General features: G+C 36.1%; 64 protein-coding genes. 15 read left to right on the top strand and 49 right to left on the bottom strand.

Features of this window, described 5'->3' with window-relative positions; genetic code table 11:
* Positions 1 to 34 precede the first annotated feature (34 nt).
* The 7 genes from mraY to AC07XN_RS02685 all read right to left on the bottom strand — a co-directional run bounded on the left by mraY (position 35) and on the right by AC07XN_RS02685 (position 8414).
* Positions 35 to 1249: a phospho-N-acetylmuramoyl-pentapeptide-transferase gene (mraY, locus tag AC07XN_RS02655; RefSeq protein ID WP_309913389.1), complete on the bottom strand. Its 1215-nt coding sequence runs from the start codon at positions 1247 to 1249 to the stop codon at positions 35 to 37.
* A gap of 149 nt (positions 1250 to 1398) precedes the next feature.
* A complete protein-coding gene (locus AC07XN_RS02660) occupies positions 1399 to 2859 on the bottom strand; it encodes a UDP-N-acetylmuramoyl-L-alanyl-D-glutamate--2,6-diaminopimelate ligase (RefSeq protein WP_494741959.1) in 1461 nt (486 codons plus the stop codon).
* Positions 2860 to 2903: 44 nt separating this feature from the next.
* Positions 2904 to 5009, bottom strand: coding sequence for a penicillin-binding protein (locus AC07XN_RS02665; protein WP_323246267.1), 2106 nt, complete (start codon positions 5007 to 5009; stop codon positions 2904 to 2906).
* A 432-nt stretch (positions 5010 to 5441) separates the two neighbouring features.
* Positions 5442 to 6548 carry a sensor histidine kinase gene (locus AC07XN_RS02670; RefSeq protein WP_494741960.1) on the bottom strand — a complete coding sequence of 369 codons (1107 nt, stop codon included), beginning with the start codon at positions 6546 to 6548 and terminating at the stop codon, positions 5442 to 5444.
* Between the two features lie 109 nt (positions 6549 to 6657).
* Positions 6658 to 7638: a Kelch repeat-containing protein gene (locus tag AC07XN_RS02675; RefSeq protein WP_494741961.1), complete on the bottom strand. Its 981-nt coding sequence runs from the start codon at positions 7636 to 7638 to the stop codon at positions 6658 to 6660.
* Positions 7639 to 7736: 98 nt separating this feature from the next.
* The gene (locus AC07XN_RS02680) at positions 7737 to 7937 is read right to left on the bottom strand and encodes a helix-turn-helix transcriptional regulator (RefSeq protein ID WP_309913374.1); all 201 of its coding nucleotides are present in this window, start codon (positions 7935 to 7937) and stop codon (positions 7737 to 7739) included.
* A 12-nt stretch (positions 7938 to 7949) separates the two neighbouring features.
* On the bottom strand, positions 7950 to 8414 hold the full coding sequence (locus AC07XN_RS02685) for a hypothetical protein (protein ID WP_494741962.1): 465 nt from the start codon (positions 8412 to 8414) through the stop codon (positions 7950 to 7952).
* Between the two features lie 285 nt (positions 8415 to 8699).
* Here AC07XN_RS02685 and AC07XN_RS02690 point away from each other — a divergent pair, with 285 nt between their 5' ends.
* Positions 8700 to 9284: a Crp/Fnr family transcriptional regulator gene (locus tag AC07XN_RS02690; RefSeq protein ID WP_494741963.1), complete on the top strand. Its 585-nt coding sequence runs from the start codon at positions 8700 to 8702 to the stop codon at positions 9282 to 9284.
* Between the two features lie 15 nt (positions 9285 to 9299).
* Here AC07XN_RS02690 and AC07XN_RS02695 read toward each other — a convergent pair whose 3' ends face one another.
* The 33 genes from AC07XN_RS02695 to rplC form a co-directional block, all read right to left on the bottom strand.
* Positions 9300 to 9677, bottom strand: coding sequence for an FtsL-like putative cell division protein (locus tag AC07XN_RS02695; RefSeq protein ID WP_309913366.1), 378 nt, complete (start codon positions 9675 to 9677; stop codon positions 9300 to 9302).
* A gap of 11 nt (positions 9678 to 9688) precedes the next feature.
* Positions 9689 to 10618 carry a 16S rRNA (cytosine(1402)-N(4))-methyltransferase RsmH gene (rsmH, locus tag AC07XN_RS02700; protein ID WP_494587936.1) on the bottom strand — a complete coding sequence of 310 codons (930 nt, stop codon included), beginning with the start codon at positions 10616 to 10618 and terminating at the stop codon, positions 9689 to 9691.
* Between the two features lie 63 nt (positions 10619 to 10681).
* Complete coding sequence (locus AC07XN_RS02705) at positions 10682 to 11641, bottom strand: hypothetical protein (RefSeq protein ID WP_494741964.1); 960 nt, start codon at positions 11639 to 11641, stop codon at positions 10682 to 10684.
* Positions 11638 to 12177, bottom strand: coding sequence for a hypothetical protein (locus tag AC07XN_RS02710; RefSeq protein WP_494741965.1), 540 nt, complete (start codon positions 12175 to 12177; stop codon positions 11638 to 11640). Before AC07XN_RS02710 ends, AC07XN_RS02705 begins: the two co-directional genes overlap by 4 nt.
* Before the next feature lie 119 nt (positions 12178 to 12296).
* Positions 12297 to 12833 (bottom strand): 50S ribosomal protein L17, encoded by a 537-nt coding sequence (gene rplQ / locus AC07XN_RS02715; RefSeq protein WP_309913356.1) that lies wholly within the window; start codon positions 12831 to 12833, stop codon positions 12297 to 12299.
* 180 nt (positions 12834 to 13013) lie between these two features.
* Positions 13014 to 14003: a DNA-directed RNA polymerase subunit alpha gene (locus tag AC07XN_RS02720; protein ID WP_309913354.1), complete on the bottom strand. Its 990-nt coding sequence runs from the start codon at positions 14001 to 14003 to the stop codon at positions 13014 to 13016.
* Between the two features lie 322 nt (positions 14004 to 14325).
* On the bottom strand, positions 14326 to 14931 hold the full coding sequence (gene rpsD / locus AC07XN_RS02725) for a 30S ribosomal protein S4 (RefSeq protein ID WP_309914672.1): 606 nt from the start codon (positions 14929 to 14931) through the stop codon (positions 14326 to 14328).
* A gap of 113 nt (positions 14932 to 15044) precedes the next feature.
* Entirely contained in the window at positions 15045 to 15440 is a 396-nt protein-coding gene (rpsK, locus tag AC07XN_RS02730; protein WP_184128614.1) for a 30S ribosomal protein S11, read from the bottom strand.
* Positions 15441 to 15555: 115 nt separating this feature from the next.
* The gene (rpsM, locus tag AC07XN_RS02735) at positions 15556 to 15933 is read right to left on the bottom strand and encodes a 30S ribosomal protein S13 (protein WP_109741970.1); all 378 of its coding nucleotides are present in this window, start codon (positions 15931 to 15933) and stop codon (positions 15556 to 15558) included.
* Positions 15934 to 15993: 60 nt separating this feature from the next.
* Complete coding sequence (gene rpmJ / locus AC07XN_RS02740; protein ID WP_109324399.1) at positions 15994 to 16110, bottom strand: 50S ribosomal protein L36; 117 nt, start codon at positions 16108 to 16110, stop codon at positions 15994 to 15996.
* An 88-nt stretch (positions 16111 to 16198) separates the two neighbouring features.
* Positions 16199 to 16417, bottom strand: coding sequence for a translation initiation factor IF-1 (gene infA / locus AC07XN_RS02745; RefSeq protein ID WP_095160735.1), 219 nt, complete (start codon positions 16415 to 16417; stop codon positions 16199 to 16201).
* Positions 16418 to 16435: 18 nt separating this feature from the next.
* Positions 16436 to 17230 (bottom strand): type I methionyl aminopeptidase, encoded by a 795-nt coding sequence (map, locus tag AC07XN_RS02750; RefSeq protein WP_309913350.1) that lies wholly within the window; start codon positions 17228 to 17230, stop codon positions 16436 to 16438.
* Positions 17231 to 17266: 36 nt separating this feature from the next.
* Positions 17267 to 18589: a preprotein translocase subunit SecY gene (secY, locus tag AC07XN_RS02755; RefSeq protein WP_309913348.1), complete on the bottom strand. Its 1323-nt coding sequence runs from the start codon at positions 18587 to 18589 to the stop codon at positions 17267 to 17269.
* 209 nt (positions 18590 to 18798) lie between these two features.
* Complete coding sequence (gene rplO, locus AC07XN_RS02760; RefSeq protein WP_309913345.1) at positions 18799 to 19245, bottom strand: 50S ribosomal protein L15; 447 nt, start codon at positions 19243 to 19245, stop codon at positions 18799 to 18801.
* 80 nt (positions 19246 to 19325) lie between these two features.
* Entirely contained in the window at positions 19326 to 19505 is a 180-nt protein-coding gene (gene rpmD, locus AC07XN_RS02765) for a 50S ribosomal protein L30 (RefSeq protein ID WP_309913340.1), read from the bottom strand.
* Between the two features lie 77 nt (positions 19506 to 19582).
* Entirely contained in the window at positions 19583 to 20101 is a 519-nt protein-coding gene (gene rpsE / locus AC07XN_RS02770; protein WP_309913337.1) for a 30S ribosomal protein S5, read from the bottom strand.
* A 55-nt stretch (positions 20102 to 20156) separates the two neighbouring features.
* Entirely contained in the window at positions 20157 to 20504 is a 348-nt protein-coding gene (gene rplR / locus AC07XN_RS02775; protein ID WP_309913335.1) for a 50S ribosomal protein L18, read from the bottom strand.
* A gap of 132 nt (positions 20505 to 20636) precedes the next feature.
* Positions 20637 to 21191 (bottom strand): 50S ribosomal protein L6, encoded by a 555-nt coding sequence (rplF, locus tag AC07XN_RS02780; protein WP_309913333.1) that lies wholly within the window; start codon positions 21189 to 21191, stop codon positions 20637 to 20639.
* Between the two features lie 89 nt (positions 21192 to 21280).
* A complete protein-coding gene (gene rpsH, locus AC07XN_RS02785) occupies positions 21281 to 21676 on the bottom strand; it encodes a 30S ribosomal protein S8 (protein WP_184128579.1) in 396 nt (131 codons plus the stop codon).
* A 133-nt stretch (positions 21677 to 21809) separates the two neighbouring features.
* Positions 21810 to 22079, bottom strand: coding sequence for a 30S ribosomal protein S14 (gene rpsN, locus AC07XN_RS02790; protein ID WP_109741979.1), 270 nt, complete (start codon positions 22077 to 22079; stop codon positions 21810 to 21812).
* A gap of 105 nt (positions 22080 to 22184) precedes the next feature.
* Positions 22185 to 22739: a 50S ribosomal protein L5 gene (gene rplE / locus AC07XN_RS02795; RefSeq protein ID WP_309913330.1), complete on the bottom strand. Its 555-nt coding sequence runs from the start codon at positions 22737 to 22739 to the stop codon at positions 22185 to 22187.
* 85 nt (positions 22740 to 22824) lie between these two features.
* The gene (gene rplX / locus AC07XN_RS02800; RefSeq protein WP_309913327.1) at positions 22825 to 23157 is read right to left on the bottom strand and encodes a 50S ribosomal protein L24; all 333 of its coding nucleotides are present in this window, start codon (positions 23155 to 23157) and stop codon (positions 22825 to 22827) included.
* A 14-nt stretch (positions 23158 to 23171) separates the two neighbouring features.
* Complete coding sequence (gene rplN / locus AC07XN_RS02805) at positions 23172 to 23540, bottom strand: 50S ribosomal protein L14 (protein WP_309913324.1); 369 nt, start codon at positions 23538 to 23540, stop codon at positions 23172 to 23174.
* Positions 23541 to 23610: 70 nt separating this feature from the next.
* Positions 23611 to 23874 carry a 30S ribosomal protein S17 gene (gene rpsQ, locus AC07XN_RS02810; protein ID WP_184128565.1) on the bottom strand — a complete coding sequence of 88 codons (264 nt, stop codon included), beginning with the start codon at positions 23872 to 23874 and terminating at the stop codon, positions 23611 to 23613.
* An 86-nt stretch (positions 23875 to 23960) separates the two neighbouring features.
* Entirely contained in the window at positions 23961 to 24146 is a 186-nt protein-coding gene (gene rpmC, locus AC07XN_RS02815) for a 50S ribosomal protein L29 (protein ID WP_309913321.1), read from the bottom strand.
* A 93-nt stretch (positions 24147 to 24239) separates the two neighbouring features.
* Entirely contained in the window at positions 24240 to 24665 is a 426-nt protein-coding gene (gene rplP, locus AC07XN_RS02820) for a 50S ribosomal protein L16 (RefSeq protein WP_184128559.1), read from the bottom strand.
* A 106-nt stretch (positions 24666 to 24771) separates the two neighbouring features.
* The gene (gene rpsC / locus AC07XN_RS02825; RefSeq protein ID WP_309913318.1) at positions 24772 to 25659 is read right to left on the bottom strand and encodes a 30S ribosomal protein S3; all 888 of its coding nucleotides are present in this window, start codon (positions 25657 to 25659) and stop codon (positions 24772 to 24774) included.
* Between the two features lie 27 nt (positions 25660 to 25686).
* Positions 25687 to 26052, bottom strand: a complete 366-nt coding sequence (rplV, locus tag AC07XN_RS02830; RefSeq protein WP_184128552.1) for a 50S ribosomal protein L22 — start codon at positions 26050 to 26052, stop codon at positions 25687 to 25689.
* 96 nt (positions 26053 to 26148) lie between these two features.
* Complete coding sequence (rpsS, locus tag AC07XN_RS02835) at positions 26149 to 26427, bottom strand: 30S ribosomal protein S19 (RefSeq protein ID WP_184128536.1); 279 nt, start codon at positions 26425 to 26427, stop codon at positions 26149 to 26151.
* A 4-nt stretch (positions 26428 to 26431) separates the two neighbouring features.
* On the bottom strand, positions 26432 to 27259 hold the full coding sequence (gene rplB, locus AC07XN_RS02840; protein ID WP_309913315.1) for a 50S ribosomal protein L2: 828 nt from the start codon (positions 27257 to 27259) through the stop codon (positions 26432 to 26434).
* A 120-nt stretch (positions 27260 to 27379) separates the two neighbouring features.
* Entirely contained in the window at positions 27380 to 27667 is a 288-nt protein-coding gene (gene rplW / locus AC07XN_RS02845) for a 50S ribosomal protein L23 (RefSeq protein WP_309913312.1), read from the bottom strand.
* An 85-nt stretch (positions 27668 to 27752) separates the two neighbouring features.
* Complete coding sequence (rplD, locus tag AC07XN_RS02850) at positions 27753 to 28382, bottom strand: 50S ribosomal protein L4 (protein ID WP_309913309.1); 630 nt, start codon at positions 28380 to 28382, stop codon at positions 27753 to 27755.
* A gap of 127 nt (positions 28383 to 28509) precedes the next feature.
* On the bottom strand, positions 28510 to 29127 hold the full coding sequence (rplC, locus tag AC07XN_RS02855; RefSeq protein ID WP_309913306.1) for a 50S ribosomal protein L3: 618 nt from the start codon (positions 29125 to 29127) through the stop codon (positions 28510 to 28512).
* A gap of 666 nt (positions 29128 to 29793) precedes the next feature.
* Here rplC and AC07XN_RS02860 point away from each other — a divergent pair.
* On the top strand, positions 29794 to 30546 hold the full coding sequence (locus tag AC07XN_RS02860; RefSeq protein ID WP_494741966.1) for a glycosyltransferase family 2 protein: 753 nt from the start codon (positions 29794 to 29796) through the stop codon (positions 30544 to 30546).
* Positions 30547 to 30555: 9 nt separating this feature from the next.
* On the opposite strand, the gene AC07XN_RS02865 is transcribed toward AC07XN_RS02860, so the two are convergent.
* Entirely contained in the window at positions 30556 to 30846 is a 291-nt protein-coding gene (locus AC07XN_RS02865; RefSeq protein ID WP_309913301.1) for a YciI family protein, read from the bottom strand.
* Between the two features lie 207 nt (positions 30847 to 31053).
* On the opposite strand from AC07XN_RS02865, the gene AC07XN_RS02870 reads away from it, so the two are divergent.
* Positions 31054 to 31626 carry a Crp/Fnr family transcriptional regulator gene (locus AC07XN_RS02870; RefSeq protein WP_309913298.1) on the top strand — a complete coding sequence of 191 codons (573 nt, stop codon included), beginning with the start codon at positions 31054 to 31056 and terminating at the stop codon, positions 31624 to 31626.
* Positions 31627 to 31667: 41 nt separating this feature from the next.
* Here AC07XN_RS02870 and rocD read toward each other — a convergent pair whose 3' ends face one another.
* Entirely contained in the window at positions 31668 to 32918 is a 1251-nt protein-coding gene (rocD, locus tag AC07XN_RS02875; protein WP_494741967.1) for an ornithine--oxo-acid transaminase, read from the bottom strand.
* 96 nt (positions 32919 to 33014) lie between these two features.
* The gene (locus tag AC07XN_RS02880) at positions 33015 to 33191 is read right to left on the bottom strand and encodes a hypothetical protein (RefSeq protein ID WP_309913292.1); all 177 of its coding nucleotides are present in this window, start codon (positions 33189 to 33191) and stop codon (positions 33015 to 33017) included.
* A gap of 91 nt (positions 33192 to 33282) precedes the next feature.
* Here AC07XN_RS02880 and AC07XN_RS02885 point away from each other — a divergent pair, with 91 nt between their 5' ends.
* Both AC07XN_RS02885 and AC07XN_RS02890 read left to right on the top strand, forming a co-directional pair.
* Positions 33283 to 33453 (top strand): C1orf53 family protein, encoded by a 171-nt coding sequence (locus AC07XN_RS02885; protein WP_494741968.1) that lies wholly within the window; start codon positions 33283 to 33285, stop codon positions 33451 to 33453.
* Positions 33454 to 33622: 169 nt separating this feature from the next.
* A complete protein-coding gene (locus AC07XN_RS02890; RefSeq protein WP_309913285.1) occupies positions 33623 to 34012 on the top strand; it encodes a hypothetical protein in 390 nt (129 codons plus the stop codon).
* 78 nt (positions 34013 to 34090) lie between these two features.
* Here the strand turns inward: AC07XN_RS02890 and AC07XN_RS02895 are convergent, their stop codons facing one another.
* Positions 34091 to 35158 carry a hypothetical protein gene (locus AC07XN_RS02895; protein ID WP_494741969.1) on the bottom strand — a complete coding sequence of 356 codons (1068 nt, stop codon included), beginning with the start codon at positions 35156 to 35158 and terminating at the stop codon, positions 34091 to 34093.
* An 84-nt stretch (positions 35159 to 35242) separates the two neighbouring features.
* Positions 35243 to 36382: a helix-turn-helix domain-containing protein gene (locus AC07XN_RS02900; RefSeq protein ID WP_494741970.1), complete on the bottom strand. Its 1140-nt coding sequence runs from the start codon at positions 36380 to 36382 to the stop codon at positions 35243 to 35245.
* A 121-nt stretch (positions 36383 to 36503) separates the two neighbouring features.
* On the opposite strand from AC07XN_RS02900, the gene AC07XN_RS02905 reads away from it, so the two are divergent.
* Positions 36504 to 37022 (top strand): GNAT family N-acetyltransferase, encoded by a 519-nt coding sequence (locus AC07XN_RS02905; RefSeq protein ID WP_494741971.1) that lies wholly within the window; start codon positions 36504 to 36506, stop codon positions 37020 to 37022.
* Positions 37023 to 37034: 12 nt separating this feature from the next.
* On the top strand, positions 37035 to 37574 hold the full coding sequence (locus AC07XN_RS02910; RefSeq protein ID WP_494741972.1) for a P-loop NTPase family protein: 540 nt from the start codon (positions 37035 to 37037) through the stop codon (positions 37572 to 37574).
* 40 nt (positions 37575 to 37614) lie between these two features.
* On the opposite strand, the gene AC07XN_RS02915 is transcribed toward AC07XN_RS02910, so the two are convergent.
* Positions 37615 to 39144: a DUF7133 domain-containing protein gene (locus AC07XN_RS02915; RefSeq protein ID WP_494741973.1), complete on the bottom strand. Its 1530-nt coding sequence runs from the start codon at positions 39142 to 39144 to the stop codon at positions 37615 to 37617.
* The gene (locus AC07XN_RS02920) at positions 39141 to 40235 is read right to left on the bottom strand and encodes a plastocyanin/azurin family copper-binding protein (RefSeq protein ID WP_494741974.1); all 1095 of its coding nucleotides are present in this window, start codon (positions 40233 to 40235) and stop codon (positions 39141 to 39143) included. Before AC07XN_RS02920 ends, AC07XN_RS02915 begins: the two co-directional genes overlap by 4 nt.
* Positions 40236 to 40492: 257 nt before the next feature.
* On the opposite strand from AC07XN_RS02920, the gene AC07XN_RS02925 reads away from it, so the two are divergent.
* The 4 genes from AC07XN_RS02925 to AC07XN_RS02940 all read left to right on the top strand — a co-directional run bounded on the left by AC07XN_RS02925 (position 40493) and on the right by AC07XN_RS02940 (position 43851).
* Positions 40493 to 41263 (top strand): helix-turn-helix domain-containing protein, encoded by a 771-nt coding sequence (locus AC07XN_RS02925; protein ID WP_494741975.1) that lies wholly within the window; start codon positions 40493 to 40495, stop codon positions 41261 to 41263.
* A gap of 68 nt (positions 41264 to 41331) precedes the next feature.
* Entirely contained in the window at positions 41332 to 41724 is a 393-nt protein-coding gene (locus AC07XN_RS02930) for a DUF1398 domain-containing protein (protein ID WP_494741976.1), read from the top strand.
* Between the two features lie 145 nt (positions 41725 to 41869).
* Positions 41870 to 43240, top strand: a complete 1371-nt coding sequence (locus AC07XN_RS02935) for a chloride channel protein (RefSeq protein ID WP_494741977.1) — start codon at positions 41870 to 41872, stop codon at positions 43238 to 43240.
* A 158-nt stretch (positions 43241 to 43398) separates the two neighbouring features.
* A complete protein-coding gene (locus tag AC07XN_RS02940; protein ID WP_309913258.1) occupies positions 43399 to 43851 on the top strand; it encodes a DUF1569 domain-containing protein in 453 nt (150 codons plus the stop codon).
* A 201-nt stretch (positions 43852 to 44052) separates the two neighbouring features.
* On the opposite strand, the gene AC07XN_RS02945 is transcribed toward AC07XN_RS02940, so the two are convergent.
* Both AC07XN_RS02945 and AC07XN_RS02950 read right to left on the bottom strand, forming a co-directional pair.
* On the bottom strand, positions 44053 to 45987 hold the full coding sequence (locus AC07XN_RS02945) for a DsbA family protein (RefSeq protein ID WP_494741978.1): 1935 nt from the start codon (positions 45985 to 45987) through the stop codon (positions 44053 to 44055).
* The gene (locus AC07XN_RS02950; protein ID WP_494741979.1) at positions 45984 to 47153 is read right to left on the bottom strand and encodes a pyridoxal phosphate-dependent aminotransferase; all 1170 of its coding nucleotides are present in this window, start codon (positions 47151 to 47153) and stop codon (positions 45984 to 45986) included. Before AC07XN_RS02950 ends, AC07XN_RS02945 begins: the two co-directional genes overlap by 4 nt.
* A gap of 448 nt (positions 47154 to 47601) precedes the next feature.
* Between AC07XN_RS02950 and AC07XN_RS02955 the strand changes: the two genes are divergently transcribed.
* The 4 genes from AC07XN_RS02955 to AC07XN_RS02970 all read left to right on the top strand — a co-directional run bounded on the left by AC07XN_RS02955 (position 47602) and on the right by AC07XN_RS02970 (position 55025).
* Positions 47602 to 48189 (top strand): RNA polymerase sigma-70 factor, encoded by a 588-nt coding sequence (locus AC07XN_RS02955; protein ID WP_494741980.1) that lies wholly within the window; start codon positions 47602 to 47604, stop codon positions 48187 to 48189.
* Positions 48190 to 48295: 106 nt separating this feature from the next.
* Positions 48296 to 49333: a FecR family protein gene (locus AC07XN_RS02960; protein ID WP_494741981.1), complete on the top strand. Its 1038-nt coding sequence runs from the start codon at positions 48296 to 48298 to the stop codon at positions 49331 to 49333.
* Positions 49334 to 49513: 180 nt separating this feature from the next.
* On the top strand, positions 49514 to 53131 hold the full coding sequence (locus tag AC07XN_RS02965) for a SusC/RagA family TonB-linked outer membrane protein (RefSeq protein ID WP_494741982.1): 3618 nt from the start codon (positions 49514 to 49516) through the stop codon (positions 53129 to 53131).
* Between the two features lie 79 nt (positions 53132 to 53210).
* The gene (locus AC07XN_RS02970; RefSeq protein ID WP_494741983.1) at positions 53211 to 55025 is read left to right on the top strand and encodes a RagB/SusD family nutrient uptake outer membrane protein; all 1815 of its coding nucleotides are present in this window, start codon (positions 53211 to 53213) and stop codon (positions 55023 to 55025) included.
* The last annotated feature ends 174 nt before the right edge of the window (positions 55026 to 55199 follow it).

The following is a 55199-nucleotide window of genomic DNA, read 5'->3' on the forward strand; positions in this document are numbered from 1 at the left end:
CTTTTGTCTTAGAATATAGTTTTATTCCGAAAATCTATCTCAATTTTAACGTAACGACCGAAACAACTACTAAAAGAATACAGATAATCCAAAAGCGTGTTACAATTTTAGCTTCATGATAGCCTTTTTTCTGAAAGTGATGGTGTAGAGGCGACATTAAGAAAATACGACGCCCTTCGCCAAATTTATTTTTGGTATATTTAAAATAACTTACTTGCATAATGACAGAGAGTAGTTCTATCAAGAATATGCCACATAATACAGGTATCAACAATTCTTTTCTGATTACGATGGCAAGTGTTGCGATAATTCCACCTAACATCAAGCTACCAGTATCTCCCATAAACACTTGTGCAGGGAAAGAATTGTACCATAAAAAACCAACGCATGCTCCTACAAAAGCCGCACAAAAAACGGCTAGTTCCCCAGAATTGGGAATAAACATTACGTTCAAATATTGAGAGAACACTTTATTACCTGATACATACGCTAATACTGCTAAACCAATACCAATAATTACAGACGTTCCAGCCGCCAAACCATCAATTCCATCAGTAATGTTTGCTCCGTTAGAAACCGCCGTAATAATGAAAATAACAGCAATTACATATATTACCCACGTATATTGGTCAAGCCCCAAGAAATCAGGGATTAAATAGCTATAATCAAACTGGTTGTTTTTTAGGAAAGGTACTGTTGAAATCAACGCTTTTGAATCCGTAAATTTTTGTACCTGACCTATGTTAGTAGCAATCTTTGCTTTCTCGTAAAACCTTACTTTAATGTCATCATTAAACCACATTGTAAGACCCACGATTAATCCTAAGCCAATCTGACCAACGATTTTGAATCTACCAGAAAGACCTTCTTTATTCTTTTTGAATACTTTGATATAATCATCAATAAAGCCAACGCCACCCAACCAAACGGCAGTTACCAATAACAAAATGATGTAAATATTATTAAGCTTCGCAAACAACAAAGTGGGCACTAGTAAAGACAATAGAATAATAAAGCCACCCATCGTAGGTGTACCTTTCTTTTGCATTTGTCCTTCTAATCCTAAATCTCTGATGGCTTCGCCAATTTGTAATTTACTCAATAGATTAATCACGGCTTTTCCCCAAATGGCTGCAATTCCTAAAGAAGTAACTACTGCCGCAAAAGCACGGAAGGTAATGTATTGAAACAAACCTGCTCCCGGAAAGTTGAAGTGTTTATCTAAATAATCAAATAGATAATAAAGCATAATAATTTGGTTAGTATGATGGCAAAATTATGAAGACAGATTTAAATAGCTTTTGTTTGTATAAACAGAAGTGCAAATTTAGTAATGTTATTTAGTTTTAAAGCAATATTCTATTCCTAATACTGCATCTCTTTTGTTGATAAGTTCTGTTAATTTCCAAAAGCTTCTTTCAAAATCAATCTATCATCAAAATCATATTTTACTCCTTGAATATCCTGATAGGTTTCGTGCCCTTTGCCTGCTACTAATATAATATCCCCTGCCTCGGCCAAGGTATTTACAGCATAATCAATGGCTTCTTTTCTGTCTACAATAGTTTTCGTTTTTTTGAAGTCTAGCGGAGGAACGCCTTTTTGCATCTGAGCCAAAATTTCTAATGGGTCTTCTTTGCGTGGATTATCAGACGTCAATATTACCTTATTCGATAAGCTACAAGCTATTTTTGCCATAATCGGGCGTTTGGTCGCATCTCTGTTTCCGCCACAACCCACTACCGTGATTACCTGTTGATCATCTCCTTTTATCTGCTTAATGGTTTTCAATACATTCTCTAAAGCATCTGGCGTATGGGCATAATCTACAATACCTACTTTTTTGTCTTTGATTGAAACAATCTGTTCAAATCGTCCTGGAGCAGTTTTTAATCCTGACATCTGTACGAGTACTTCGTCAGGGTCTTCGCCCAACAAGGTAGCGGCGCCATAAATAGCCATCAAATTATACGCATTGAAAGTACCTATTAGCTGAAAATGTATCTCTCGTCCATCTATTTCCATTTGCAAACCATAGATACTATCCGAAACAATCCTGCCTTTTACTGTAGCAAGGGTTTCTAGGGAGTAGGTTTTTATACTGGCCTTGGTGTTTTGAACCATCACTGCACCGCGACGGTCATCAATATTTACTAAAGCAAAAGCCGTTTTAGGTAAAGCATCAAAAAAACCTTTTTTAGCTTTGATATAGTTATCAAACGTTCCGTGAAAATCCAGGTGGTCATGGGTGATATTTGAGAAAATAGCCCCTGCAAAAGTTACTCCTGTAATACGATGTTGTACAACCGAATGTGAACTTACTTCCATAAAGGCATTCGTACAGCCAGCTTCAACCATTTCTGCCAATATCTTATTCAAACTTACTGCATCTGGAGTAGTATGGGTAGAAGGTATTATTTCTTCGTCAATCTGATTTTGAACGGTAGAAATCAATCCACAACGATAACCTAGTTGACGAAACAAACGAAATAACAACATTACAGTCGTTGTCTTTCCATTAGTGCCTGTAATACCTACTAGTTTTAATTTTTGAGATGGATTACCAGAAAAAGCCGAGGCGATATATCCTAAGGCTTCAGAAGTATCTTTTACTTGAATATAAGTAACTGATGGCAATGGATTCTCTGGTAAATCTTCGCAAAGAATGGCAGTTGCGCCCAATTCTATGGCTTTATCAATAAATGTATGACCATCCACTTGTGTGCCTTTTAAAGCCACAAACATCGAGCCCTCTGTAACAGCACGAGAGTCGATGATGATAGATGAAACTGCTATTTCGGTATTACCTAGTATAGTAATTGTTTTAATATTTTTAAGAAGACCAGTCAGGATTTGCATAATGATAATTGAAAAATTCAAATTAAAAAACCACTAATTCGCCATTAGTTTAGTACTAACCCAATTGTTCTATTTTTAGTAGCGAAAGAACCGGGTGGAATCGATTGGCTACTTACGCGACCAATACCTTTATAACTTACTTTATAACCTTTGTTTTCTAATACATAAATAGCATCCCTCAACGACATTCCTCTCATATCTGGTACTTTATTTTTAGGATTTCGGTGTTCTTCAAAATGCATCTTGCCATTTTCAGCTTGCATCGTTGCCCATCCCTCATTAGTAGGCATTTTTTCGATACCAAACTCTTCGTTGATAGCCTTGATGTCTGAAGTATGAGCAATTTGTTTTTGACTTGTAAGCTTGGTACCGCCTTTTGCCAATAATTTGTGCATCTGAATATCGCACGCATAAATTTTATCTGCAATTTCTTTAAAAACGGGTGCTGAGGCATCACTAGCAAAAAGGGCTTCTTTCTTTACGCCCCTCGGATTATCAATGGCCACTACACAGCTATATTTAGGAGCATCCGCAGGGAAATAGCCAATAAAAGAGGTATAATACATTCCTTTTCTGTATTTACCATTAATTAGTTTCTGCGAAGTTCCCGTTTTGCCTGCTATTTTATATAAATCATTTTTGATATTAGATGCTGTTCCTCTTTCCACAACCCCTTCTAACATTTTCCTTACTTTCGCTAAAGTTTCTTCAGAACAAATAGGATTTTCGTCTACTTCTTGTTTGATTTTAAAATCATCCTCCACTTTATCTGCCACTCTGGTTTCTTTTACGATAATGGGCTGAATCCATTTCCCATTGTTGGCAATGGCATTATAGAAGGTTAGCATTTGAAGGGGTGTCAAAGCCATTCCATAACCGATAGAGTTCCACGGTAAACCTGTGATATCTCCCTTTTTAGGGGGACTGATTTTAGGAATAGCATCTGGGCGTAATTGAAAATTCAAGCGTTGGTCTAAATGAAAATCATGTAGTTTTTGATAATACTTCATTTCATTTCCTTTGCCAAAATACTTTAACATTAACTTGGCAGTACCAACGTTTGACGAATGTTCAAAAACAGATTGGGCTGTTATTGTTCCATAGCCCGTAGTTTTAGAATCTTCTAAGATTTTATCTCCGATTTTCATTTTACCATCGCCTGTCTCTACCAGCTCATTATTCGATAAATTCCATTCTTCCATCAATGCCACCATAGATGCTAATTTGAATACAGAACCTGGGTCTGTTAAACCCAACACAGCATGATTATAAGTTTCGGCATAATTAGACGTATCCCGCATTCTGGTAAGGTTGGTCATCGCTTTGATTTCACCCGTAGCTACTTCCATTACTACCACACAGCCTTTATCCGCACCTGATCTTTTCAAGGCTCTCAGTAAAGAGCTTTCGGCAACGTCTTGTATATTTACATTAATGGTCGTGTGAATATCCAAACCCGGAATTGGGATAGATTCCTCTCCTCCATCTATTGGACGAAAACTTCCTTGACCTATTTTCTCAAAAATACCTTTTCCCGGTACTCCTGCTAATTGGCTATCGAAACTGTTTTCAATCCCTACTTTTTCTTTATCTTTTTTGTATCCTATTGTACGAAAACCCATTTTACCAAAGGGATTATAACGCACATTTACTTTTTCAAAAACTACTCCGCCCTTATATTTTCCTTCTTTGAAAATGGGCCAAGTCTTCATCATTTTTACATCTTGAAAATCTATCAAAGAATTATTCAGAAGAATATAGCGGTCTTTTTCATGACGGGCTAAATTAATCATCGAGAAATAATCCTTCCAGTCTTTATCCCCGTAAAAGTTTGATAGCTTTTTACATAAATCCTCAATTCCCTCCTCAAAAATCTTTTTATTTTTATCAGACAAAGAAACCAGTGGGTCAAAGCCTAAACGATATTTAGGCAAAGAGGTCGCTAGCAAACTACCGTCGTCTGCATAAATATTCCCTCGAACAGCTTCTATTGTTCTTTCGCTAACATACCTACGGCTCGACTCTTTACGCCATTTTTCACCTTCAATATTCTGTAATTGAACAATTCGCCATACTATTCCTATGGCAAAAAATAGGATTAGTAAAAACACAAAGCGTAACCTTAAAACAATGTCTTTTTTGATGTTCATTGATATATAAATCTGACAGAAAAATGCTTATAAATGCTTTTCCAAGCTACAATATCCACAAATATACTAAAAATCGGAAATGCGAATTGAAGAAAGCATCAAGATGATAAAGAAAGGGGAAATAAACACAAGACGAAGTCCTAATAAACTGAGCCTTCTATTTACATCTCTTTAAACAAACTTCACGATAGGCTAATATTTTTTTGGGAAGGGTAAATTTTGAAGCTGTTTAAACTTTCTCTTTCGGGTTAAACTAAGTCTTTTAGAATACTTTCACCTCAGAAACGGAAAGTTTAAAAAGCTTCTATAATAAACAAGCCCTAGAAGTTTCTAAATCGACACTTTTAGGGCTTATTTATCATAAAATCTATAAGTCTCTTTAAATTATATTGTTCTTATGTTCTTCAACGAAATGTAAAAAACCCATTTGAATCACGATAATACAATTTTCAAGTTGATTGAATAAGTATCTTTTTCATCCTTAATTTCAAGCGAGTGAGCATTAGGATAAAGCGTTATTAAACGTTTTTTTGTATTACTTAAACCAATCCCACCAAAAGTCGTTTTTCGATTAATAGATACAATATTAGACTTACTATTTACCACCTCAAATGATAAACTATCTTCAACAACTTTTAAATGAATTTTGATAAAACATCTTGATTTTAAATCGACTATACTATGCTTGAAGGCATTTTCAACAAAAGTAACGAGTATCATTGGAGGAATATTTCCATGTATTTCACCTTCTACTACAAAGTCTACTTTTAATCTTTTAGTATTCCTAATTTTCTCTAATTCTATGAAATTTGTCAGGAAACTTATTTCTCTTTCAAGGCTTATAGTTTGTTCATTAGATTCATAAAGTACATAATCTAATAAACTTGATAAAGACAAAATGGCATCACCATTACGCTTATCATCTGTTATCGTAAGACTATAAATATTATTAAGTGTATTCGTTAAGAAATGAGGATTGATTTGTGCTCTTAAATAATCAATTTCAATTTGCTTCTTTTCAGAAACACTCTTACCTAATGAACGAGTTAGTTTAATAAAAAAGGCAGGTAGCGCGGTAAGAAAAATTTCAAGGGTACTACCAATCACTTCACCTGTATTAAAATACGACCAATAACCTTTTTTGTAAAAAGCAAGCAATCCGCTATCAAGTCCATTAATATTTTTTGTATTAAACCATTTATTGTCAAATATTAAATGTACTCTGAAATAGAAAAGAATGCTCAAAATAAAAATCAAAAAGATGATTCCAAAAATTGTGACAAAGTATTTTTTGTAATTATCATTTGACCAAGTTTGCAGTATTACATAAGTTATAAAATAGAAATATATAAAATCTGATATAACAATATACAGTATAGTCGTTAGTTGATAATAAATATTAACAGTTGGCCCGAGAATTATTCCCCATAATCCAATAAAAAAAACAATCCAAAAAACAACATGCAACAACACCCTTTTTTGGTTAGATACCCCTTCTATAGGATATACTTTTAGAAACAAATCGGTAATCTTTTCCATTCAAAAACAGGTTTACTCTTTAATTGTCTTTATTTGTTTGTACTTTCATTTTCTGTAGAACTATATAAACATTATAAGAATACTTTCAAAAATAACTTTATTATCAATATTACTTCAATACTTCTATTACATCTAAATCTGGACCACCGCCACGGTTTCCTGAGCCAGCTATAGTATACACTTTCCCTTTTACCACTACTGCTCCCGTACCATGACGCCCTTGATTAAGACTTGGGAATTTTACCCATGTTTGTTTATCCACATCAAATGCTTCAACATCACTATGTGCTGGCACTTGTGCTGGGCTTTCTCCCCCAATAATCAACAGTTTATTGCCCAATGCTACAGCAGAATTTCCCGCTCTTTGTGTTGGCAGGTTTAAGTTTTCTGGCAATGTTTTCCAACTGTTCTGTTTAAAATCATACACATCTACCGCAGGTTCTGTCAGTTCCAATACTTTGTTGATTTTAGCGGTTGACCGTCTCCCTCCTGCTAAATACAATTTATCTTTTATCACCGCCACACTTACGTGGTCGCGAACATGGGGAGCATCAGCCAATTTACGCCAAGTATTATTTTGTGGATTATATTCATCCAACCATGCTACGTGGCCATCCCAATGTCCATCTTGAATCCCACAAACCAAATAAATTTTGTTCTTGTAAACTACACAGCCCGCTGAACCTCTTAATCTATCTGTAGGAATTTCTGGGCCTTTGCGCCATTCTCCTTTTTCAATGTTAAAAATATAAATATTAGGAATGGGCGTTTCATGTGGGTATTGACCCGTCAAAGCACCCATTACATATACTTCATTATGATAAGTAACTGCTTGTAAATGATGAATCTCTAAAGGCGCATCCGCCACTTTCGTCCATGTCTTAGTATTGATGTCATATACTTCGGTAGCTTTTACATTTCTTCCACCAAACAATACTAATTTATCGCCAACTGCTGCTAGCGTGTTTTCTGACCGCTTGGTACAAGTATTTACAGGCTGTATAATCTCCCAAGTTTGTGAATATATATTTACATTGGCAAAGCAGATTAATGCACAAAAGATTGACAAAAAATGAAGTTTAATTTTCATAGTATTTAAATTATTTTTAAGTTTTGATGCTTCAATTTAGTTACTAAATCTTAAAAATCAAGCCTTAGCTATGGCTATCGTACTCTATAAATTCATCACTAATCATTGTCTTCTAATTCAAAAATTTCTTCAACTTTTTTTGTAAACTCACGGGCAATTTTCAAGGCTAATACTGTTGAGGGAACATATTTGTTACTTTCTATGGCATTGATTGTTTGCCGAGAAACTTTAACTCTTTCTGCTAGTTCTCCTTGGGTAATGTTTAGTATCGCCCTTTCTATTCTGATTGTATTTTTCATAAAGCAGTACGTTTAACTTTCATTTTTTGATTTCAGGTATAAAACATAATAAAACCTGCCAATGAAAAACAGCAAAGGTGTAAACATATTATATATCATTACATTAAAATAATAAGTGCCATATACAAATATTGTGGCTACTATTAAAAGTCCAAAATTAATATAAATAGCCCACTGTAGGGTTTCTAGCCTTACTTGTGATACATATTCATCTTCTACTTTTTCTTTTGAGAAAGCAATCAGAATCATCCCAACGATGAGTCCTATTACAATAAATTCGTCGCCCAAATTAAGTGTTGTTTCATTGCTGGATGCGCCGAAACTATCTTGTAATGCATATTTAAAGGGTAAAGTAATGGTAAAAAAATCAAGCCCTGTTTTTGTAATGGCTCCAACAATCCAAATTAATAAGAAAAGGATTGTTAATGTCCAACCAACAAATTTGTACTGATACGGAAATAAATATTTTGCTTTCATCGGAATATATGTTAAGAGTTTTAGACAAGTTTAACGAACTAAAAGTAAAGTTTATTTTACAATATGACAAATATTTTATACATTTTTTTTAGTTGTGAGTCTTGAGTTTTGAATTGTAAGTGATGAGTTGTGAGTTGTTAAAAGATTGTTACCATTAAATGACAACCTATTTTAGGCAAGGATAAAGCACAACTTACAATTCATAACTCATCACTGAGAAGAAATATAGCAATACACCTTATCAATTTTTTGCTCTTGATTGTATCTTTGAAAAAACTTTCCTGAATGACTTCCCCAAAGCTTTTACTTCAACAAACCGTCAATCATATTCATCCTTTATCAGAGGAAGACTTTGAGGCTTTTTATGCGTTGTTTAAGCCTTTTTCTGCCAAAAGAAAAGAGATGCTTACTGAGGCTGGCTGTGTTGAAAAGTATTTATATTTTGTAGTAGATGGATTGCAAAGACTGTATTATCTGGACGAACAAAACCGTGAAGCGACTTTGGTTTTTTCTTATCAATCAAATTTTGGCGGTATCCTCGATTCGATGATGAATCAATCCCCGTCTAAATATTATTATGAGACCTTAAGCCCTTCTGTTTTTTTGAGGGCTTCGTATACTCAGATAGATGACCTTTTAGCTACTCACCCTGCTATTGAAGTATTATTGAGGAAAGGATTAACAGGGGCGTTTTCGGGAATATTAGAGAGGCTAGTAGAACTACAATGTTTTTCTTCGGAAGAAAAATTTCAACAATTATTACGGAGAAGTCCGCATATTTTACAAATTGTACCGCATAAATATTTGGCCAATTATATCGGTATCGACCCTAGCAATTTTAGTAAGCTAATCAATAGCATCAAGATTTAGCTTTTTTATACCCGCCTAATCTTCAACCACAATTTTGGTTGGAGGAACTTTGTTTTCTTCTAGCCCCATTGGTGCTACTTTCTTGATAATTTCAGATTGTTTGCCTGCTTTCATAAAATCAGCCTTTTGTGTTGTATAGTCAGCCCTTTTTTCTTCCAACACAAACTTTGCTTTATCTATTTTATGAATCAGACTTTCGGCATTTAACGACGAAACGATATAGATAACAATCAGTCCAGATACCCACAATACATAACGAAGTTGGCTGGCTGGAAACTCGCCACCCAACAGTCTATCCATATTGAATATCTTATCAAAAAAAGCAAAGATGCCCTTATTTGGTCTATTACTCGATTGACTAACCTTTGGGGCACGGGATACATTTTTTGCCATAATGCTTATTTTTACTTTTCAGACAATGCTGCAATTCTTAGTTTAGCACTTCTACTTCTACCATTGATTGATAATTCCTCTGGCGATGCCTCAATAGGTTTTTTATTGATAGCCATCAAAGGTTTGGTTACAGTACCGTAAATAATGTCTTTATCAGGCTCTCCTTTGAAGTTTCCTGCCTTTATGTAGTTCTTAACGAGTCTATCTTCCAAAGAATGGAAAGTCATGATACACAGCCTGCTTTCTTCGTCTTTCAACAAATCAGGCACTTGCTCTAAAAATTCTTCTATTACTTCCAATTCTTGATTAACTTCAATCCTGATGGCTTGAAATACCTGTGCAAAATACTTGAACTCTTTGAATTTAGGAGCATATTTTTCTAAAATAGCTTTCAATTCGCCTGTAGTTTTGATAGGTGTATTCAGCCTTGCACTATGAATAGCATTGGCTAAGGTACGAGCGTTTTTGATTTCGCCATACATTCCCAAAATTTTATGCAATTGTGCTTCAGAATATTCATTGACAATCGTATAAGCTGACACCTCTGCCTTTTGATTCATCCTCATATCTAAATCACCTTCAAAGCGTGTCGAAAATCCACGTGTTGGTTCATCTATCTGATGTGATGAAATACCAAAATCGGCTAAAATACCATCTACTTTTTTGACTCCATATAATCTTAGGTATTTTTTAATGTTCCTAAAATTGGTTTCGATGAATGTAAAGCGAGGGTCTTGAAAAGCCTGAGCATTTACTTTAGCATCTGGGTCTTGGTCAAAAGCATATAGTTTTCCCTTTTCGCCTAACTGTGCTAATATAGCTCTTGAATGACCACCGCCTCCAAAAGTTACATCAACATAAACGCCATCAGGACGTATATTTAGTCCGTCAAGGCATTCTTGAAGCATTATTGGGCGATGGTACTCAGTATTGATTGTCATTATTTTTAATCTTTAAATACAAATTTATGGATAATCTTGCTAGAATTTAGCGAAGCATTTCAATTAAATATGAAGCAATTTCTTTACGTCCAACGCTAATTTTTGAGAAAAAATCTCAGCTCCATATTTATTCAAATGTTGAGAATTATAAAAATACTTTCGTTGATAACACAGCGAATCTTTTGAATAATCTAAAAAATAGCAATGATAGCGTTCAGATGCTTCTTTACACATATTCATCATTATATGCTTATTTTTATACAAAGGCTGTACTTCATAATACTCAGGGGCATACAATAACACCACTTTGATGTGTTGCTTTTCGCAAAAAGCTAAATATTCTTCAAACTGCTTTCTGATAGCCTTATCAAACGTATACCTTACCCCTTTTGGGTACCGCTTCTTAAACCTTTCAAAATCACGGTTCCATTCATAAGTATTGCCTCTGTAACCCTTATATTTAGTAGTAGTATCGTATAGTGAAGTAAAATTCACAAAATTACAAATGCCTTCCCAAGCCAAAGCTTGCTGATTTTTATACTTTAACAAGGGTATATTTTGTTGATACTCATCAAACTCTCCTTTATGTCCACGTGTAGTTTCAGTTATGACTGGCTCGTTAATAAAAGGTAGAAACTGTTCAGGATTTACTACATCAGCTCGTTTAGCAAAACCATATACATCTACGTTATGAATAATATATTTAGGCTTTTTATTATGGGCCAAATACAATTTAAATCGGGCAAATTGCATATCGAAATGCCAAGCCGACATACCTAAGTTATAAGAATTAAGTCGTAAAGAACTGTCAATAATTTTAGGAGAAATATGAAACTCTGCCCTTGATGACCCTAAAATCAATAAATCTGCATTGATTTTTCCATCAAACAAATCATTCCAGCTTGCATAATATGCATTTCTAGATTTTCTCAGACCGCTATCTACAACAAATGCCAAGGCATATAAACTAATGATAATTAGAAAGGACAATAAAGCTATTTTCTTTAAAAACCTTTGTATCATTTTTGTGCTTTTGCTTCTATCTTAAATGCCTTTTTATCGCCAAACACTAGCTTCTGCGTACCTTCTATTAAATAATAGTCTACAACGCCATTCGCCAAAGTCATTTTAATATGCTTATCGGTTTCATAAAGGTAGTTTTCATTAGTAATAGTGGCTTCTAGTGCAGTAAATGCTCCCTTTTGAAGATAGATTTTTACAGATTTTACTGGAAGATTTTCCTTTGCTTTTAGGGTGTAAACAATGGTAGAATCAGACTGAGTGATGTCATAACTATTCAAATAAGCAGGTTTATTCAAATCAGTTTGCAGGAATAGCTCTAATTCTTTTGACCAGTCTTCTATCTTGATAAGCTTGGTTTCTGGTATATTATTACTCCAAACAGTTTTATTAAAAGATGGTTTCTTTGTATTCAGAATATTGATTTGATTGCTTATCGTAGTTTTTAAATCAAAGTATTTATTGATAGAAGAAGTCTTTTCTTCCTTACAAGCAATAAGCAAAGTAAGCGCTACAAGTATTATGATGGATGATTTCATATTACAAAATTACGGATGTATATTGATATTAATAACGTAAAAGTTATAATCGACCAAAATAACAAAAGGACTTCGACCAAAGTCAAAGTCCTTTTTGAAATAGAAAAATCTACTTTAGATTATTCTTCAGTTTTTTCTTCCGAAGTTTCAGCAGCAGGAGTTTCATCTTCTACTACTTCAGCCGAAGGAACCTCAGCTACTGGTGCAGCTTCGATAGTATCTTCAGTTTTCTTAGCTCCAGAACGACGACCACGACGAGTTTTCACTGCTTTCTCAGCTGTAGCTGCTAATAAAGTTTCGTTGAAGTCAACTAATTCCATTAAGCACATTTCAGCATTATCACCAAGACGATTAGCCAATTTGATAATTCTAGTGTAACCACCTGGACGGCTAGCAACTTTCTCAGAAACAATACCAAAAAGTTCTTTAACAGACTCTTTGTTTTGTAAGTAAGAGAATACAATACGACGATTGTGAGTATTGTCGTCTTTTGATTTTGTAATCAAAGGCTCAACATACTTTCTTAATTCTTTAGCTTTAGCAGCCGTAGTTTCGATTCTTTTGTGAAGAATCAAAGAAGATGCCATGTTTGATAACATAGCGGCTCTGTGAGGAGCAGTTCTACCTAAATGGTTGAATTTTTTACCGTGTCTCATTATATTGTTTCGTAAGTTTGAAATGACCCACTTAGTTCCCAGCGGAAATAAGCCATCATTGCGGTTAAGTTAATTCGCATCAACTCACCTATTACTACTATTAAAAATTAAAAAAATTAGTGCTTACTACAGTTAGCAAACACTAATTTTTCCTTGATTGCTAAACAAGCTGAATGGCTCTTAGTCTTCGTCTAAACGATAACGAGCAACATCCATACCGAAGTGAAGTCCTTTTTCTTCGATTAGTTGTTCTAATTCAGTCAATGATTTCTTACCGAAATTACGGAATTTCATCATGTCAGAAATTTCTAATCTAGCCAAGTCTCCTAAAGTTCTAACATCTGCTGATTTAAGACAGTTGTAAGCACGAACTGACAAGTCTAAATCTGCAAGAGCAGTCTTCAATAATTTTCTCATGTGTAGCATTTCTTCATCTACCACGTTGTCTTCTTCTGCCTTCATAGACTCGAAAGTCATTGTTTGGTCAGAGAACAACATAAAGTGTTGAATCAAGATATATGCTGCACCTTTTAATGCGTCTTCAGGGTGAATTGATCCGTCTGTTTCAATATCCAAAACCAATTTCTCATAATCTGTTTTTTGTTCAACACGAGTATTTTCGATGCTGAATTTCACATTTTTGATTGGTGTAAAGATTGCATCAATCGGAATGTGACCAAAAGGAGGTTCTGAGTTTCTAGTTTCGTCTGAAGGAACATATCCACGACCTTTTTCAACGATAATCTCCATCTCAAATTCTTTTGATTCATCTAAATTACAGATAACTAAATCTGGATTTAAGATGTCAAAATAATTTGTAAATTTAGCAATATCGCCTGCTTTAAGAGTGCTTTGACCTTTCACTCTTACATTGATTTTATTCTCAAGGATTTCCTGACTTTTTTTGAATCGAACTTTCTTCAAATTCAAAATAATTTCAGTCATATCCTCAATTACTCCTTCAATGGCTGAAAATTCGTGCAAAACTCCGCCAACCTTAACGCTTGTAATAGCGTAGCCTTCTAATGAAGACAGCAAGATTCTACGAAGTGCATTACCGATTGTAACGCCATAGCCTTTTTCGAGTGGCTTAAACTCAAATAACCCGTGAAAGTCGTCAGCTTTTTCCATGACAACTTTATCGGGCATTTGGAATGCTAATATTGACATATTTCGTAGCGTAATTTACCTTGGAATGTGTAAGAATAGAGTAATCAATTCGCAATTTACGAATTAACTCTGTAATTTTAGCATTTAGGGTTACTATTTTTTCGATAAAATCTTGACATTTCAGAAGAAATCATCTATATTACAAGTTTACGGAAAATTAAGTCCCTTAGAATAAACAATATTAATTATTGTACATCTAATATTGAATAAACACAAAATCAAACAAACTTAGATTTTACACATTAATGTAAAATCTAAGTCACAAAGTTTTCAATTAAATTGTCAGAATATTTTTGACCATTTACTCTGTCAAAATATATGATTACTTAGAATAAAGTTCAACGATTGCTTGCTCATTGAAGTTCTCTGGAATGTCAGAACGTTCTGGATAAGAAACGAATTTACCAGTCATTGTAGGAGTATCCCATTCTAACCAGTTGAAACGTTTTCCAGCTTTTCCAGCAAGTGAGTTAGAAACTACCTCTAAAGATTTAGATTTCTCACGTACACTTACTAATTGTCCTGGCTTAAGAGAATACGATGGAATGTTTACAATTTCACCGTCAATAAGAATGTGCTTATGAATAACCAACTGACGAGCTGCACGACGAGTAGGAGCAATTCCTAAACGATATACAGTGTTATCAAGACGAGCTTCACAAAGTTTCAAAAGGTTTTCACCTTTGATACCTTCTCTTACAGCCGCTTTGTGGTATAAGTTTTCAAATTGCTTTTCAAGGATACCGTAAGTATATTTCACTTTTTGCTTTTCTTTTAATTGCAAAGCATATTCTGAAACTTTACCACGTTTACCTTTACCGTGCTGACCTGGACCATAGTTTTTGCGTGCTAACGCTTTACTTGGACCTAAGATTGGCTCACCAAAACGACGAGCAATTTTTGATTTTGGACCTGTATATCTTGCCATTTCTAAAATTAATAAAGTCATCAAACCTCTTTTGTTCGATGAAGTAATTAAGATAAATAAAAGAAAACGTTAATAATTACTAATTAACGTTTCCAGTAAATTTTTAATGAAGATTAAACTCTACGACGTTTTGGAGGACGACATCCGTTGTGAGGAAGTGGAGTAATATCTTTGATAGAGATTACTTCGATACCAGCATTAGAAATAGTTCTAATAGCTGATTCACGACCTGAACCTGGTCCTTTTACAAAAACATCAGCTTTTTTCATCCCAGCTTCTACAGCTACGGCAGCGCAGTTTGTTGCGGCTGTTTGTGCAGCATAAGGAGTGTTTTTCTTAGAACCTTTGAAGCCCATTTTACCAGCAGAAGCCCAAGAGATTACTTGTCCTTGACTGTTAGTAATAGAAATAATGATGTTATTAAAAGAAGCTTTGATGTGTACTTGACCATGCTGTTCAACTACAACAACTCTCTTCTTTGCTTTGTCTTTTCTTTTAGCCTGTGCCATTGTTAGATTTGTTTTTCAATTCCAGTTTTGAGTACGTACATTCTCCAAAGAGCAACCTTCTCATCTTAGAACTCGACGAATTAAGAATATTATATCCTTAAACTCAGTCTAATTTTTACTTAGTAGCTTTTTTCTTGTTCGCAATAGTCTTACGCTTACCTTTACGAGTACGAGAGTTGTTCTTAGTTCTCTGACCACGTAATGGAAGACCTTTACGGTGACGAAGACCACGGTAACAACCGATGTCCATCAAACGCTTGATGTTCAACTGGATTTCTGAACGAAGTTGACCTTCTGTCTTGAATTCTCCAGCGATAATCGCACGAATTGCACTTGCCTCTTCATCGTTCCATTCGCCAGCTTTTTTGTCGAAAGAAATATTAGCTTGTGTTAAAATTTTCTGAGCAGTGCTACGACCTATTCCGAAGATGTAAGTCAGAGCAATTTCGCCTCTTTTTTTGTCGGGAATATCAACCCCTGCAATACGAGCCATACTTTTTTAGCTTTTTAGATTTTAAATGAAGGAAGTTTCTCAACTACCCCATGTTAATAATCATCCTTGTCTTTGTTTGAACTTTGGATTTTTTTTGTTAATAACATAAAGTTTTCCGTGACGACGGATTACTTTACATTCAGCACTACGCTTCTTGATAGACGCTTTAACTTTCATTGTAGTATTTATTAATGTTTCTATTAATTACAGTTTTGCAAAAGCATCCGTAAAGTTTACTAAAACTATCAATTGCCAACTGCCTATTTTACTTGTAACGATACACAATTCTTGCTTTACTTAAGTCATAAGGAGACATTTCTAACTTCACCTTATCACCAGGTAAGATTTTAATGTAATTCATTCGCATCTTACCAGAAATATGGGCAATCACTTGATGGGTATTTTCTAACTCTACTCTAAACATAGCATTTGAAAGAGCCTCAATGATAATTCCATCTACTTCTATTGATGATTGTTTTGCCATAAATTCAATTTGAAAATTTCAAATATTAACGATGTACTCTGATTTAGCAATAACTTCCTCAATAAATTTAAAGGTAGTTAGTATATCTGCTTTATCTTTTTTAATTGCTATTGTGTGTTCAAAATGGGCAGATGGCTTTCTATCTTGGGTTCTGATAGTCCAACCATCATTTTCCTGATGAATGGCTTTCTTTCCTTGATTTACCATCGGTTCTATGGCAATTACCATATTCTCCTTTAGCTTTGCTCCATCGCCTCTTCTACCATAATTGGCTACTTCTGGTTTTTCATGAAGAGATTTCCCTACTCCATGCCCTACTAGCTCTCTAACAATTGTAAAACCTAATTTCTCACTGAAAGTTTGGATAGCAAAGCCAATATCACCAATTCTTTTACCTACTACTGCTTGTTCAATTCCTTGGTAAAGTGATTCTTTGGTGGTTCTCAGTAAAAGAAGAGTCTCTTCGTTTACATTACCGATTGCATAAGTATATGCACTGTCGGCATGAAAACCATTTTTAAATACACCCCCATCAATTGTTACAATATCTCCGTCTCTTAATTGATAATTGTTTGGTATTCCATGAACCACTACATCATTTACCGAAATGCATAAAGATGCTGGGAACTTGTTGTAATTAAGAAACGAAGGGGTACTATTATTATCTTTAATAAACTCGTAAGCTACTTTATCTAACTCCTTAGTCGTTACGCCTGGCTTTATCATTTTGGCTACCTCTGCATGAGCTTGACCAAGTATAATACCATTTGCTCTGATGATTTCTAAATCGCTATTTGTTTTTAAATAAATCATTCTTATTGGTGCTTAGGAAATAACATCCTAAAATTGTTATTGAGCAACCGCCTCTGTTCTACCTTTGATTCTACCTGATTGCATCAATCCTTCATACTTACGCATCAATAAATAACTTTCTATTTGCTGTAGGGTATCTAATACAACACCTACTAAAATTAGCAATGAAGTTCCTCCGAAGAAAGATGCAAAACCACGAGTGATTCCGAATAAACTTGCTAAAGCAGGAAGGATAGCAATAATGGCTAACATAAATGCTCCTGGCAAAGTAATTCTATCTAAAATATCAGCGATAAAAGTTGAAGTAGCTTCACCTGGCTTAACACCTGGTACAAAACCACCACCTCTTTTCATATCATCAGAAATTTGTGTTGGGTTAATTGAAATAGCCGTATAAAAGAATGTAAATACGATAATCAAGAACGCAAATAACAAATTGTATTCTAATGAAGTGAAATCACTGAATTTCTGAGCTACCGACTGTGCGAATTCACTTTTCTCAGCTAAAGAACCTGCTACCAATCCTGGAACAAACATTAAAGCTTGTGCAAAAATGATAGGCATTACACCTGCTGAGTTAAGCTTCAACGGAATATACTGGCGTTCGCCACCTACTGATGAAGTTCTGTTACCTACTACTTGTTTAGCATATTGTACTGGGATTCTTCTAACTGCTTGCGTAACCATTACGGCACCCATTACTACGAAGAAAAGCGCTACAATTTCAATTACAAATAATAAAGCTCCTGACATTCCACGAGATTGAGCTTCACCAATGATTGATCCCGGGAAACGAGATACAATACCAATCATAATTAGCATTGAAATACCATTACCAACTCCTTTATCAGTAATTTTTTCTCCTAACCACATACAAAACATTGTACCAGCAATCAAGATAATTACAGCAAACAAGCGGAACGACCATGCACTAACGATGATTGCTTCTGCAGGAATAGTTGTTTGTAGGTATGCTGTTGCTTGAGCGGCAGTAACAAAGATTGTTAAAACTCTTGTAATTTGGTTTAATTTCTTTCTTCCTGACTCTCCATCCTTTTGCATCTTCTGAAAATATGGCAATGCAATTGTTAACAATTGAATAGCAATAGAGGCAGAGATGTAAGGCATAATACCTAAAGCAAATATAGAAGCATTATTGAATGCTCCACCCGAAAACATATTCAACAAACCTAATAAACCGCCTTCTCCTTTTTGTTCTAATTTTGCAGCATCAATACCTGGTAAAACGATATAAGAACCTAAGCGAAAAAAGGTGATAAACAACAGAGTGTTAAGGATTCTACCTCTTAGTTCCTCTATTGAGAAAATGTTTTTGATAGTGTTAATAAACTTGTTCATGCTATCTGTTTAAATAATCGTCAAATAATGAATGAAAACTGAAATTGTTCAACTTTTTCTTTAATCACAAATCTGTTGCCAGTTTTTACACGATTACTCAAATATTTCTGTTGTCTATCTAATTAATTTGAAAATCGGGATTTTGAAAATTTGAAAACTAACAAATCTATTAAACAAAACTTGAAGCTCCAAATTTTCATAATTTCAAACTACCCCACAATTGCTTTTCCACCTGCTGCTTCGATAGCAGTTTTGGCAGATTCAGAAAAACCTTTAACTGTTACTTCTAATGCTGATGTTACCGCACCACGTGACAAGATTTTCACTAAATCATTTTTAGAAACTAATCCATTGTTATAAAGTACATCATGATTGATTACTGTTGCACCAATTGAATCAGCTAAAGCTTGTAGCGTATCAAGGTTAATTGCCTTGTATTCTACACGATTAATATTTTTAAATCCGAACTTAGGAACTCTACGCTGTAAAGGCATTTGACCACCTTCAAAACCAGCTTTACGAGAATAACCTGAACGAGACTTTGCACCTTTGTGACCACGAGCAGAAGTACCACCTAAACCAGAACCAGCACCACGACCAACTCTTTTTCTAACTTTTGTTGAGCCTTGAGCAGGCTTTAATGAAGAAAGATTCATTGTATTATTTTTTTAATGTTTGCTAAACGCTACTCCCCTGTGGAGTAACTCGCTATACTAATGAGGAAGCCTCAATAATATTAGATATTCTCAACTACAATCATGTGTTGAACCGCACGAATCATCCCTTCAATAGCAGGATTCAACTCTTTTTCAACGCTTTTATTAATTTTGCCTAAGCCTAAAGCTTGCATAGTACGTTTTTGAACGTCTGGGCGTTTGATTGTACTTTTTACTTGTGTAATTTTTACCTTTGACATGGTCTTATAGTTACGAGTTTGGGTTAAAAGTTATTACAATGTAGTACACCTTAATAACTCATAACCTTAAACTGCTCTTATCCGTTGAAAACTTTTGCTAAAGAAACGCTTCTTTGGAAAGCAACTGTATGTGGATTTCTCATTTTCACAAGAGCATCAACTGTTGCTTTAACCACGTTGTGTGGGTTTGAAGAACCTTTAGATTTTGCTAATACGTCATGTACACCAGCAGATTCTAATACAGCACGCATCGCACCACCCGCAATTACTCCAGTACCCGGAGCAGCAGGCTTCAACAATACGAAACCACCTGAGAATTTACCAATTTGTTCGTGCGGAACAGAGTTTTTCAATAAAGCTACTTGGAATACATTTTTCTTTGCATCCTCAATACCTTTAGCGATAGCATCCGTTACTTCGTTAGCTTTTCCTAAACCGAAACCTACGATACCTTTTCCGTCACCAACTACAACGATTGCAGAGAAGCTGAAACGACGTCCACCTTTTACTACTTTCGCTACACGATTGATAGCAACAACTTTTTCTTTTAATTCGCCTTCGTTAACCTTTATTGGCTTTGATATTAATTGCGACATTTTTTCTGAATTTGAAAATTTGTGAATTTGACTAATAAATAATCAAATTAACTAATTAGAATTTAAGACCACCTTCTCTTGCACCATCGGCAATTGCTTTTACACGACCATGATACAAGTATCCGTTACGATCGAAAACAACCGCTAATATACCAGCCGCTAATGCCTTCTCTGCGATTTTTACTCCTACTTGCTTAGCATTCTCTACATTGCCATTAGCCAAGCCAAGTTCTTTTGTAGAAACTGCTGCTAATGTATGTCCTTGAACATCATCAATAATTTGAGCATACACACCAGTGTTCGAACGAAACACTGATAATCTTGGTTTGCTAGCTGTACCAGAAACCTTTGCTCTTATTGATCGTTTTATGCGTAATCTTCTTGAATCTTTTTGCGTAGCCATTGTAATATTTATATGTTTTGTGGATTGCCGACCCACGATTGGAATTTGAATTTCGTTAATTTGAAAATTTAAAATACTTTGTATAAATACAGATATTTCAAATTTTCAAATCATATCAATTACAAATTACGATTATTTTTTACCACCAGTTTTACCAGCTTTTCTACGAATTTGCTCACCCACAAAACGAATACCTTTACCTTTGTAAGGTTCGATTTTACGTAATGAACGAATTTTCGCTGAAACTTGACCTACTAATTCTTTATCAATTCCTTCTAAAGTCACTTTAGGGTTTTGACCTTTCTCCATTGCAGTAGTCACTTTCAATTCACTTGGAATCTGAACAAATACAGCGTGAGAATATCCTAAACTTAACTCAAGAATATTTCCTTGATTTGATGCTTTATAACCAACCCCAACAATTTCCATCTGAGATTTGTATCCTTCGCTTACACCAATAACCATGTTATTGATTAAAGAACGATATAAACCATGAAGGGCTTTGTGACGTTTCTGTTCAGTAGGACGTTTTACTGCTAATTCTGCACCTTCAATCTCAACAGTGATGTCTGGATCGATAGTACGTTCTAAAGCACCTTTAGGTCCTTTTACTGATACATGATTTTTATCAACCGTTACTGTTACACCAGCAGGTAACGTGATAATCTTATTGCCAATTCTTGACATGATTGTAATTTGTTTTGCTTAGATGGAAGTCAAAAAATCATAACCCATGGTTATCAATTAATGGAAACTTCTTTCAGCGTTAAGAAATATTAATAAACGTGGCAAAGTACTTCACCACCTACGTTTAACACACGAGCTTCTTTGTCGGTGATAACCCCTTTTGATGTCGAAAGAATTGCAATACCTAAACCATTCAATACACGTGGCAACTCAGTTGCACCTTTGTATTTACGTAAACCTGGCTTAGAAATTCTTTCTAATTTAACGATTGCCGACTGCTTAGTAACTGGGTTATACTTCAAAGCAACTTTGATGGTACCCTGAACAGTTGTATCGTCAAATTTATAGTTTTGAATATATCCTTTATCAAAAAGCACCTTAGTGATTTCCTTTTTGATGTTAGAAGCAGGGATTTCAACGATTCTATGGCGTGCCTTGATGGCATTTCTCAATCGTGTTAAGTAATCTGCTATTGGATCTGTCATTGTTTTCGATATTTGAAACGAAACCTTTTCTGAAAAGGCTCGCAAAATTACGGAATTAAAATTAAGAAGACAAGTAATTGATAATTAAAATAATTCTAATTACTTAATTATCAATTATCTGAAGTGGTAATGATTACCAGCTTGATTTAGTTACCCCTGGAATTAATCCATCAGAAGCCATTTGGCGGAAAGTAACACGGTTGATACCGAACTTACGCATATAACCTCTTGGGCGTCCTGTAAGCTTACAACGGTTATGTAAACGAACTGGTGAAGCATTTTTAGGTAACTTATCAAGTCCTAAATAATCTCCAGCTGCTTTCAAGGCTGCACGTTTTGCGGCATACTTAGCAACTGTTGCTTCTTTCTTTCTTTCTCTTGCTTTTACTGATTCTTTTGCCATTGTGTTGAGAATCTTTATTTGTTATCGGTTATCTGTATCCGTTATCGGTAAATGTTATTTAGAAAATAATATCAATAATAACAGTTCACAGATAACTTAAATCAATTACTTCTTCTGATTTGAGAAAGGCATTCCCATTGCTGTTAACAATGCATTAGCCTCTTCGTCAGTTTTTGCGGTAGTTACAAAAGTGATATCCATACCAGAAATTTTATTTACTTTATCAATAGAAATTTCAGGGAAGATAATTTGTTCTTTAACACCTAATGTATAATTACCACGACCATCGAAACCTTTGTCTGATACACCTTTGAAGTCACGTACACGAGGTAACGAAACTGTCATTAAGCGATCAAGGAATTCGTACATTTTATTTCCTCTCAACGTTACTTTAACACCAATTGGCATATTTTCACGTAATTTGAAGTTTGAGATAGCTTTCTTAGAAATTGTTGCAACAGCTTTCTGTCCAGCGATAAGAGTAATTTCTTCAACACCCGTATCAATCAATTTCTTGTCAGCCACAGCAGCACCAATACCTTTGTTGATTACAACTTTAGTAACTTTTGGAACTTGCATTACTGATTTGTATTGAAATTTTTCCTTTAAAGCAGGAACGATTTCATTTACATATTTATCTTTCAGTCTTGTAGTTGTCATTGTATGAAAATTTATGTGGATTTCCGACCCACTTTTTCAATTGATAGTTTTGATTATGCATCAAAACTATTTACTTGAGATTTAATTAAATGAATTTTCCTGTTGCTTTCGAGAATCTTTGCAACTTTCCTTCTTCGTTCAATTTACGACCTGTACGTACTGGCTTGCCGTTTTCAGCAACTGCCAAGTTTGAGATGTGAATAGAACCTTCACGTTTCTCAATACCACCTTGCGGAGTATTTGCATTAGGCTTAACGTGTTTAGTTTGAAGATTAACACCTTCAACGATAGCACGTTGCTTATCAACCAATACTTTTTTGATTACGCCTGTCTTACCTTTTGAGTTTCCAGCGATAACGATAACTGTATCACCAGATTTGATGTGCAGTTTTGGCTGCTTATTAAACTTTCTTTCCATGATACGAATTATGATTAAAGCACCTCTGGGGCTAATGAAACGATTTTCATGAAACCTGCATCACGCAATTCACGTGCAACTGGCCCGAAAATACGAGTACCACGTGGCTCGTCGTTGGCATTCAACAATACGGCTGCGTTATCCTCGAAACGAATATATGAACCGTCTTTACGACGAATCTCTTTTTTAGTTCTTACTACTACGGCTTTAGAAACCGTACCTTTCTTCATATTTGATGATGAAAGTGCTGATTTAACAGTCACTACAATTTTATCACCAATTGAAGCGTATCTTTTTCCTGTACCGCCCAACACACGGATAACTAGAACTTCTTTAGCTCCTGAGTTATCTGCTACGCCGAGTCTTGATTCTTGCTGTACCATTTTATGATTGGAATACTGATTTTAACGAAAAATTTAACTTCTTAATAATATTAGATTGTTGGGAAGGAAATTATTTCGCTTTCTCGATAACTTCAACTAATCTCCAACGTTTATTTTTTGAAAGTGGACGAGTTTCCATTACTTTCACTGTATCACCAATACCACATTCATTGTTCTCATCGTGAGCCATCAACTTTGAAGTTTTTTTCATAAACTTACCATAAAGTGGATGCTTTACTTTTCTTTCTACGGCTACAGTGATTGATTTGTCCATCTTGTCGCTCACTACGCGCCCTACTCTGATTTTTCTCAGATTTCTTTTTAATTCTTCCATCGTTGGATTCTATTAATTGTTGTTACAAGATTGACCTCAAGCGTTATATTGATGAGGTCTGTTATAATTACTTCTCAGTAATTGATTTATTTCGCTGCCGAGATAGCAGTTTCCAATCGAGCAATAACTTTACGAGCCTCACGGATACGTAATGGATTTTCAATTGGAGAAATAGCGTGAGCAAACTTTAGGCGAGCTAAAGCCTCTTTTTCAGAGGCTAAAGTACTTACTAGTTGTTCCGCACTTAATTTTTTAATTTCTGCGTTTTTCATGACTTTGATTATGAATATTATAATCTGAATATGTATTAATAGATTCGATAAACTTTGGAAAGCCATCAAATCATAACTAACCAAATTTTCAAATTATTGTGCTTCTTGATAATCTCTACGCACTACGAATGAAGTACGAAGTGGCAATTTTTGAGCTGCTAAACGAAGCGCCTCTTGTGCCAATTCTAAAGGTACACCAGCCGATTCAAACAAGATAGTTCCTGGCTTGATACGTGCTACCCAGTATTCTGGAGCACCCTTACCTTTACCCATACGTACCTCTGCTGGTTTCTTCGTAATAGGTTTGTCAGGGAATACACGAATCCAAACTTGACCTTCACGTTTCATGGCACGAGTTACTGAAATACGAGCCGCTTCAATCTGACGAGCAGTGATGCGTCCTGGTTCCAAAGCTTTGATAGCGAACGTACCGAAATCAAGTTCATGACCACGAGTAGCGTTTCCTTTAATCCTACCTTTCTGTTGCTTACGGAACTTGGTTCTTTTTGGTTGTAACATTGTCTTATTAAGTCTATGGGTCGGTGGCTTCAAGAATTAAGAAATGAGTTATTAAAAACACTCTTATCTTACATTTCACTACTGACCACTGACAAGAATTTACGAATTATCTCTTTCCACCCGCTGGTTTGTTGCCACCGCCAGGACGATTTCCGCCAGGTTTGTTAGCTCCGCCACCACGGTTGTTATTGTTGTTATTACGACGTTGTGCATCGTCACGACCACCAGCACCGCCACGGTTGTCACGACCACCACGACCTTTACGATCGCCTTCTTCGCCACGTCCACCACGGTTGTTACCTCCACGAGCATCAGCTCCACTAGCAGCTTGTTGTGCAGCCATACCAGCATTTGGAGAAAGATCACGCTTACCATAAACTTCACCACGGAAAATCCATACTTTAATACCGATTTTTCCGTAAACAGTTAATGCTTCAGAAATTGCATAATCGATATCAGCACGAAGTGTGTGCAAAGGAATACGACCTTCTTTGTATCCTTCAGAACGTGCCATTTCAGCACCTCCTAAACGACCTGAAAGTTTCAATTTGATACCTTGAGCACCTACACGCATTGCTGACGCGATAGCTTGCTTCATAGCACGACGGAATGAAATACGAGCTTCTAATTGTTGTGCGATAGCCTCACCAATTAATTTAGCATCAATCTCAGGACGTTTGATTTCAAAAATATTAATTTGAACATCTTTGCCTGTGATTTTCTTTAATTCTTCCTTGATTTTATCAACTTCTTGACCACCTTTACCAATTACAACGCCTGGGCGTGCAGTATTGATAGTCAAAGTTATCCGCTTTAAAGTACGCTCAATGATTACCTTAGAGATAGCACCCTTTGGAATACGTGCGGCAACATATTTACGAATTTTATCGTCTTCAACTAATTTATCGGCAAAACTCTTACCACCATACCAGTTAGAATCCCAACCTCTGACGATACCAAGTCTAAAACCAACGGGGTTTATTTTCTGTCCCATTTTTTGATATTTAGATTATTTCTCTAATTATTCTGTGATTATTGTTGGTGCGGTTGCTGAAGCAACTACAAGGGTAATGTGGTTAGAACGTTTTAAGATTCTGTGACCACGTCCTTGTGGAGCTGGACGCAAACGCTTTAATGAGCTACCGCCATCTACTGTAACGGTTTTAACATATAAGTCAGCATCTTCTAACTTTACATCCTCATTTTTATTTTGCCAGTTAGCAATGGCTGAGAGTAACAATTTCTCAACGTGTCTTGCACCAACCTTAGGCTCGTATTTTAAAATACCGAGAGCCTTATTTACTTTCTGACCTCTAATCATGTCTACCACGATTCTCATTTTCTGAGGTGAAGTCGGAACATTATTTAACTTAGCTACTGCTTCCATTTTATGATTTCGGATTTCGGAGTTGGACATTGGGAATTTCAATTATGATGATAATAATATCTTAATAATTCAAACCCCATTTTCCAGCATTCCAAATTATCTTTTGCCTTTATCTTTTTTTGCCGTGTGACCTCGGAAGTTGCGTGTTGGAGCAAATTCACCCAATTTATGACCTACCATGTTCTCTGTCACAAATACTGGAATAAATTTATTACCATTGTGCACTGCGAAGGTGTGTCCAACGAAATCAGGTGAAATCATCGAACGACGTGACCAAGTCTTAATAACTGACTTTTTTCCTGATTCGGTCATGACTTGCACCTTGTTGTCAAGGCGGTAGTCAATATAAGGTCCTTTTTTTAATGAACGTGCCATCTACCTATTTTTTCTTTCTACTGATGATTAGACGATTTGATTGTTTCTTCGGCGTACGAGTTTTCTTACCTTTCGCTAATAAACCTTTACGTGAACGAGGGTGACCTCCTGATGAGCGACCCTCACCACCACCCATTGGGTGATCGACTGGGTTCATCACTACACCACGAACTCTTGGACGGCGACCTAACCAACGATGACGACCTGCTTTACCCATTACGGTATTCATGTGGTCACTGTTAGATACCGAACCTACTGTTGCTAAACATCTTGACAATACCATACGCATTTCGCCTGAAGGCAATTTTAACGTAGCATATTTGCTATCACGAGCTAACAATTGTGCATAAGTACCAGCAGAACGAGCCATTTCTGCACCACCACCAGGACGAAGTTCAATTGCGTGAATAATTGTACCTGTTGGAATGTTTGATAATGGAATAGTGTTACCTACTTCTGGTGCTGCTGTAGCACTTGAGATTACTTTTTGTCCAACAACAATTCCTGCTGGAGCAATGATGTATGCTTTTTCGCCATCTGTATATTCAATAAGAGCGATACGAGCTGTACGGTTTGGATCGTATTCAACTGTTAAAACTGTTGCTTCAACATCGAATTTATTACGGAAGAAATCAACTAAACGATAACGACGTTTGTGACCTCCACCGATATAACGCATGGCACGGTGACCATCTGCATTACGTCCACCTGTTCTTTTTACTGGGGCTAACAAAGGCTTGTAGGGCTTTGAGGCTGTTATTTCCTCGAAAGTCGCAGCAATCCTGTGGCGTGAACCCGGGCTTGTTGGTTTTAATTTTCTAGTAGCTGCCATTTCTGTGCTTTGTTCAATTTATCGGGATGAACTCCCATAGTTAAGTAATTTGAAGATTTGATAACTTGAAGATGAAATCGAATTCCAAATTTTCAAATTAGCTTAATTTCAAATTATAATTTAAATTCCATCATAGAAATCGATAACTTCACCTTTAGCGATAGTTACGATTGCCTTTTTGAATGTTGAAGTAACACCAGAAGTAACTTTAGTTCTAGTACTTCTTGATTTCTTCTTACCAAATTGGCGAAGTGTGTTTACAGCCGTAACTTCAACACCATACATTTTCTTAATTTCTTTTGCAATCTCGATTTTGTTTGTCTTGCTTGCTACTTCGAAAACGTATTGACCGCCTTTCTGTAAGTCCTGAGATTTCTCAGTAAGAATTGGTCTTTTGATAATGCTCATTTTCTTATTTTCGTTATTTATTATCCGCTATTGCTATCTGTTAAACGCTTATTCATACGGATAACGAATAACAATTAACCAATAACTAATTACTAAAAGATGATTCGATTTTTGAAATTGCTCCTTCTACGATAAGCAATTTTGTTGCGTTAACTAAATCATAAGTGTTAACTTGTCCTGTTGAAGCAATTTTCGTTTTTGGAAGATTACGACCTGACAAATACACATTTTGATTTTCTTCTGGCAAGATTAACAATGTCTTTGTATCATTTAAAGACAATGCGCTTAATAATGCGATGTAAGATTTAGTTTTTGGAGCATCAAAAGAAAAGCTTTCTAATACTGTTACTGAACCTGACTGCACTTTAGCAGCATAAGCTGATTGGCGAGCCAATGATTTCACTTTCTTGTTTACCTTGAAAGAGTAATCTCTTGGAACTGGACCAAAAATACGTCCACCACCTTTCATCAATGGAGATTTTGCTGAACCAGCACGAGCACCACCTGTACCTTTTTGTTTTTTAATCTTGCGAGTTGAGCGAGAAACTTCTGCTCTTGGTTTCGCTCTGTGAGTTCCTTGACGTTGGTTTGCCAAGAACTGCTTCACGTCTAACCAAACTACGTGTTCGTTTGGCTCGATGCCAAAGATTTCGTCAGAAAGGGTTACCTTTTTGCCTGTTTCTTTGCCTTGTATGTTTAAAACTGATAATTCCATTTGTCTAATTTGAAAATTTTAATCGGGCGACGAACCGCCGGGCGGCGAACCGCTTGAAAACCTGAAAATTTAATAATGTAATGTCAACGCTACAAAGAGCCAATTGATACCCTTCAAATTTTCAAATCTATTTTTCAAGAATAACGTAAGAGTTTTTCGCTCCTGGGATTGAACCCGATACCACGATTAGGTTTTTCTCTGAATAAACTTTCAATACTTGTAAGTTTTGAACTTTTACACGATTACCACCTGTACGACCTGCCATGCGAATACCTTTGAATACACGAGATGGGAATGAACAAGCACCGATTGAACCTGGGTGACGACCTCTGTTGTGCTGACCGTGAGTTTGACCTCCAACCCCTGCAAAACCGTGGCGTTTAACAACACCTTGGAAACCTTTACCTTTTGATGTTCCGATAGCATCTACGAAATCGCCTTCTACGAACAACTCTGCGGTAATAACTTCTCCAAGTGAAAGTTCATTTTCGAATGATTTAAACTCTACGAGTTTTTTCTTTGGAGTAGTTCCTGCTTTTTTGAAGTGACCTAAAAGAGGTTGCGTTGTGTGCTTCTCTTTTTTCTCGCCATAACCCAACTGAATGGCGCTATAACCTTCTTTTTCTACTGTTTTTACTTGTGTTACTACACAAGGACCGGCTTCGATCAGCGTACAAGCGACAGCAGTACCGTCAGCGTTGTAGAGGCTGGTCATACCGACTTTCTTTCCGATAATTCCAGACATTTTATTAGAATAAAACGTTAATAATTGATTGTGAATGAACGAGTTACGACAAAATCCCAACTGGGAGCGTAAAACGGACTGCAAAGGTCGGAATTTAATTTGGCATAAACAAAATCTATACTAAATTAATTCACTAATAAATTGCGACAGAAATGAGTAAAGCTACAAGATGTGCACGTATGCAGACGAAGAGACGGAAAAACCGTATTGCGTTAGAAAAACGAAACGTTTCTTGTGTAGCTTAATATTAACATTACAGACTGGGCATTCAGTGTTATAATATAATATCAGTTCTGACACGCTTGCAGGCAAGCCTGCGGTAATTTCAAATTAGAAGATTTACGTTTTGCCTATTTCCGTATTTTTTATCGAGTTCTGCCAACCCATATAAAAACAAAGAAAACGTTCTCTCTTAATTGGACTGCAAAATTAGAGGATTCTTTTTGAAATACAATGAGTTAAGTAAAAAAATATTTTAATTATTTTACTTTTTTTTAACAATCAATCTGATACCTTATTTTATTGCGAAATACTCACTGATAAAAAAATATTGATGGCATGACTTGAAGTCGTGCCATCAGTAATAACCGATGTCTGATAGCTGAAGTGCTATCCCTCTTTACAAGAAATATTACTATCTTTGTACTCTTAGCAAAATAGCTCTTTATGAAAATTTCTATCATTACTGTTTCCTTTAATAGTGTAACTACGATTCGTCAAACCATTGAAAGTGTTTTAGCGCAGGATTATCCCGAATTAGAATATATCGTTGTAGATGGCGCTTCTAAAGATGGAACAGTGGAAATTTTGAAGGAATTTGCCGATAGAATAAAATTTATCTCTGAACCCGACAAAGGTATTTATGATGCCATGAACAAGGGTTTGAAAATGGCCACTGGTGATGCTATTGGTACAATTGGTGGGGATGACTTCTACCCAAACAATCAAGTAATTAGTCAAGTAGCTAAAGCTTTTGTTCAATACCAAACCGATGCGGTATATGGAGATATACAATTTATCAATCCAGACGACATTCATACGATTGTGCGCTATTGGAAAGCTGGTGAGTATTCACGTAAAAATTGGTTGCAGGGATGGATGCCTCCGCATCTTTCGTTCTACCTGAAAAAAGCGGCTTTTGAAAAGTATGGTGAATACCTAACAGATTTTACTTGCTCTGGCGACTATGAGTTAATGCTAAGAATGCTTTATAAAAATCACCTTTCTGCACACTATCTACCGCTAACGCTTACTACAATGCGTAATGGTGGCACAAGTACTGCCTCGCTTAAGCACCGTTATAGAGCTAACATGGAAGATAGAAGAGCATGGAAAATAAATAACCTAAAGCCTCATTGGTATACTTTGTGGATGAAACCGCTATCAAAAATTACTCAGTTATTTAAAAAGGGAGAATAACGTCTATTGTTACACATTGGCTACTCTGAAAGGATGTATTGCTGTTTTGTGCCACACTCCCATCGTATTATAAGGATCATTATTAAACCAATCTTGAAAAGCTGTTTCAGTTTCGAACTGGACAATCATTGTTGAGCCAATCATTTGTTGTGACTCATCCAACATTGCACCTCCCATCAAGAAATTTCCGTTTTCTTTTAGTTTTTTTACACACTCTAAATGATAAGGACGAGCCACTAGTCTACGATTAAGTGCCTCACTGTCTGTTCCATCAAAAGCATAAATTACATACTGTAACATTTTATTTATCATTTATAATGTGACTTTTTTAAAATATTGATGTCCAAAGTAAATATTAAATGTAACTCCTATTCCATAGTTATTGCTATAGATAACCTAGTATTGCTCTAAAAGTTAGTAGTGATGCTCTAAAAAATTACTTGAACATTCAATTTATTACGAAGTTGCATCATTTAACGCAAACCATCAACCTTATAAGCCCATCACATGAGAGATAATTTAATAGCATTTGTGCGCAAGTACGTTAATTTTTCTGATGAAGATATTGAATTTGCTCAACCTTATTTTACTGATGTTATTTTAAAAAAAGGTGGTTTTTGGGTAAAAAAAGGAGAATACAATGCCGACGTCGCCTTTATTAATAAAGGCATGTTACGTTCTTATTTCATTAAAGATAATGTAGATATCACTTACGATTTAAGTTTTGAAGATCAAATAATAACAAGTACGTCATCCTATTCCCAAGGCTTGCCTAGCATAGATTATATCCAAGCCATAGAAGACTGTGATTTATGTGCGATAACAAAAATCAATCTTGACTTTTTGTATTCACATTCGCCCAAATGGGAGCGTCTGGGAAGGGTTTTATATGAGAACTATACTGTTCAGCAAGAAATAAGGCTACGTTCTTTTATTTCAGAAACTGCCCGAGAACGCTATGAGGCTTTATCTAAACATAAACCAGAGCTATTAAGGCGAACACCTCAGATATACTTGGCTAATTATTTAGGCATTACGCCACAGTCGCTTAGCAGATTGAGAAGAGAAATTACGAAATAATCATAGAGGCTCATTGCATCAAAGAATGAGCCTCTATGATGTTATTCCCAATTCAATATTACTTTTTCTATAATATCACAGGCTTCGTTCATTTGCCCTTCTGTAATGACTAAAGGTGGTGCAAATCGAATTTTATTTCCGTGAGTTGGTTTGGCAAGTAAGCCATTATTTTTAAAAGCTACACATAGTTCCCAAGCAGTTTCGCTTTCTTCATCAGTGTTGATTTCAATGGCATTTAATAAGCCTTTCCCTCTGACTAATCTCACTAAGTCAGGACGCTGAGCAATTAGCTTTGACATTCTTTCTCTGAAGATGGCTCCCATTTTCAGCGCATTGTCGGCTAAATTTTCCTCTTTAACTACGGTCAAAGCCGCAATCGCCACCGCACAAGCTAAGGGGTTTCCTCCGTAAGTAGAACCATGTTCACCCGGTTTGATTGTCAACATGATTTCATCTCTGCAAAAAACAGCCGATACTGGATAAGTACCACCAGAAAGGGCTTTACCCAAAATTAGGATATCGGGCTGAAAATCTTCGTAGTCACAAGCCAAACGTTTTCCTGTACGAGCAATACCCGTCTGTACTTCATCAGCAATGAATAATACATTTTTTTCACGACACATTTCATAGGCTTTTTTCAAATAGCCTTCGTCTGGTACTACAACCCCAGCTTCGCCTTGAATGGGTTCAACCATAAACCCTGCAACATTAGGGTCTTTCAAAATCTCTGCCAATGCCTCTAAGTCGTTATAAGGGATGATTTCGTACCCTGGTAACAGTGGCCCATAATCAGCGTAACTAGAAGGGTCGGTTGATGATGAGATAGCCGCAAGCGTACGTCCCCAAAAATTACCTGCCGCATATACGGTCTTAGCTTGATTCTGCGGAATACCTTTTACCTTATAAGCCCATTTACGAGTAAGTTTCAAGGCTGTCTCCCCTCCTTCTGCTCCAGAGTTCATCATCAATACCTTATCATAGCCGAAATATTCACAAAGAAATTTTTCGCAAACCCCTAATTGATCACTATAAAAAGCACGAGAAGTAAGCGTCAATTTTTGCGCTTGTTCAATCAAGGCTTGAACAATTTTAGGGTGACAATGCCCTTGGTTCACGGCACTATAAGCAGAAAGGAAATCGAAATATCGTTTATTATCTACATCCCATACAAATACTCCTTCTCCTCTTTGAAGGACAACAGGCATTGGATGATAATTGTGTGCGCCGAAACGGTCTTCTAACTGCATTGCTTTCTCTGAAGCGGATGCAGTACTTAGTGATTGTACTGTCATTGTGATAAATTGGTGATTGAGTGAATGGTGAATGAGTGATTTTAATAAATCTATCATTCACCATAATTGAAAATAAATACTAAAGACGATGAGTAATTAGCAATCATTCAATCCAGACAAGCCAATGATGTACAAGATAAGTACGAATACAGAAAGGATACGGTGAATTTTACAGAAGTGACCATACAATGAGCTTGTCGTAAACACACGATTAGTGATACGTTTATTGGAACGCATCACTAAATGTTGGTATTTAGGATAAAAATCACTCATGATTGTAAGATTCTCTATTTATTTTAAACGAGAATACCTCAAATCTACAAAATATTGAACATTTTACAAAATTAGCTGTTGATTAAATACCATGAAGAAAACCAACCCACAAAACGATAATAATCCATCCAAATTAACAACTGACGACTTTTATATTAATGAAAATGGCTACATGGTTTTTACCGAGGCTTATCATTTAAAAAGGGGTTATTGTTGTAAAAATGGTTGCAAGCATTGCCCTTATGGATTTAAAAAAGAATAGGACTTGTGAAATGGTTATTCAAAGAAAAAAATAACAAAAGCGCTATTTGCAACTACTAGGTTATTCAATAAAGAATTAATATTTTTATGTAAGTTTTAAACCTGACACTTGAGTTTTTGATAAAATTTTGACAGCTTTTGAAATATCGATAAACCAAATAAAATATCCTATGAAAACGAAATCTACTTTATTATTAGCGACAAGCTTATTATTCTCTGTATTATTATCCTGCAAAAAAGACGCAAATACTCCGCTTGACAATGACCCCAACGCAATGATAGTTTGTGGTACAAAAGACCCTGTAAATGATTTGAAGTGGTTATCTGATAAAATGAAAGTTTTAGAGGGAGGCCCTAACTTAAATGGAATTGTGCTTTTTGAATATAAGAGCAACAAAGTAATTGAGATTCAATGTTCAGTGTGTTCGTCTACAAATATTCATCAGTATTATTGCGATGGGACGAAGTTAGATTTTACGAATTCTGATAATTTTAACGATTATTTGAAAAATAGGACGAAAATCAAAATTCTATATGGAACTGAAATGTGGAAAATGTAACATATATTAATTGAGCCAGTCCATTTTCAACTTTAATACTCTCTAAAAGGGTTAAAGTTGAAAATGGACTGTATGCCATTAGTTTATTCTCTGCATTATTACTCGAATGGAGTCTTTTCCCATTTTACTTGACATCAACATTTGTTTAGTCCCTTTTAATTGACTTAGTGCCGCAATAAGTATTGCTACATTTTCGGGGCTTTGTTCAAATACGACGTTGATTTTCTTTTGTGTGCTATCAAAATCATAACGCCCAATTTTACGATGATTGGTACTATTAAACTCAAAAACGCATAAATCGTTAATATCAAAATATATTTTGGTAAGCCTAGTATCTTTCTGAGATGAATCTGACGGGAAAAATGTACTATTACCTTTTGAGGATTCCACTTCATAAGTACCTCTTATTACTTCATTTTGAGTAGACTCGTTTTCAAGACGATATACAAATAAAAAAGCCAAAACTATCGCTGAAAATCTGATTAGTATTTTGGTAAGTTCAGTTTTTTGTTCTTTCTTCTCCTGAAAAAAAAACAGGATTAATTTATCAATATCCAATAGCAAGCAGTACGATAAAGCAATCATTATTATCACAGACTGCATCAAAGCACCTGCATTCATTCCATAAAATAGATTAATCAATAAAATATTGAGCATCACTGGAAACAAAATAAACATCCCAAGCAGCTGAGTTTTACGAAATAGTAGTAAAAGAGACCCTCCAATCTGCATCAGGGCTACGATACAGCCAAATGAGTATGAATAGCCGAAATAATACCAAGTAAGCCATTCGCCTGAAAGCTGACTCATGGGAATATCAGCAATATGCTTTGGTACTACGAACTGTTGTCCAAAGATTTTTTTCCACCCAAAACTCGCTATGCTAAAAGCTAATGCATAGCGAATAAAGGCAAGAACGACTGTTGATTGTTGTGGTAAACCTTCAATTTTATCCTTGTTTTTAAAATGCCAAACAAAGGCATAAGTGATTGAAACTATTAAACAAAATCCTGCTAAACCAAAAACCATTGGAGGACTCATCCAAATAGGACGTTTGTCTCTACCAATCAGTAAAACGTCTGCCAACAAGATGATGCCTAAAATAAAACAGGCAGAAAACTTCTGAAAGAATGATTTGAATTGCATAAGTGAAATGAGTATTAAAATTAGAATTTAGGACAAACCACAGGATTTTGACCTAGAGATTCTACTCAAATCACGATTTGATGACTACTCTTCAGATTTTTTTTGAAACATAGTGGGCGTCATGCCAGTAATCTGTTTGAATGAACGCTGAAAAGTAGGCAAAGAATTAAACCCAACATCATAAGCAATACTTAGAATAGTTAAATGTTTATGTTGAGGGTCTGCTAATCTTACTTTGGCTTCTTCTATCCTGTATTCATTGATATACTCACCAAAGCCTTTGTTGAGTACCTGATTACAAATTGCCGAAATAACTTTTGGCGTTAAGCCTGTAAGTTCTGAAACCTTAGTAAGGTTCAAAGTTGGATTCAAATAGTACTTTTCTTGCTCCATCACCGTTCTGAGTTTCTCTACAGCTTCGCTTACCTGCTTGTCATCCAACACATCAAGGGTAGATTGATTCGTTTTTTGTTTGTCTATTCTAATGATGCTGATGTTATGAAAACCCATAAAAGCTATCCAGTACATCACAAAAGATAACCAACATTCGAGGGGGAGATAAAATTGCGTGTTATTTTCTTGGTGCAATAACACACTTCCATAGATAGTAAAAGACCAGATAATGAGTGTCCCTAAAAAAACGTGGAGTAATAAGGTTAACCATCGATGAATAATCGAGTTTTCTTCTTTGGTATCTTCCCCCAAAATGGCCTCCGATTGCCATTGCCGTAGTATTTGATACGATTTAAACAGAAACCATCCAAAAACGACAATCATCAAGTTGCGTTCTACATTAATGGTATTTCTGTAAATCATAAAGAACTGCGGACGGTGTATCTCATCAATAATATTGAAGGTAATTAACAAGAAGAATACCAAATTGACAGCTAAACAAATAAGGGCAGGTATAAAATACACCCATTTAGGCTGACTTATGGCATCAGTCCCAATGGCATTGCTAACTACATACAAAAATAAAAGTGGGCCAATACAGTAAATGTGAACCAAAGGGATATAATTATCAATAAAGAAAAAATTATTGGCTTTCCCAAGGGTAAACATTAACATCTCGAAGCTATTGTAGGCAAAAATAAGGATAATCCAAGCTAAAAAATATTGCTTGATGGGATTGTTTCGCTTTGAAAAAAACAAAATACTGCTCAATATTACGGCTTGTAACAACCCTAAAAATATGACAAAACTAATGATAGGAATATTGAGCATACATTATAACTAAGCTTTTTGGTAAATATAATGAGAATCATCCTCAATCAATTATTCATTTAAATAATGTATTAATTTTGTCTGCATAACAATCAACTAAAATATCTCTTCTTCTATCAACATGAACAAAATTCTAGCAACTGAAAGGCTCATTTTAAGAGAATACACCCTTGACGATACCCAATTTGTCATTGAATTATTAAATACTGAAGGCTGGTTAGCCTTTATTGGCGACAAAAATGTTCGTACTGAAGAGGAAGCAAAAACATATTTATTGAATGGACCAATAAAAAGCTATGCTGAAAATGGTTATGGATTGAGCTTAGTAGTCACAAAAGAGGGCTTAACACCTATTGGAATGTGTGGATTAATTAAAAGAAATAATCTTGATAGCCCTGATATTGGTTTTGCCTTTTTACCTGAGTTCACAGGCAAAGGTTATGCTTTTGAAATTGCAGATGCTATTATTACTTATGCCAAAGACACCTTAAAGTTACCACGGGTTTATGGCATAACGATGCCCGAAAACGAGCATTCTAAAAGACTTTTACAGAAAATAGGATTGAGTTATCAAGAAATGTATTCTTTCCCGAATCAGGAAGAAAAACTGATGCTATTGTGCTACGAGTTTAGTCATTAATCTCTCTTTAAAATGAAAATCCACATTTTTGGGGCATCATCTAGTGGCGTAACTACGCTAGGGAATGCCCTATCTAACCAACTAAATATTCCTTATTTTGATAGTGATGAATATTATTGGGAAAAGTCAGACCCTCCGTTTACCGTCAGGAGGAATCCAACCGACAGGACCTTGATGATAAAAAAAGATATTGAACAAACCGACGATTGGATTCTGGGTGGTTCGATAATCAGTTGGGGAGATATTTTTCCAAGCTTTGATTTAATCGTTTTCTTGTGGGTACCTCCGCATATTAGGATGGAAAGACTTAAAGAAAGAGAGTTCAGTCGGTATGGAAATATTATTTATACCGAACCTGCTAGAATAAAACAATACAACGATTTTATGGCTTGGGCAGCCGACTACGACAATCATACGGGCATTGCTACCAGAACATTGAATGCACATGAAAATTGGTTACAGCAAACTACTAGTCCAACTTTAGCAATACGAGGCGATTTTAGTACTGAACAAAGAATTGACCTTATATTAAACAAGCTATCCGAATTGTAAATAAGTTTAGAATTCGGATAGCTTGTTTCTCTCCTTTTGATTATTTCAATTGATTCAACGTATAGCAAATTATATTATTGAAAAGGTATTTGCCATCGCTGGTTTGTAAATCACCTGTTTTCAGTTCATATATGTATCCAGCTTTTAATTCTGCTAATTCCAAAGACACCTTTTTGCCATCTGCTGAAACTTTGATTGATTTTACAGGTACATTTTGTACATCAAACTGTTTTGAACCATAAGCCTGATGGTACTCGTAATAAAAACGTCGGAATTTATAATTAAGTAACTCTTGCGCTTTGGCAGGGTCGAGTGGTAAAGAGAATGTCAAGTCAAAACCTGTTTTGGTCAAGTTCATCGCCATAATATCCAAGTGATTTTTGCCTTTCCACGTAATGCGTTGAATACCCCTTGCTCCTACCCAGCCGTGGTCGTTCTGACCCACCCATAGGCTTCCGTCTGGCGCAAAAGCCAAGCGATTGTTACCAATTCTCATTTTTGAGCTAAAATTCAATGGAATACAAGCTCCCTGCATGGCACCACCAACTTCTTCCATCAATAAGCGAATCACATATTTATGATCCATATCGCCAATCAACATTTGTCCGCCAAACATTCCAAATTTCCCTCCTGTATTTTCTAGTATTGGTTGTGTAGGCGAGTTAGCAAAATAGCCATGTGGAAACTGAATTGATTCTTTTACCCGCATACTATCTAGTTTGGCAACTGGTAAATTAATCGGTACTACTCGTGGGAAATCTTCTTTCCAGATTAACCCAGCAGGATGTCCATAAAATTTACCTTCTTCTACATGATACAATTTACTAGTTCCCAACCAGTCACCTTGGTTATCAGATACCAACAGTCGCCCTTGGGCATCAAAACCCAAACCATTAGGCGAACGGAAACCAACTGCATACGGTTTCAATACGCCATCTTTCCCCAATTTCATAATCCAACCACGGTAAGGCACACAAGAATACATACGGCCTGGACGAGAAAGGGAATCGTATTTACCACGAATTTCATTTCTGATACCTGCTCCGTTAGACGCCAAATTTAGGGCAATAAACAAATTACCTTGTTTATCAGCTATAGGACCAAAAGCAAATTCATGATAATTGCCCGACATTCCAAAGTCATCCGTTACTGTTTGGTATTCATCCGCCACGCCATCACCATCGGTATCTTTTACCCTAGTAAGTTCTGGACGTTGCATGATTAACATTTCGTGATTATTAATCACCATCATCCCCAATGGTTCATGTAAGCCTTCAGCAAACATTTTCCATTCCTTAGTCTTCTGGTTATACATCATTACCTCGCCACGGTGAAAACAGGCTACAAAACGCCCGTCGGGCATAAAACCTATCGCACCTGTTTCTGCTACCAAGCCATCAGGCAAGGGAATGTTTTCTACTTCATAATAATTAGCCGCCGAATCTTTGGGCACAGAAACTTGTGCTGAAAGGCTTGTAGTAAAAAGTAGTAAACAAAAAATCCAGCTAAAATGGATTCTTATCCGACTACTGTATTCTATTGTGTTGTGAAGACGATTGATATTTTTCATTTTTTCATGGAAATACTAAGACGTTGTACATTGGCAGGAATCCTGAGTATGCCTTTATTGAATTTACCTTGCTTACTTTGGTAAACGATGCCATCATCAGTATTTACTAAAAAGTAAAGTATTTGTTTATTGTTCTTAAACGTAAAATCTCTTATCAAGGTTTTACCATCACCGCTCAATCGGATGGTTTCAGTCACTTCTACTTTATCTAAAGTATATTTAAAAGTGGGTAGTCTTTTTGTAAGTTTATACCCTTTGAAATCAACCTGTGGAATAGTTTTAACATTGCCTATTCTGAAAGGGAAAGTGGTTTTATCTCGCCAATATATTTCACCAACTACTTTGGTTAATTTACTACCATTACCTTTCCATTGCTCTGAGTTATCCACAAATCCACCCGACCAAGCGTATCTTAGATAACACTTTCCTGCATCAAAACAATAGGATTCTGTCGCTGTCAAGCCTACTGCAATAGCCGCTGGGCCACAATCTGGCATAAACGTTCTATACAACAATGGATATTTTAAAGCGAATGGATGTGGTGAAGGCATTTCCATGTGATGCCCTTCGTGACTGACTACTGTTGCAATCTTTTGTCGTTGGGCATCAGGTACATTCATGTCTTTTTCCAAAGAAGGCAGTGCCTTAGTGGTTGCATAAATAGCTCCGTACATGACAAAGCCATGCCCAGGATAAGTACATACATACGGGTAAATACCTTCTTTTTCCAATAAAAAAGTAATGGTATCTATTCTACCTGGTTCTACGATTTTGGTATTCGCAATAATTAAGGATGAATTGGGTACATAATCCATGCTCGCACCTTTGTCCCCTAGTTTTAAGGCCTCCTCTACTACTTTCAATCTAGCATTTGGTTTGGTTACGACCATGTTGTGTGCCATGTCATCATGGTTATCCAATATTATCGTCAATCGAGTATTAGGTTGTACCGCAAATCGAGGTAAGTCGAATTGGAGTCCTCCTAAAACTTTAACAGTTATCGTGGTATCTTTTTGAGAAAAGCCATGTAAGGTTGCCAACAATAAGCTACACAACAAGCCTAAACGAATCATTTTTATATTTTTTAGCATTTCTGAAGCAAAGGAAAATATATTCAATAAATTTCAACACGTAAATTAAGCATGATAGTGTAATTTCTCTTCATGCATTGTAGGCTTTAGTCATAGTTTATGATGATGAAATGTTAGTTTTGCCATTGTAAATATCTGTGTGGTAACATCCAAACGTTTAATTATGTATATAAAGATGAGTACATGATAAATCTAATGATTTGAAAAAAGATAAACACTAACAATGTATTGACTTCGATGCTTAATCTATTCAAAATATGAAATTTGAAAAGGTATTTCCCTCTCCTTTACTGAAACCTTACATCAAACATTTGGTCATTTCTGAAGCCTCAGAAGAGCAAACCTATAAGGTTTTTCCTTCTACTGGGCTAGTGATGGGTTTTCAATACAGAGGGCGTCTGGCTTATATTACCAAAGATGGAGAAAACTCTTTATCTAACACGGGCATTACGGGTTTGCAAGATGGTTTCAGGGTTTTCAAAAGTAATCCAAACATTGGGTCTGTATTAGTATTTTTTAATGAAATCGGTGCATCTTATTTCTTAAAAACGCCCATCAACGAATTATATGCTGAAAGTGTTTCGCTTGAACATTTTATCAATCGGTACGATTTGGAAAAAGTTGAAGAAGCTTTGAGTACTGCCGAAACTGATGAATACAGAATCTATATCATCGAGCAATTCTTACTGGCTAGAATCATCGAAAAAAAAGATGACAAACTAGTGATAAAAGCCATCCAGTATATCTATCATTCAAAAGGTAATATTAAAATAAAAGCATTGTCCGAAATACTTTGTATCAGCCAAAGTCCCTTTGAAAAACGTTTCAGACAGTTGGTTGGTACATCTCCCAAGAAATTTGCTGCTATTGTCAGGTTTCATACAGTATTAGATAGCCTAAATCAGGTAAAATCTATGACCGAAATATGTTTTGAAAACAACTATTTCGACCAAGCACATTTTATCAAAGACTTTAAACATTTTACTGGTGAAACGCCTGAAAAATTTATCAAAAAGAATGATAAGTAAACGATTTTTTACAATTTCAAGCCAAGGGAAACTGCCAAATTTGCATCACATTTAAACGCAAAAAAGACATGTTTACAATCGATCAAATTAAAGAGACTCACTCAAAAGTAAAAAGCGGAGCAGATTTCCCACAGTATGTTCAGAATCTTATTGATTTAGGCTTAATTGGCTATGACCATTACGTTTGTGATGGTCACTCAAAATACTATGGAAAAGATAACTTTCAAATTCAATCTGAAGCCAAATATGCACTTTTGGAAATATCTCCCACAGGTAATATTGAAGCCTTAAAAAATGCTTTAAAAATCCATCAAGCTGGTAAAACCGATTACCTAACATTCTGTAGGCAATCAGCAGAAGCAGGTGTTGAAAAATGGACACTTGATATGAAAAAAATGACTTGCGTATATTATGATAAGAATGGTCTTGAAATGGTAACAGAAGTAGTACCTAGTATTTAGTATTATTTTATATTTGATTGACTTTTCAATATCATTTTTTAGAAGAAAGCTAATATTATACGTTTATATGCGTATTTGTACTTATATATTCTTTCAAAAAGGCTGTAAATTTGTATGTTTATAGCCTTTTAAAATAATTACAGGTATGAGATTTTTTAGCTTTTTACGTTATCGACTCAAATCATGGTTTGATGCTATCCATAACAAAAAATTACAAAAGGACATTTTAAATGCTTTACCATTTTGGCTAGGTGCATTTATCACAGGAATCATTGCTGTATTATATGCTAAGTTATTTTCATTGGCAGAGGCTGGCACACATTTTCTATTTCATCATGCAGGCTGGTCATTCTTTATTATTACGCCTATTTGCTTTTTGGTAGCATGGTGGTTGGTTATCAAGTTTGCTCCTTTTTCTAGAGGAAGTGGTATTCCTCAAGTAAGTGCCGCTATTGAATTAGCTAACCCGAAACATTATTACAAAGTAGATAGCTTACTAAGCCTAAAAGTCATTCTCATCAAAATCATTTCTAGTTTAATTATGGTTTTGGGTGGTGGCGTAGTAGGTAGAGAAGGGCCTACTATTCAAATTTCAGCTTCAATCTTCAAAAAAATCAATGACTTTCTACCTGATTGGTATCCCAAAATATCAAAAAGGAATATGATTGTAACAGGGGCGGCCTCTGGGCTTGCGGCGGCCTTTAATACTCCTTTGGGCGGTATCGTATTTGCTATTGAGGAACTTACCAAAACGCATTTTAGTCTTTTTAAGTCCGCTTTGTTAACAGGAGTTATCATCGCAGGGCTTACGGCATTGCACTTTTTAGGGCCATATCTTTATTTGGGTTATCCTGCTTTAAATAATATTTCTACTTGGATTATCGCTTCAATTATACCCCTAGCAATCATTACAGGCTTTGCAGGTTGTGGAATGAGTAATATTATTTTGTTTGTTTTTAGAAAAAAGAATACCCTAACCCACAATTACCAGAAAGTAATTTACATCATTGCTTGTGGGCTAATTATTGCTAGTATGGGTTACTTTATGGATAACAGAACATTTGGTTCAGGTAAAGAAATCATGGTGAGTACTTTGTTTAGCAACGACAAACATTTGGAATGGTACATGCCTATTTTAAGAATTATTGGTCCAATTGTATCGTTTTCTGTAGGAGGGTCAGGTGGCGTTTTTGCACCAGCCCTAAGTGCAGGAGCAAGCATTGGCGCGGTGATGGCAGGTTGGTTGCATTTGTCAGCAACCGAAACTAATTTGATGGTTTTATGCGGTATGGGTGGCTTCCTAACGGGTGTTACCAGAAGCCCCTTTACGTCATCTATCCTTGTCATTGAGATGACCAATAGTCACAATATTATTTTTTATATCATGCTCGCAACACTTCTGGCTAGTTTAATTGCCAATTTGATGAGCAAACACACTTTCTATGATTATTTAAAAATGCAGTATATTGATGAAATCCATAAAAGCGAAGTCCAACAAGATACTGCAAAGGAATAATAAACAGAATGCTCAGCAAAGTTAGTAAGTAATTCTATTTGAGCGAATTACTCTTATTTACCAACGAAATCTTAATTTTAAAATAACCTGTCAATTTAGCTATTTTTCATATCTTTATTAAAACGAAAAGTAAACCATCCTAAATTAATTGACAGCTCATGAAAAGTGTATTTAACCAAACAGAAACTGCCGAGCTTCTAGCACGCATCGACAAATTAAGTCCCGATTCCGTTCCTCTTTGGGGTAAAATGAATGTTGGGCAAATGTTGGCTCATTGCAATGTTACCTACGAACTTGTATATGAAGACAAATACCCAAAGCCTAATTTTTTCATGAAGACTATTTTGAAATTGATGGTTAAAAACACCGTTGTTAGCGAAAAACCATACAAGAAAAATAGTCCTACTGCACCAATATTCATCATCAAAGAATCAAAAGATTTTGAAGCAGAAAAAACTCGTTTGAAAGACCATATCAATAAAACATTGTCCTTAGGCGAAAACTATTTCAATGGCAAAGAATCACACTCGTTTGGAGTATTAACCATCCAAGAATGGAACAATATGTTTTATAAACACCTTGACCATCACCTTAGTCAGTTTGGGGTTTAAGGAGGAGGGAGTTGTGAGTGGTGAGGCTCAGCTATCGGTCATCGGCTTTCAGCTTATACACATAGACATCAGTAATGTGTTCCCAAATAGTTAAATATTTGATTCGTTTAAGCTAGTGTACTCCGCGTTTCGAAATAACTCCAACAAAAGCAAAAAGGGGTCAAAAAACTAGTTTTTGACCCCTTTTTCAATATTTTTTCACTAATAATTTGCCAATTTACTTTTCCAAATTATTCCGTTTTTGCTTTCATATTTATCGATAAATCCTTTTTCAAATAAGTCTGCTAATGTACCATTAGTTTCTTCCATAGAAGTACTGCTTAGAAATGAAAACTCTTTACTCGTCATCGTCGAGAAATTGGTAAACAAGAATATCGGGTCGGTATCAAACGTCCTTTTCTGTGCATGAGGCACCAATTGATGGATAATGCCTTCTAAATATTCATATTCTTGATAATCTTTACTGATGATTTGTTCATTTTCAAGATTTCTAAAGATAAGCGTTGGCAATACCCCCACCTGCATATTCTGGGCTAAAATCAAATCTTCTTTAAATGCTTCTTGTGCTTTATTTTCATAATCATACACAAAGCGTGCAGAATCTAATCCTACGTCAAAAGCTGCCTTTTCCAGATAAGCCATATCAACAATGTTTTTCTTTTCAAGAAACAACATTTCTTTGATACGTCTCAGGAATAACAATGCTAAATCTGCATCCTGCATCTGGGCAGCTTTGAAAGCAATAGAAGGTGGATAAGAAGACGGTAGTGGGTCTTCAATCCAAATATCTCCATCAAGTGGGATACCATGAATCATACATACTTCTTCCCAATGTGGTGCCACATCCGAAGGTTTGGTAATAGGTCCACGTTCGTATTCATCCCACGACGGTAGTAGCCCTCCCATGCGATAATCAATCTGTATATAGGCTCCATACTCTAATTTCAACTTTCTGAGTAATGGCTGCACTACCCAACAAGTAGAACAGACAGGGTCGGTAAAATATTGAATATCTATTAGTTTTTCGGTATGTGCATCTCTATCTTGTTTTTTGGTAATCAACGGCACTACCATCTTATCTCCATCTACATCGAGAGGATTCAAAAACAGTTCTTTTAGCTCTCTACCTAAATAGATATGTTTCTTAATGTCATCCTTACGCTCATCATAATATGCCTGAAAAGCCTCTTCAAGATTATTCAATGATAATAGCTTTTCAGTCAGTTTTTTAGCATCCAAGATAGCATTGGTTGTTCCTGCACTAGTAAAAGGCAAAGCCAAATGGGCAGCATCTCCAATCAACACCACATTATCAGCATGGAATTTAGGAAGTAACCCAAAATCACGGGTATTCCAGATATAACTCGTGCTAAAATCATTTGTAGATAATAATTCTGTTACTACTGGTGGGAAATCAGCTAATTGATAATTACAAAATGCTTTGAGTTCATCGGGCGTACAACCTTGGTCACAATCTGCCTCAGCCACGCTATATTGCATAAACCAAACAAAGTCTTTTTCCGAGACAGGAATCATCCCAAAGCTTAGTCCACGGTTACAACTCTGGTATTTTGTGAATATATTTTGGTGCGAAGTTCCCAGTTTTTCATTTGTACAAATCCCTACCACTTCCTTCACTTCCACGGGCGTATAATTGACAGCCCCTAAGATTGCTTCCCGCACTTCTGAGTTTCCGCCGTCCGCTCCTACAAAAACATCACCATATTCTATTTCGCCATTGGTGAAATAAGCAGCCACAGCTTTGCCGTTTTCATAAATAAAATGAGAGAATATTCTTCCTGTTTTTAGTTGTTCTTTCGGAAACAAATCGTACAAAAACTGTATTAAGTCTTTGCGTTTAATACAACGCCAAAGATTCAGTTTTTGCTTCTTTACTTGTCTTCCATCTTGCTTATTTAAACTAAAAGCCCCGATTTCTTCTCCGGGTAGATTGATTTCAGTATTGGCATTTAATTCATTTAAAATCGACCATCCATCTATGTGCATTAAAAATGCATGTCCACGGGTAGTCATTTGCTTAAACTTCTCGTTTACAACAACATTTATATTATTTTTTCTGAGTAAGAGTCCCAGTGTTAGGCCTGCAACTCCTCCGCCAATAATTACTACTTTCATAATGCGTTTAATACTATTTTAGTTTGTGTGAGTGCTTGAGTAAGGATTTCATTTGATGTAGCAAAACTCAAACGAATGTATCCATCTGCACCTGCACCGAACCATTCTTTTAGTCCAGGAACAACGGCAACTTTGGCTTCATTCAAAAGTAACTCATGAATTTCCTTGCTTGTTTTGCCTGTTCTTGTAATATTAGCAAAAGCTACATAACACCCTTCGGGAGCAATACAGCTTACACCTTTCATGCTGTTGAGTTCTGTTACACAAAGTTGTTTCATGTGGTGTAGATGTTCAACAAAGGCTTTCAACCAATAGTCGCATTCATTCAAGGCGGTAGTAGCTGCTATTTGTCCAATTACATTGGCTCCATGTACGGTAGATTGGTGTAATGACACTTTGATAAGTTTATCAAAATGTGCCTGATTGGAGGCCATCACCGAGCCTATCCGTAAACCAGCTAAACCGTATGATTTACTATAACCAGTAACGGTTACAGTTCGTTCCCGAATAGCTTCATCAAGTGATGCTATGCTTGTGTAGGTATGTGGATTGTAAATAATATCACTCCAAATTTCATCTGACAAAATAATCAAATTGTGTTTGCAAGCAATATTTCCTAGTTGCATTAGTTCTTCTCTGGTAAACACTTTTCCCGTTGGGTTAAGCGGATTACACAAACAAATTAAGCGTGTTTTGGGTGTAATTAATTGCTCGAGTTCTTCAAAATCAACCTTTTCTGTACCCGCAGGAATGGCAAAAGAAACTGCCTTTCCTCCTACTGTTTCTACAGAATATCTGAAAAGGAAATCGACAGGGTCAAATATAATGGCTTCATCATTGGGCGATAGAAAAGCCTGACATATCACAAAAATACCAAAAGCGGCACTATCCACTGGAAAAATATAGGCTGGCTTGGCAGGTATATTCCTTTTATCCTGAAAAAAAGTAGCTACGCTTTCTTTAAAATCTGGCAGGCCATCAGGCGGGCCATAACATAAATAACGGTCTTTTACAAAACGCGTAATAGCCTCCGCAATTTCTGGAGCACTCGGAAAATCTGGGTCAGCTGCTGTAAGGGGAATAACGCCTTGTGGCACAGTTGCCCATCTTAAATTGTATGCACGTTGTTTTAAAATCTCTAAATTAACAGCGGTACTATCAAACATTGAATGTTGGGTTGGCGGTTTATTCTAGTCTAGCTGAATTATATCAAAGAACCCCAAATATAGTTTTGGAGCCTGTAAATATTGTTTGGATGCTAAATATGTTGAATAAATGTAGAATTTACAATATTATGCCCACTTTTCTTTCAATAATTACCATTTGTTCATAAGCTGTATTTTGTAGTACTATTTGTTTTGCATCTGGCTTAACAATTATTTTAAGGTTTGTTAATAAAGCCCATTTCATTGGTTGTGTATTATTTATAAGACAAGATGTATTTATTTTTGGACGATTTTGCGAATAAATATGAGTGTGTAAGTTGCTAAAATTATGATATGGAAACGTTGTCGGGAACGATTGCGTAAAAAATTAAGCTAAAACATTGGATATTCTAATTGCTTAATCCTACTTTTGAAAATAATTTTTTTAATAATAATTATTACTTTTCTTATGCACAGACCCCTCAAAGCTTCAAGTGATACAGAATTACTAGGTCTTTTGCTGGAAGACAATGAAGCTGCTTTTGAGGAAATTTACAGAAGATACTTCCAAAAGCTCCATGCGTTAGCTAAACGTAGGCTGTACGACAGCCAACAAACCGAGGATATTATCCATGATTTGTTTTTGAACCTTTGGCTCAATCGTCAGAAAATTCAGATTGACTCCCTCCCCAACTACCTCATGCGTAGTGTAAAGTACAGGATTTTAGATGCCCTTGATCACCATACTGTCAAACAAAATTTTCTGGATTATCAATTACACATCGACCAGAGCTCTAATATTACCGAAGAGAATATTCTTTATGCTGATGCCATGCGTTTGTATCAAGAAAACCTTGTGGTATTACCTGAAAGATGCCGTGAGGTATTCTTATTAAGCAGAGCAGGCGTACCTCAGAAAGAAATTGCTATTCAATTGGGTATTTCAGAAAATACCGTAGAAAATCATATCGCCAAAGCTTTACGCTTATTGAAGTCACGCATGGCTGAATTTATCAGTCCAAATATGCTGTTTCCTTTCCTTTTCTTCATTTTTTAAAATTATTTTAACAAAAAATCATATTCAAGTAGTGGAACTATTTCTCTTGACCGACATCTAGGTTAAGGAGTAAATAGTATTTTATTAATAAAAAATAAAAATAAACATGAACCAAGGTGAATTCAAGGATGATGATGAAATCATCAATTCGCTCCGACAAAAATATACTCCTGATGAAATCAAAAAACTGCTGGATTGGTACAACGCCTTCGACGATAAGCAAGACATCGTTAAAGCGCCTGAATTGGAAGATAGTATTTGGGATGCATTACAAAAAGAGATAGACGAATCTCAAGCAGTAATAGAACCGCCCGTTCCTTTATTCAAACGCAAAGCTTTTGTTGGGTCTGTTATGGCTATTGCAGCGAGCTTGTTGATGGTATGGGGTTGGTTTTGGTTACCTCAAGAAGAATCGGATATGCAATCAATGGTTGGTTTCAAAGATGTTCCACAACAAGAGCTTGTACTTTGGCAATCGTTTACCAATACTACTAAAGCCATTCATGAATTACCGCTTCCAGACGGTAGTAAGGTGTGGTTGAATCCAGCAACGACAATTCTGTATAAGATTGTAAAAAATGCAGCGACCAGAGAAGTTTATTTAGAAGGCGAGGCTTTTTTCGATGTAAAACCGAATAAAGAACAACCTTTCTATGTAAAAAACAAAGGACTGAATGTGGTAGTACTAGGAACAAGTTTTAATGTAATAGCTTCTTTTAAAGATGTAAAATATGAGGTTTCGGTAGTGACGGGCAAAGTAAAAGTAAAATATCAAGACCCCGAAAATGGCGAACGTTTCAACCAAGTAATCATTACGCCACAACAACAGGTAGTGATTCAGAAAGAAGAAAACACGTTGGAAACCCATGATTTGACCCTTGAGAAAAGCAAACATCGACAACTATGGGAACCTGTCAGTATGAGTTTTGATGAAGTAATACTAGATAAGGTGTTAGCAAGATTAGAACAAGAATATGGAATGACCATCCGTACACCAAACATGGACATTCGGAAATGTGAATTATTTGCCAATTTCAACAACCAACGTCTGCCTGTTATTATGGATATTATCTGTAGCTCTATCAATGCTACTTATCAGATAGAAGGCAATGAAATTACGATTATCGGTGAAGGCTGTTTGTAATCCTAAACAAACGTTTTTCATCAAGTAGTGTACTCAGAAAAGTAAAAACAATCAATACAAATTAGTAAAAAAAGGGCTTGAAGTGTTACTAGCACCCAAGCCCAAGAATTACCCCAATCATTTCCTAGGTGATTAAAGAGTAACGTAGATTTCAAACACAAAATCGTACAAAGCAAATTTATGGAAAAACATTTTATTAAGACAACATTTTTCAAAATCATGAGGATGACTGTCATTCAGTTGGCCATTGCTATAGCTTTCATGGTGGCATCTTATGCCAAAGAAGCCAAAGCGCAGGAAGTTTTAGCCAAAACCGTGACTGTTTCTATCAAAAACAGCACAATAAAAGGTGTTCTCAAGGAACTTGAGAAAGAATCTGGCGTGTCTTTTGTTTTTAGTTCTAAAAACAGCATCGCACAAGCCACCAATCTTACTTTGACGGCTAATAATGAAAGCCTAAAAAACATATTGAGCCGTTTTTTACCGCCGCTCAATATTGGTTATAAAGTTGTACACAACGCCATTATATTAACGCCCATGACTGAGGAGAAGGTAGTCCTACCCTCCACAGTCGAGTTGCCCATGCCCACGACGAGTATATCCGCCGACGCTACTGTTAAAGGTAAAGTGGTGGATTCAGAGACAGGCGAAACACTTCCTGGCGTAACGGTAAAAGTAAAAGGTACTACTGCTGGTACAACTACGGATGCTTCAGGGAAATACAGTATTTCTGTAGCCAAAGGTGCAGTCTTGGTGTTTTCATTCATTGGTATGAAAACGCAGGAAGTAAGCGTGGATGGTCGTTCAGAAATCAATGTCTCGCTTGCTCCAGACAACAGTATGTTGGCCGAAGTAGCCGTCGTAAGTGATGGTTATGGCTTGGTTAAGAAAACAGACAATACGGGGTCAGTAGCGAGTATGTCTGCAAGAGATTTAAAGAATATTCCTATCACAAGTGCTGCACAAGCCATGACTGGCCGTATGGCTGGGGTAAGTGTAGTAACTACCGATGGTTCGCCCGATGCTGATGTTGTTATTCGTGTGCGTGGGGGTGGGTCTATCACACAAGACAATTCGCCTTTATATGTGGTGGATGGTTTTATTGTAAGTAGTATCAAAGATGTGCCGCCATCTGATATCGAAAGTATTAACGTACTCAAAGATGCTGCTGCCACCGCTATTTATGGTGCTCAGGCTTCTAATGGTGTAGTAGTTATTACTACTAAAAAGCCTCGTCCAGGCCGTACTACGGTATCATACAATGGTTTTATGCAGTTTAAAACTTTGCCTTCTGACAGAGCCTATAAAGTGCTTTCGCCTTATGAATACGTTTTGGTAAACTATGAAAGAGCCAAACTGAAGACCACTACTGATGTTGCCAACATGGAGAAGTTTTTTGGAAAATATGGTGACTACGATTTGTATCAAAATCAAAAAGGTACAAACTGGCAAGACGAACTTTTTGGTGCGCCACGTACTACACAGTCGCATAACTTAAGCATTAGCGGTGGTAACGAAAATACTACGATGAGCTTGAGTTTAACTAACAATACTGACCAAGGTCTTTTGACTGGCTCAGGTTATACTCGTAATGTTATCAACTTTAAAATCAACCAAACTATTTCTAAGAAATTAAAGTTTGATGCTTCTACCCGTGTTACAAATACCGTAATCGATGGTGCTGGTACTTCTGGTTCGGCTCAGTTAAATATCAAAGATGCCGTTCAGACAAGACCAACAAACGGTATTGCTGACCAATTGGATATCGATTTAAGTACGGCAGGTACTGACGACGACTTTGCGTCTTTCCTTTTAGCACTTGTTAACCCTAAAAAATTAGTATCGCAAGATTGGCGTAAAAAAACTACTCAGGATTATGTATTTAATGCTGGTTTGAGCTGGTCAATTCTTAAAGCCCTTAATTTAAAATCAACTATTACTGGTTCGAAACAATTTGACAAATCTTTACGATACTATGGCCCATTAACAGGCGAATCTTTCAACAATGGTAGTAGCTTACCTATCGGAGAAAAAACGGTGAATGAAAACGATTCTTTCCGTTGGTTGAATACATTAAGCTACCAAATGCCAAGTTTGGGTGCACATAAACTTGACTTTTTATTGGGTCACGAGGTTTATGCAATAGGTGGAAATCAAAGCTTTATTCGTACAGAAGACTTTAGAGCATCTATTACGCCAGAAGAACTTTTTGCCAATATGTCTTTCGGTCGTACAGACCGTCAGTATACTACAGAAAATACTGATATCAATCGTGTTTCTGGATTTGGTCGTATCAACTACCAATTCAAAGATCGTTATTTGGCAGCGATTACTTTTAGAGCAGATGCTTCAAGTAAATTCAGTGCTGAAAATCGTGTAGGTTTATTTCCAGCGTTGGCATTAGGCTGGAAACTGTCGGAAACTAAATTGTTCAAACAAATAAAAGGATTAGACGAGTTGAAAATCCGTGCAAGTTATGGTGCTACAGGTAACGACCGTATTGATGCTACTGCTACAAAATTATTGTTTGAGGCTACTACACTCCGTGGACCTGGTTTTGGTAATGTTGATAACGTTTATTACACACCGACTGGAACTACTTTGTACAACCCTAATTTGGTGTGGGAAACGACTATCAACAAAAACTTAGGGCTTGACTTCGCTTTCTTCAAACAACGCATTGTAGGTAGTTTGGATTTATACCAAAACACTACGAAAGATTTATTACTTCAATCAGCGATTCCATCAAGTTCTGGCTTTACCAAACAATGGAACAATGTGGGTAGTACGTCAAACAAAGGTATCGAGCTATCGCTTACTGGATATATCATCGACAAAGCTGATGTTTCTTTCTCTGCCAATTTCAACTTTGGTATAAACAGAGCAAAAGTAGAAGCATTGGATGGTACTACTGAACGTTTCTTCCAATCAAACTGGGCAAGTACTGATTTAAGAGAGCAAGATGACTTTTATGTAAAAGTAGGTGGAACATTGGGTGATATTTATGGCTACGTATCAGATGGCTTTTATACAACCAATGACTTTTCAAGTTATGACCCTGCCACAAAAAAATATATATTAAAAGAAGGCGTGACCAACTCTACATCAACTACTGGTAATACCGCTATCAGACCGGGCTTCATGAAACTAAAAGACCTTAACGGTGATGGCGTCATTAATAGCTTAGACCGAAAGGTAATCGGTAATACGCTTCCTAAAGCTCAAGGTGGTTTTGGTTTCAATGGTCGCTATAAAGGTCTTGATGCTTCAATATTCTTCAACTGGTCGTATGGAAATAGTGTGTACAACACAGGAAAAATTCAGTACAATCAATTCCGTCGTGTGACGTATGGTAACTTAACGACCGACATGAGCATCGATAATCGTTTCACTTACCTTGACGTTGATGGGAAATATACAGGAACTCCGGGTGAAATCGTAACAGACTTAAATCAATTGGCAGAACTAAATGCTAACAAAACGATTTGGTCACCTCTAGGCTTCGGTGATGCTCAGGCAGTAATGAGCGACTGGGCTGTAGAAGATGGTTCTTTCATTCGTTTGAACAACTTGAACATTGGATATTCTTTACCTAAAAAATGGATTGCAAAACTTGGTATGTCGCAATTAAGAGTTTATGCAACGGGTAATAACCTTTATCTATGGACGAAATACACTGGTTATGACCCTGAGGTAAGTACAACAAGAAGTACGTATTCAGGCTTAACACCGGGCGTAGATTATTCATCTTTCCCTAGAAGCCGTTCTTATACTTTCGGAGTAAATATTACTTTTTAATGAATTGTAACACTTATTCTAATAGTGGTAATCAACATCAATCACTGAACGTTTTTACGAACAGTTAATGTCAATAATTATGAAAAAGAAATTAGTAATTCTCGCGGTATTGTCCATGTTTATGACATCCTGCAAAGACTTTTTAGAACCAGATTCTCTATCAACTTTCGATACAAACTATATTTATTCAAACGTAGATGATGCCCGCAAAGGAGTAAATGCCATCTACGAGTCTTTCGGACAAGATGCTTTTCGATCAAGACTTTCGAACAATATGACGGGCAATACCGACATCGAACACCAAAGTGGTTGGTCGAGCACGGCAGACCGTTATCAAATTTGGGATTTAACTGCTGTTGCCACCAATGCTGACTTGCGTATTATGTGGAATGCGGCCTATACTGCTATCAGAAACTGTAATGTTGCTATCGAAGGCATCGAAGCTAGTTCTGCATTAAATTCTACTGATATTGCTACTTCTAAAAAAATGTATAACATGCTTGGTGAGGCGTATACTATGCGTGCTTATTGGTATAGTATGTTAACATTTTATTTTGGCGATGTGCCAAACGTGCGTCAGGCACCTAAAGCTGGTAATGATTTCTTTTTACCGAAAGAAGACCGCAATGTAATTTTAACGCAGGTTATTAAAGATTTGATTGATATTGAAGGAAAGATGTCGTGGGCTGACCAAACTAGTTACGGAATCGAGCAAATTAACCGTGAATATACCTTAGGGATGATTGCTCGTTTAGCCTTACAAAGAGGAGGTTATTACCTTACTCCTGCCTTGGCAATGGAACGTAAGTCAGATTACTTAGACTATTATAAAATTGCAAAAGAGTACTCTGAAAAATTAATTACGCTAAAAGACCGCCCTTTGCCTACCGATTATAGACAAGTATTTTTGAATGAATCTAAGTTTGTAACACCAACCAACAGCGATATTTTATTTGAAGTACCCTTCGCCAATGGCAATGGCGATGTAGGCTGGAACATAGGTATTACGGTAGATGGTGGTACAACGGCTGCACATAGTTATGGGTCAGGTAGTAATTATATGGCTATTCCTCCTACCTATTATTTCTCTTTTGATACCCTTGACATTCGTCGCGATGTAACTTGTGCCTTATACAAAATCAATACTAGCGGTCAAGCCATTTTTGTAAACAGTTCAATGAACATTGCTCAAGGAAAATGGAGTCGTTGGTTCTTGGATAAAGCTCCCGGTGCGTCTACGGCTAAAGGTACGGGTATCAACTGGCCAATGTTGCGTTATTCAGATGTATTATTGATGTTGGCTGAAGCAGAAAATGAAATCAATGGACCGACTTCAATTGCACAAGAAGCGTTAAAAAGAGTACGCCAAAGAGCTTTTGATTCGAAATATTGGCCAGAAAAAGTGACTAGCTATATAACGAACATTTCGGGAAGTAAGCAAGCATTTTTTAATGCGATTGTGAATGAAAGAGCTTGGGAATTTGGTGGTGAAATGATTCGTAAATATGAATTGATTCGCTGGAATTTATATGCGAAGAAGTCACAAGAAACCGTAACTGCTATCAAGGAAATGGGTGATGCCGCATTGACTGGTACGGGGAAATACTCAGAATTGCCAGATTATATGTACTGGAAAAGAGATGCAAGTGGCAATTTCAAGGTATTAAACCCAAGCCGTAAATATGTTGGTGTACCAGATGCGTCTTGGACAAGAGTATCCTTTTTGGCTAGCTTAAAACCAACACCAACTACTTATCAAGATTGGATTACGAAAGATTGGGATAAGTATTATAATGGACCAGTACCGGGTATAGCACGATACATTTTCCCTATTCCGGCAGAAGCTATTACCAACAGCCAAGGAAAATTGCTGAACGACGGATACCAGTTTTAAGAGAATGGTGAATGTATAAGTTGTGAATTAGTGAATAATTCATTGAATATATTTTAAACGTTAAAATCGTTTATGCATAATTCACTAACTCACAACTCATCACTAAAAAAAATAAACAAAGAAATACTCATGAATAAAATACATATAAAACAAAGTTTAGCAGTAGTATTAGTG

The organism is Arcicella sp. GW458-12-2-14-TSB2 (genome assembly GCF_059423785.1).

What these genes read in the sequence shown, in the direction of transcription:
- rpmJ (WP_109324399.1), bottom strand. Translation starts at nt 16,110, where the DNA reads ATGAAAGTTAAAGCGTCTATCAAGAAGCGTAGTGCTGAATGTAAAGTA.
- rsmH (WP_494587936.1), bottom strand. Translation starts at nt 10,618, where the DNA reads ATGACAATCAATACTGAGTACCATCGCCCAATAATGCTTCAAGAATGC.
- mraY (WP_309913389.1), bottom strand. Translation starts at nt 1,249, where the DNA reads ATGCTTTATTATCTATTTGATTATTTAGATAAACACTTCAACTTTCCG.
- AC07XN_RS02890 (WP_309913285.1), top strand. Translation starts at nt 33,623, where the DNA reads ATGAAAACGAAATCTACTTTATTATTAGCGACAAGCTTATTATTCTCT.
- AC07XN_RS02910 (WP_494741972.1), top strand. Translation starts at nt 37,035, where the DNA reads ATGAAAATCCACATTTTTGGGGCATCATCTAGTGGCGTAACTACGCTA.
- AC07XN_RS02720 (WP_309913354.1), bottom strand. Translation starts at nt 14,003, where the DNA reads ATGTCAATATTAGCATTCCAAATGCCCGATAAAGTTGTCATGGAAAAA.
- rpsQ (WP_184128565.1), bottom strand. Translation starts at nt 23,874, where the DNA reads ATGGAAGAATTAAAAAGAAATCTGAGAAAAATCAGAGTAGGGCGCGTA.
- rocD (WP_494741967.1), bottom strand. Translation starts at nt 32,918, where the DNA reads ATGACAGTACAATCACTAAGTACTGCATCCGCTTCAGAGAAAGCAATG.
- AC07XN_RS02680 (WP_309913374.1), bottom strand. Translation starts at nt 7,937, where the DNA reads ATGAAAAATACAATCAGAATAGAAAGGGCGATACTAAACATTACCCAA.
- AC07XN_RS02690 (WP_494741963.1), top strand. Translation starts at nt 8,700, where the DNA reads ATGACTTCCCCAAAGCTTTTACTTCAACAAACCGTCAATCATATTCAT.
- rpsH (WP_184128579.1), bottom strand. Translation starts at nt 21,676, where the DNA reads ATGACAGATCCAATAGCAGATTACTTAACACGATTGAGAAATGCCATC.
- infA (WP_095160735.1), bottom strand. Translation starts at nt 16,417, where the DNA reads ATGGCAAAACAATCATCAATAGAAGTAGATGGAATTATCATTGAGGCT.
- AC07XN_RS02885 (WP_494741968.1), top strand. Translation starts at nt 33,283, where the DNA reads ATGAAGAAAACCAACCCACAAAACGATAATAATCCATCCAAATTAACA.
- AC07XN_RS02870 (WP_309913298.1), top strand. Translation starts at nt 31,054, where the DNA reads ATGAGAGATAATTTAATAGCATTTGTGCGCAAGTACGTTAATTTTTCT.
- rplW (WP_309913312.1), bottom strand. Translation starts at nt 27,667, where the DNA reads ATGAGCATTATCAAAAGACCAATTCTTACTGAGAAATCTCAGGACTTA.
- AC07XN_RS02685 (WP_494741962.1), bottom strand. Translation starts at nt 8,414, where the DNA reads ATGAAAGCAAAATATTTATTTCCGTATCAGTACAAATTTGTTGGTTGG.
- rplX (WP_309913327.1), bottom strand. Translation starts at nt 23,157, where the DNA reads ATGGAAAGAAAGTTTAATAAGCAGCCAAAACTGCACATCAAATCTGGT.
- AC07XN_RS02920 (WP_494741974.1), bottom strand. Translation starts at nt 40,235, where the DNA reads ATGCTAAAAAATATAAAAATGATTCGTTTAGGCTTGTTGTGTAGCTTA.
- AC07XN_RS02670 (WP_494741960.1), bottom strand. Translation starts at nt 6,548, where the DNA reads ATGGAAAAGATTACCGATTTGTTTCTAAAAGTATATCCTATAGAAGGG.
- rpsM (WP_109741970.1), bottom strand. Translation starts at nt 15,933, where the DNA reads ATGGCTCGTATTGCAGGGGTTGATATTCCCGACAAAAAAAGAGGCGAA.
- AC07XN_RS02695 (WP_309913366.1), bottom strand. Translation starts at nt 9,677, where the DNA reads ATGGCAAAAAATGTATCCCGTGCCCCAAAGGTTAGTCAATCGAGTAAT.
- rplR (WP_309913335.1), bottom strand. Translation starts at nt 20,504, where the DNA reads ATGGCTACGCAAAAAGATTCAAGAAGATTACGCATAAAACGATCAATA.
- rpsS (WP_184128536.1), bottom strand. Translation starts at nt 26,427, where the DNA reads ATGGCACGTTCATTAAAAAAAGGACCTTATATTGACTACCGCCTTGAC.
- AC07XN_RS02710 (WP_494741965.1), bottom strand. Translation starts at nt 12,177, where the DNA reads ATGAAATCATCCATCATAATACTTGTAGCGCTTACTTTGCTTATTGCT.
- AC07XN_RS02930 (WP_494741976.1), top strand. Translation starts at nt 41,332, where the DNA reads ATGTTTACAATCGATCAAATTAAAGAGACTCACTCAAAAGTAAAAAGC.
- AC07XN_RS02860 (WP_494741966.1), top strand. Translation starts at nt 29,794, where the DNA reads ATGAAAATTTCTATCATTACTGTTTCCTTTAATAGTGTAACTACGATT.
- rplF (WP_309913333.1), bottom strand. Translation starts at nt 21,191, where the DNA reads ATGTCAAGAATTGGCAATAAGATTATCACGTTACCTGCTGGTGTAACA.
- rplO (WP_309913345.1), bottom strand. Translation starts at nt 19,245, where the DNA reads ATGAATCTTTCTTCATTAAAGCCTGCTCAAGGCTCAACAAAAGTTAGA.
- rplV (WP_184128552.1), bottom strand. Translation starts at nt 26,052, where the DNA reads ATGGAAGCAGTAGCTAAGTTAAATAATGTTCCGACTTCACCTCAGAAA.
- AC07XN_RS02905 (WP_494741971.1), top strand. Translation starts at nt 36,504, where the DNA reads ATGAACAAAATTCTAGCAACTGAAAGGCTCATTTTAAGAGAATACACC.
- AC07XN_RS02665 (WP_323246267.1), bottom strand. Translation starts at nt 5,009, where the DNA reads ATGAACATCAAAAAAGACATTGTTTTAAGGTTACGCTTTGTGTTTTTA.
- rpmC (WP_309913321.1), bottom strand. Translation starts at nt 24,146, where the DNA reads ATGAAAAACGCAGAAATTAAAAAATTAAGTGCGGAACAACTAGTAAGT.
- rplQ (WP_309913356.1), bottom strand. Translation starts at nt 12,833, where the DNA reads ATGAGACACGGTAAAAAATTCAACCATTTAGGTAGAACTGCTCCTCAC.
- AC07XN_RS02865 (WP_309913301.1), bottom strand. Translation starts at nt 30,846, where the DNA reads ATGTTACAGTATGTAATTTATGCTTTTGATGGAACAGACAGTGAGGCA.
- AC07XN_RS02925 (WP_494741975.1), top strand. Translation starts at nt 40,493, where the DNA reads ATGAAATTTGAAAAGGTATTTCCCTCTCCTTTACTGAAACCTTACATC.
- rpsN (WP_109741979.1), bottom strand. Translation starts at nt 22,079, where the DNA reads ATGGCAAAAGAATCAGTAAAAGCAAGAGAAAGAAAGAAAGAAGCAACA.
- AC07XN_RS02915 (WP_494741973.1), bottom strand. Translation starts at nt 39,144, where the DNA reads ATGAAAAATATCAATCGTCTTCACAACACAATAGAATACAGTAGTCGG.
- rpsD (WP_309914672.1), bottom strand. Translation starts at nt 14,931, where the DNA reads ATGGCAAGATATACAGGTCCAAAATCAAAAATTGCTCGTCGTTTTGGT.
- AC07XN_RS02880 (WP_309913292.1), bottom strand. Translation starts at nt 33,191, where the DNA reads ATGAGTGATTTTTATCCTAAATACCAACATTTAGTGATGCGTTCCAAT.
- AC07XN_RS02675 (WP_494741961.1), bottom strand. Translation starts at nt 7,638, where the DNA reads ATGAAAATTAAACTTCATTTTTTGTCAATCTTTTGTGCATTAATCTGC.
- rplC (WP_309913306.1), bottom strand. Translation starts at nt 29,127, where the DNA reads ATGTCTGGAATTATCGGAAAGAAAGTCGGTATGACCAGCCTCTACAAC.
- rplE (WP_309913330.1), bottom strand. Translation starts at nt 22,739, where the DNA reads ATGACAACTACAAGACTGAAAGATAAATATGTAAATGAAATCGTTCCT.
- rpmD (WP_309913340.1), bottom strand. Translation starts at nt 19,505, where the DNA reads ATGTCAAAGGTAAAAATTACACAAGTAAAAAGTACAATCAAACGCCCA.
- AC07XN_RS02970 (WP_494741983.1), top strand. Translation starts at nt 53,211, where the DNA reads ATGAAAAAGAAATTAGTAATTCTCGCGGTATTGTCCATGTTTATGACA.
- AC07XN_RS02900 (WP_494741970.1), bottom strand. Translation starts at nt 36,382, where the DNA reads ATGCTCAATATTCCTATCATTAGTTTTGTCATATTTTTAGGGTTGTTA.
- map (WP_309913350.1), bottom strand. Translation starts at nt 17,230, where the DNA reads ATGATTTATTTAAAAACAAATAGCGATTTAGAAATCATCAGAGCAAAT.
- AC07XN_RS02960 (WP_494741981.1), top strand. Translation starts at nt 48,296, where the DNA reads ATGAACCAAGGTGAATTCAAGGATGATGATGAAATCATCAATTCGCTC.
- rpsK (WP_184128614.1), bottom strand. Translation starts at nt 15,440, where the DNA reads ATGGCACAGGCTAAAAGAAAAGACAAAGCAAAGAAGAGAGTTGTTGTA.
- rplP (WP_184128559.1), bottom strand. Translation starts at nt 24,665, where the DNA reads ATGTTACAACCAAAAAGAACCAAGTTCCGTAAGCAACAGAAAGGTAGG.
- AC07XN_RS02705 (WP_494741964.1), bottom strand. Translation starts at nt 11,641, where the DNA reads ATGATACAAAGGTTTTTAAAGAAAATAGCTTTATTGTCCTTTCTAATT.
- rplD (WP_309913309.1), bottom strand. Translation starts at nt 28,382, where the DNA reads ATGGAATTATCAGTTTTAAACATACAAGGCAAAGAAACAGGCAAAAAG.
- AC07XN_RS02945 (WP_494741978.1), bottom strand. Translation starts at nt 45,987, where the DNA reads ATGAAAGTAGTAATTATTGGCGGAGGAGTTGCAGGCCTAACACTGGGA.
- secY (WP_309913348.1), bottom strand. Translation starts at nt 18,589, where the DNA reads ATGAACAAGTTTATTAACACTATCAAAAACATTTTCTCAATAGAGGAA.
- rpsE (WP_309913337.1), bottom strand. Translation starts at nt 20,101, where the DNA reads ATGTCGCAATTAATATCAAAGCCAATAAAGGTTAACGAAGGCGAATTA.
- AC07XN_RS02660 (WP_494741959.1), bottom strand. Translation starts at nt 2,859, where the DNA reads ATGCAAATCCTGACTGGTCTTCTTAAAAATATTAAAACAATTACTATA.
- AC07XN_RS02965 (WP_494741982.1), top strand. Translation starts at nt 49,514, where the DNA reads ATGGAAAAACATTTTATTAAGACAACATTTTTCAAAATCATGAGGATG.
- AC07XN_RS02955 (WP_494741980.1), top strand. Translation starts at nt 47,602, where the DNA reads ATGCACAGACCCCTCAAAGCTTCAAGTGATACAGAATTACTAGGTCTT.
- AC07XN_RS02950 (WP_494741979.1), bottom strand. Translation starts at nt 47,153, where the DNA reads ATGTTTGATAGTACCGCTGTTAATTTAGAGATTTTAAAACAACGTGCA.
- AC07XN_RS02895 (WP_494741969.1), bottom strand. Translation starts at nt 35,158, where the DNA reads ATGCAATTCAAATCATTCTTTCAGAAGTTTTCTGCCTGTTTTATTTTA.
- AC07XN_RS02935 (WP_494741977.1), top strand. Translation starts at nt 41,870, where the DNA reads ATGAGATTTTTTAGCTTTTTACGTTATCGACTCAAATCATGGTTTGAT.
- rplN (WP_309913324.1), bottom strand. Translation starts at nt 23,540, where the DNA reads ATGGTACAGCAAGAATCAAGACTCGGCGTAGCAGATAACTCAGGAGCT.
- rpsC (WP_309913318.1), bottom strand. Translation starts at nt 25,659, where the DNA reads ATGGGACAGAAAATAAACCCCGTTGGTTTTAGACTTGGTATCGTCAGA.
- AC07XN_RS02940 (WP_309913258.1), top strand. Translation starts at nt 43,399, where the DNA reads ATGAAAAGTGTATTTAACCAAACAGAAACTGCCGAGCTTCTAGCACGC.
- rplB (WP_309913315.1), bottom strand. Translation starts at nt 27,259, where the DNA reads ATGGCAGCTACTAGAAAATTAAAACCAACAAGCCCGGGTTCACGCCAC.